Source organism: Gordonia sp. UCD-TK1, from assembly GCF_001691435.1.
In the GTDB taxonomy this organism is placed as follows: domain Bacteria; phylum Actinomycetota; class Actinomycetes; order Mycobacteriales; family Mycobacteriaceae; genus Gordonia; species Gordonia hongkongensis.
This window is the reverse complement of the sequence record NZ_LZMP01000027.1, coordinates 1-51,441: the sequence shown is the minus strand read 5'-3', so window position 1 is coordinate 51,441 and position 51,441 is coordinate 1. Positions and strand designations below refer to the sequence as shown.

Annotated in this window: 50 protein-coding genes and 2 tRNA genes; 34 read left to right on the top strand and 18 right to left on the bottom strand. The window is 68.1% G+C overall.

Going from position 1 to position 51,441, the window contains the following annotated elements:
• Positions 1 to 415 precede the first annotated feature (415 nt).
• Positions 416 to 676: a 30S ribosomal protein S20 gene (gene rpsT / locus A9310_RS16075; RefSeq protein WP_004023072.1), complete on the bottom strand. Its 261-nt coding sequence runs from the start codon at positions 674 to 676 to the stop codon at positions 416 to 418.
• Positions 677 to 914: 238 nt separating this feature from the next.
• On the opposite strand from rpsT, the gene A9310_RS16070 reads away from it, so the two are divergent.
• The 4 genes from A9310_RS16070 (at position 915) to A9310_RS16055 (ending at position 5,900) form a co-directional block, all read left to right on the top strand.
• A complete protein-coding gene (locus tag A9310_RS16070; protein WP_065631481.1) occupies positions 915 to 2,087 on the top strand; it encodes a hypothetical protein in 1,173 nt (390 codons plus the stop codon).
• A gap of 92 nt (positions 2,088 to 2,179) precedes the next feature.
• The gene (locus A9310_RS16065) at positions 2,180 to 4,081 is read left to right on the top strand and encodes a circularly permuted type 2 ATP-grasp protein (protein ID WP_065631480.1); all 1,902 of its coding nucleotides are present in this window, start codon (positions 2,180 to 2,182) and stop codon (positions 4,079 to 4,081) included.
• On the top strand, positions 4,078 to 5,055 hold the full coding sequence (locus A9310_RS16060; RefSeq protein WP_058252096.1) for an alpha-E domain-containing protein: 978 nt from the start codon (positions 4,078 to 4,080) through the stop codon (positions 5,053 to 5,055). The genes A9310_RS16065 and A9310_RS16060 overlap by 4 nt, the downstream gene beginning before the upstream one ends.
• Positions 5,052 to 5,900, top strand: a complete 849-nt coding sequence (locus A9310_RS16055) for a transglutaminase family protein (RefSeq protein WP_065631479.1) — start codon at positions 5,052 to 5,054, stop codon at positions 5,898 to 5,900. Before A9310_RS16060 ends, A9310_RS16055 begins: the two co-directional genes overlap by 4 nt.
• Before the next feature lie 16 nt (positions 5,901 to 5,916).
• Here A9310_RS16055 and A9310_RS16050 read toward each other — a convergent pair whose 3' ends face one another.
• Complete coding sequence (locus tag A9310_RS16050; RefSeq protein ID WP_065631478.1) at positions 5,917 to 6,342, bottom strand: type II toxin-antitoxin system PemK/MazF family toxin; 426 nt, start codon at positions 6,340 to 6,342, stop codon at positions 5,917 to 5,919.
• On the bottom strand, positions 6,339 to 7,025 hold the full coding sequence (locus A9310_RS16045; RefSeq protein ID WP_065631477.1) for an alpha/beta fold hydrolase: 687 nt from the start codon (positions 7,023 to 7,025) through the stop codon (positions 6,339 to 6,341). Before A9310_RS16045 ends, A9310_RS16050 begins: the two co-directional genes overlap by 4 nt.
• A 183-nt stretch (positions 7,026 to 7,208) precedes the next feature.
• Here A9310_RS16045 and lepA point away from each other — a divergent pair, with 183 nt between their 5' ends.
• The 3 genes from lepA to A9310_RS16025 are packed head-to-tail and all read left to right on the top strand — an operon-like array spanning position 7,209 to position 12,071.
• A complete protein-coding gene (gene lepA / locus A9310_RS16035) occupies positions 7,209 to 9,065 on the top strand; it encodes a translation elongation factor 4 (protein WP_083207408.1) in 1,857 nt (618 codons plus the stop codon).
• A gap of 32 nt (positions 9,066 to 9,097) precedes the next feature.
• Complete coding sequence (locus A9310_RS16030) at positions 9,098 to 11,146, top strand: M3 family metallopeptidase (RefSeq protein WP_065631488.1); 2,049 nt, start codon at positions 9,098 to 9,100, stop codon at positions 11,144 to 11,146.
• A gap of 13 nt (positions 11,147 to 11,159) precedes the next feature.
• The gene (locus tag A9310_RS16025; RefSeq protein WP_055475488.1) at positions 11,160 to 12,071 is read left to right on the top strand and encodes a cation diffusion facilitator family transporter; all 912 of its coding nucleotides are present in this window, start codon (positions 11,160 to 11,162) and stop codon (positions 12,069 to 12,071) included.
• Between the two features lie 21 nt (positions 12,072 to 12,092).
• On the opposite strand, the gene A9310_RS16020 is transcribed toward A9310_RS16025, so the two are convergent.
• Positions 12,093 to 14,099: a glycoside hydrolase family 15 protein gene (locus tag A9310_RS16020; protein WP_065631487.1), complete on the bottom strand. Its 2,007-nt coding sequence runs from the start codon at positions 14,097 to 14,099 to the stop codon at positions 12,093 to 12,095.
• A gap of 151 nt (positions 14,100 to 14,250) precedes the next feature.
• Between A9310_RS16020 and A9310_RS16015 the strand changes: the two genes are divergently transcribed.
• Positions 14,251 to 14,451 carry a hypothetical protein gene (locus A9310_RS16015; RefSeq protein WP_055475487.1) on the top strand — a complete coding sequence of 67 codons (201 nt, stop codon included), beginning with the start codon at positions 14,251 to 14,253 and terminating at the stop codon, positions 14,449 to 14,451.
• A 423-nt stretch (positions 14,452 to 14,874) separates the two neighbouring features.
• Here A9310_RS16015 and A9310_RS16010 read toward each other — a convergent pair whose 3' ends face one another.
• The 5 genes from A9310_RS16010 to A9310_RS15990 are packed head-to-tail and all read right to left on the bottom strand — an operon-like array spanning position 14,875 to position 20,414.
• Positions 14,875 to 15,612 carry a sirohydrochlorin chelatase gene (locus tag A9310_RS16010; RefSeq protein WP_065631475.1) on the bottom strand — a complete coding sequence of 246 codons (738 nt, stop codon included), beginning with the start codon at positions 15,610 to 15,612 and terminating at the stop codon, positions 14,875 to 14,877.
• Positions 15,609 to 16,904: a sulfate adenylyltransferase subunit 1 gene (locus A9310_RS16005; protein WP_065631474.1), complete on the bottom strand. Its 1,296-nt coding sequence runs from the start codon at positions 16,902 to 16,904 to the stop codon at positions 15,609 to 15,611. The genes A9310_RS16010 and A9310_RS16005 overlap by 4 nt, the downstream gene beginning before the upstream one ends.
• Positions 16,904 to 17,893, bottom strand: coding sequence for a sulfate adenylyltransferase subunit CysD (cysD, locus tag A9310_RS16000; RefSeq protein ID WP_175401149.1), 990 nt, complete (start codon positions 17,891 to 17,893; stop codon positions 16,904 to 16,906). The genes A9310_RS16005 and cysD overlap by 1 nt, the downstream gene beginning before the upstream one ends.
• The gene (locus A9310_RS15995) at positions 17,875 to 18,654 is read right to left on the bottom strand and encodes a phosphoadenylyl-sulfate reductase (RefSeq protein ID WP_065631472.1); all 780 of its coding nucleotides are present in this window, start codon (positions 18,652 to 18,654) and stop codon (positions 17,875 to 17,877) included. The genes cysD and A9310_RS15995 overlap by 19 nt, the downstream gene beginning before the upstream one ends.
• Positions 18,651 to 20,414 (bottom strand): nitrite/sulfite reductase, encoded by a 1,764-nt coding sequence (locus tag A9310_RS15990; protein ID WP_065631471.1) that lies wholly within the window; start codon positions 20,412 to 20,414, stop codon positions 18,651 to 18,653. The genes A9310_RS15995 and A9310_RS15990 overlap by 4 nt, the downstream gene beginning before the upstream one ends.
• A gap of 368 nt (positions 20,415 to 20,782) precedes the next feature.
• Between A9310_RS15990 and hemW the strand changes: the two genes are divergently transcribed.
• Complete coding sequence (gene hemW / locus A9310_RS15985; protein ID WP_065631470.1) at positions 20,783 to 21,982, top strand: radical SAM family heme chaperone HemW; 1,200 nt, start codon at positions 20,783 to 20,785, stop codon at positions 21,980 to 21,982.
• Positions 21,983 to 22,001: 19 nt separating this feature from the next.
• On the opposite strand, the gene A9310_RS15980 is transcribed toward hemW, so the two are convergent.
• A complete protein-coding gene (locus A9310_RS15980; RefSeq protein WP_058252083.1) occupies positions 22,002 to 22,460 on the bottom strand; it encodes a type II toxin-antitoxin system VapB family antitoxin in 459 nt (152 codons plus the stop codon).
• Between the two features lie 163 nt (positions 22,461 to 22,623).
• Between A9310_RS15980 and hrcA the strand changes: the two genes are divergently transcribed.
• From hrcA to A9310_RS15910, 14 genes are all read left to right on the top strand, one after another.
• Entirely contained in the window at positions 22,624 to 23,658 is a 1,035-nt protein-coding gene (gene hrcA, locus A9310_RS15975; RefSeq protein WP_055475525.1) for a heat-inducible transcriptional repressor HrcA, read from the top strand.
• A 166-nt stretch (positions 23,659 to 23,824) separates the two neighbouring features.
• The gene (dnaJ, locus tag A9310_RS15970) at positions 23,825 to 24,994 is read left to right on the top strand and encodes a molecular chaperone DnaJ (protein WP_065631469.1); all 1,170 of its coding nucleotides are present in this window, start codon (positions 23,825 to 23,827) and stop codon (positions 24,992 to 24,994) included.
• Between the two features lie 63 nt (positions 24,995 to 25,057).
• The gene (locus A9310_RS15965) at positions 25,058 to 25,807 is read left to right on the top strand and encodes a 16S rRNA (uracil(1498)-N(3))-methyltransferase (protein WP_065631485.1); all 750 of its coding nucleotides are present in this window, start codon (positions 25,058 to 25,060) and stop codon (positions 25,805 to 25,807) included.
• The gene (locus A9310_RS15960) at positions 25,804 to 26,583 is read left to right on the top strand and encodes a S9 family peptidase (RefSeq protein WP_065631486.1); all 780 of its coding nucleotides are present in this window, start codon (positions 25,804 to 25,806) and stop codon (positions 26,581 to 26,583) included. Before A9310_RS15965 ends, A9310_RS15960 begins: the two co-directional genes overlap by 4 nt.
• A gap of 138 nt (positions 26,584 to 26,721) precedes the next feature.
• A complete protein-coding gene (locus A9310_RS15955; protein WP_065631484.1) occupies positions 26,722 to 27,804 on the top strand; it encodes a PhoH family protein in 1,083 nt (360 codons plus the stop codon).
• A complete protein-coding gene (gene ybeY, locus A9310_RS15950) occupies positions 27,801 to 28,388 on the top strand; it encodes an rRNA maturation RNase YbeY (RefSeq protein ID WP_065631468.1) in 588 nt (195 codons plus the stop codon). Before A9310_RS15955 ends, ybeY begins: the two co-directional genes overlap by 4 nt.
• On the top strand, positions 28,385 to 29,809 hold the full coding sequence (locus tag A9310_RS15945) for a hemolysin family protein (RefSeq protein WP_055475476.1): 1,425 nt from the start codon (positions 28,385 to 28,387) through the stop codon (positions 29,807 to 29,809). The genes ybeY and A9310_RS15945 overlap by 4 nt, the downstream gene beginning before the upstream one ends.
• Positions 29,806 to 30,150: a cytidine deaminase gene (locus A9310_RS15940; RefSeq protein WP_055475475.1), complete on the top strand. Its 345-nt coding sequence runs from the start codon at positions 29,806 to 29,808 to the stop codon at positions 30,148 to 30,150. Before A9310_RS15945 ends, A9310_RS15940 begins: the two co-directional genes overlap by 4 nt.
• A complete protein-coding gene (gene era, locus A9310_RS15935; RefSeq protein ID WP_065631467.1) occupies positions 30,143 to 31,054 on the top strand; it encodes a GTPase Era in 912 nt (303 codons plus the stop codon). Before A9310_RS15940 ends, era begins: the two co-directional genes overlap by 8 nt.
• A gap of 56 nt (positions 31,055 to 31,110) precedes the next feature.
• Positions 31,111 to 32,523, top strand: a complete 1,413-nt coding sequence (locus A9310_RS15930; RefSeq protein ID WP_065631466.1) for a YhgE/Pip domain-containing protein — start codon at positions 31,111 to 31,113, stop codon at positions 32,521 to 32,523.
• A 55-nt stretch (positions 32,524 to 32,578) separates the two neighbouring features.
• Positions 32,579 to 34,438 (top strand): pyruvate kinase, encoded by a 1,860-nt coding sequence (locus A9310_RS15925; protein ID WP_175401148.1) that lies wholly within the window; start codon positions 32,579 to 32,581, stop codon positions 34,436 to 34,438.
• Positions 34,439 to 34,492: 54 nt separating this feature from the next.
• The gene (gene recO, locus A9310_RS15920) at positions 34,493 to 35,296 is read left to right on the top strand and encodes a DNA repair protein RecO (RefSeq protein WP_065631465.1); all 804 of its coding nucleotides are present in this window, start codon (positions 34,493 to 34,495) and stop codon (positions 35,294 to 35,296) included.
• Positions 35,277 to 36,098, top strand: coding sequence for an isoprenyl transferase (locus A9310_RS15915; RefSeq protein WP_065631464.1), 822 nt, complete (start codon positions 35,277 to 35,279; stop codon positions 36,096 to 36,098). The genes recO and A9310_RS15915 overlap by 20 nt, the downstream gene beginning before the upstream one ends.
• A complete protein-coding gene (locus A9310_RS15910; protein WP_065631463.1) occupies positions 36,095 to 36,505 on the top strand; it encodes a hypothetical protein in 411 nt (136 codons plus the stop codon). The genes A9310_RS15915 and A9310_RS15910 overlap by 4 nt, the downstream gene beginning before the upstream one ends.
• 238 nt (positions 36,506 to 36,743) lie before the next feature.
• Here the strand turns inward: A9310_RS15910 and A9310_RS15905 are convergent, their stop codons facing one another.
• The 3 genes from A9310_RS15905 to A9310_RS15895 all read right to left on the bottom strand — a co-directional run bounded on the left by A9310_RS15905 (position 36,744) and on the right by A9310_RS15895 (position 39,169).
• A complete protein-coding gene (locus A9310_RS15905) occupies positions 36,744 to 37,172 on the bottom strand; it encodes a Fur family transcriptional regulator (RefSeq protein WP_065631462.1) in 429 nt (142 codons plus the stop codon).
• Positions 37,169 to 37,543: a helix-turn-helix transcriptional regulator gene (locus A9310_RS15900; protein ID WP_065631461.1), complete on the bottom strand. Its 375-nt coding sequence runs from the start codon at positions 37,541 to 37,543 to the stop codon at positions 37,169 to 37,171. Before A9310_RS15900 ends, A9310_RS15905 begins: the two co-directional genes overlap by 4 nt.
• 87 nt (positions 37,544 to 37,630) lie before the next feature.
• Entirely contained in the window at positions 37,631 to 39,169 is a 1,539-nt protein-coding gene (locus A9310_RS15895) for a M28 family metallopeptidase (RefSeq protein ID WP_065631482.1), read from the bottom strand.
• 193 nt (positions 39,170 to 39,362) lie between these two features.
• Here A9310_RS15895 and A9310_RS15890 point away from each other — a divergent pair, with 193 nt between their 5' ends.
• From A9310_RS15890 to A9310_RS15865, 6 genes are all read left to right on the top strand, one after another.
• Positions 39,363 to 40,748, top strand: a complete 1,386-nt coding sequence (locus A9310_RS15890) for a glycine--tRNA ligase (RefSeq protein ID WP_004023004.1) — start codon at positions 39,363 to 39,365, stop codon at positions 40,746 to 40,748.
• 136 nt (positions 40,749 to 40,884) lie between these two features.
• Positions 40,885 to 41,370 carry a cold-shock protein gene (locus A9310_RS15885; protein ID WP_058252071.1) on the top strand — a complete coding sequence of 162 codons (486 nt, stop codon included), beginning with the start codon at positions 40,885 to 40,887 and terminating at the stop codon, positions 41,368 to 41,370.
• 31 nt (positions 41,371 to 41,401) lie between these two features.
• Positions 41,402 to 42,679, top strand: coding sequence for a deoxyguanosinetriphosphate triphosphohydrolase (locus tag A9310_RS15880; RefSeq protein ID WP_139104639.1), 1,278 nt, complete (start codon positions 41,402 to 41,404; stop codon positions 42,677 to 42,679).
• Between the two features lie 62 nt (positions 42,680 to 42,741).
• Positions 42,742 to 44,664 carry a DNA primase gene (dnaG, locus tag A9310_RS15875; RefSeq protein WP_065631459.1) on the top strand — a complete coding sequence of 641 codons (1,923 nt, stop codon included), beginning with the start codon at positions 42,742 to 42,744 and terminating at the stop codon, positions 44,662 to 44,664.
• A 115-nt stretch (positions 44,665 to 44,779) separates the two neighbouring features.
• Positions 44,780 to 45,337, top strand: coding sequence for a dihydrofolate reductase family protein (locus A9310_RS15870; RefSeq protein ID WP_065631458.1), 558 nt, complete (start codon positions 44,780 to 44,782; stop codon positions 45,335 to 45,337).
• Positions 45,338 to 45,435: 98 nt separating this feature from the next.
• Positions 45,436 to 45,675: a three-helix bundle dimerization domain-containing protein gene (locus A9310_RS15865; protein ID WP_058252068.1), complete on the top strand. Its 240-nt coding sequence runs from the start codon at positions 45,436 to 45,438 to the stop codon at positions 45,673 to 45,675.
• Between the two features lie 62 nt (positions 45,676 to 45,737).
• On the opposite strand, the gene A9310_RS15860 is transcribed toward A9310_RS15865, so the two are convergent.
• The 4 genes from A9310_RS15860 to A9310_RS15845 all read right to left on the bottom strand — a co-directional run bounded on the left by A9310_RS15860 (position 45,738) and on the right by A9310_RS15845 (position 46,771).
• A tRNA-Ile gene (locus tag A9310_RS15860) sits at positions 45,738 to 45,811 on the bottom strand.
• Positions 45,812 to 45,933: 122 nt separating this feature from the next.
• Positions 45,934 to 46,006 (bottom strand) — tRNA-Asn (locus A9310_RS15855).
• Positions 46,007 to 46,132: 126 nt separating this feature from the next.
• Positions 46,133 to 46,321: a hypothetical protein gene (locus A9310_RS15850; RefSeq protein ID WP_058252067.1), complete on the bottom strand. Its 189-nt coding sequence runs from the start codon at positions 46,319 to 46,321 to the stop codon at positions 46,133 to 46,135.
• Between the two features lie 60 nt (positions 46,322 to 46,381).
• Complete coding sequence (locus tag A9310_RS15845) at positions 46,382 to 46,771, bottom strand: helix-turn-helix domain-containing protein (RefSeq protein WP_065631457.1); 390 nt, start codon at positions 46,769 to 46,771, stop codon at positions 46,382 to 46,384.
• A gap of 108 nt (positions 46,772 to 46,879) precedes the next feature.
• Between A9310_RS15845 and A9310_RS15840 the strand changes: the two genes are divergently transcribed.
• From A9310_RS15840 to A9310_RS15820, 5 genes are all read left to right on the top strand, one after another.
• Positions 46,880 to 47,740 (top strand): SDR family oxidoreductase, encoded by an 861-nt coding sequence (locus A9310_RS15840; RefSeq protein ID WP_065631456.1) that lies wholly within the window; start codon positions 46,880 to 46,882, stop codon positions 47,738 to 47,740.
• A 119-nt stretch (positions 47,741 to 47,859) separates the two neighbouring features.
• Positions 47,860 to 48,507, top strand: coding sequence for a dihydrofolate reductase family protein (locus A9310_RS15835; RefSeq protein ID WP_058252064.1), 648 nt, complete (start codon positions 47,860 to 47,862; stop codon positions 48,505 to 48,507).
• 48 nt (positions 48,508 to 48,555) lie between these two features.
• Positions 48,556 to 49,308, top strand: coding sequence for an isocitrate lyase/phosphoenolpyruvate mutase family protein (locus A9310_RS15830; RefSeq protein ID WP_065631455.1), 753 nt, complete (start codon positions 48,556 to 48,558; stop codon positions 49,306 to 49,308).
• 68 nt (positions 49,309 to 49,376) lie between these two features.
• Entirely contained in the window at positions 49,377 to 49,802 is a 426-nt protein-coding gene (locus tag A9310_RS15825) for a pyridoxamine 5'-phosphate oxidase family protein (RefSeq protein ID WP_065631454.1), read from the top strand.
• A 62-nt stretch (positions 49,803 to 49,864) separates the two neighbouring features.
• Positions 49,865 to 50,758 (top strand): hypothetical protein, encoded by an 894-nt coding sequence (locus A9310_RS15820; RefSeq protein ID WP_065631453.1) that lies wholly within the window; start codon positions 49,865 to 49,867, stop codon positions 50,756 to 50,758.
• Positions 50,759 to 50,914: 156 nt separating this feature from the next.
• Here A9310_RS15820 and A9310_RS25250 read toward each other — a convergent pair.
• The coding region (locus A9310_RS25250) for a transposase (RefSeq protein ID WP_175401147.1) at positions 50,915 to 51,441 on the bottom strand (527 nt) is incomplete at its 5' end.

Sequence of the window (51,441 nt, the reverse complement as noted above, 5' to 3'; positions counted from 1 at the left end):
CGACGAAGGTGTGCGTGCGCTTGTGCACATCGGCACCGATAACGATCATGGAAGATGCCTTCCTGTCAGAGTGGAGTGGCGACAGTCGGGCCGGTCGGCGGACACATCTCAGTCGGGGCGATGCCACGCTCCTATCAAGTCACGCCGGCCGGTCCTGACACACCAGGCATCGGCACAATGAGCCAACACCAGCCCAATACAGCCAGGGGCGGTAACCAGCGGTAGAGCCAGATGCCTGATGGTCAGAACCCAACCACCACCGAAGTGGCTAGACAACCCTGACACTGAAACCAGCGGTAGGGCGCCAGACAGAAACGTCGATCACCCCGGCAACCGCGTGGATGCTGCCGGGGTGATCGAGGTATGGAGATGTGGCGACGGATCAACCGTCGGACCGACCGGGGTCGGCGTCAGATCAGAGCTTGTTGACCGCGAGGGCGATGGCCGACTTCTTGTTGGCGGCCTGGTTGGCGTGGATGACGCCCTTGCTGGCAGCCTTGTCGAGCTTGCGGCTGGCGGTCTGGCCGAGCTCGGCGGCCTTCGCCTTGTCGCCGGACTCGACAGCCTCACGGAAGCTGCGGATCGCGGTACGAAGGGCCGACTTCACCGACTGGTTGCGCTGGCGGTTCGCTTCGTTGGTGCGATTGCGCTTGATCTGAGACTTGATGTTTGCCACGCGTGTTACCTCTGTCGTTGCTGGTGGATATGTCTGTCTGTTCGGGTCGGGCGGTCGGCCCTGGGGCTGAACTCGCACCGGGCGGCGTCGGCGCGTGAAGCATCTCCACGGCGTCACCGCAACAGCGCACAACATTACCAGCCGGGGTCAGCCCGCCAAAATCCGTGCGTCGGGAACGACGGGCCGCCGCGTCGGCGGATAAGAATCATCGTGAACTTATGTCTACGGTGGACCCATCATGTCCGTCGTTTACGTACACATCGGCCTTCCCAAGACCGGGACCACACACCTCCAGGATCGACTCTGGCGAAACCGCGACCTGGCGTTGCAGTCCTCCGGGCTGCTGTACCCGGGCAACGTGATCTCGGATCACTTCCATGCCGCGGTCCATCTGCAGCCGGAGCGATACCTCGACTGGGTCGATCCCGCCTTCGCCGGCACCTGGCCGACGCTCCTCGGTCAGATCCGGGCGTGGCCGCAGGTCTCGCTGCTGTCGCACGAGCTGTACAGCACCGCGACCGTCGACCAGATCGAACGGTTGATGGCCGACCTGTCCTTCGCCGACGAGGTCCACGTGATCGCGACCGTCCGCGACCTCGGCCGCCAGCTCCCGTCCGTGTGGCAGGAGAACGTGAAGAACCAGCGCCGGGCGTCGTTCGACGAGTTCGTGGATTCGGTGGCCTTCGCTTCCGAGGGGCGCCGGACCGGCGGTCCCGTTGTCGTCAGTACCCCCGCTGACGATGCCCCCGCCGACGAGGTCGACGAGGAGCCGTTCTGGGAGTTCCAGGACTACGTCGGCATCTTGGAACGCTGGTCCCGTTTCGTCGGACCCGAGCGCGTCCACATCGTCACGGTGCCGCCCCGCGGGGCCGCGTCGGGCGACACGCTCTGGGATCGGTTCCTGCGCGTGATGAACATCGATCCGGTCCCGCTGCGGATCCCGGTCCCCAGCCTGAACAGCTCGCTGTCCGCGCCGCAGGCGGAATTCCTGCGCGGCCTCAACCGCCGCCTGCAGCCGGACGTCATCGAGTGGCGCCGATACGAGCGGATCATCAAGGGTCAGGTGATCGGGGAGATCCTGTTCGAGGCGCCGTCCGGCCCGCCGCAGGGACTCTCGGACAAGAGCCGGGAGTGGGCGGCGGGTGAGTCCCGGCGGATGGTCGCGGCGGTTCGCGACGCCGGCTACGACGTCGTCGGTGACCTCGACGATCTGGTGGTGTCGCCCGAACACGACGCCGGCGACGTGCCGCCGCCGTCGGACGGCGAGGTGCTCGACGTCGCGCTCGACACGATCGCGGCGATGGTGCTCGCGGCGCCCTTGCCCAAGGTCGGACCCCGTGCGCGGACGCGGGCGGCGAATGTGGTGCGCAGGGTCAAGCGGCGGGTGATCGCCGCGCGCCGATCATCCTGATCGGTGGCCCCGGAACGGCGGTGCGGCTTCGTCGATGACACGGCCGGTCGACGTCCTGCCAATTTCGGCATTCTGTAGCACCATGGCAGTTTATGACCCCCGCATCGACAAGTGCGCCAGCCAAGAAGGCGGCGCGTAAGTCCGCAGCCGCGAAAGCGGCGTCGTCCACCTCGTCGGGACGGACGGCCTCCGCCAAGTCCGGTTCGACCAAGGGTTCCGGTTCCGGCAGCCGGTCGGCGAAGGGCGCGGGCGACGCAACCACCGGGGAGAATTTCACCGGCAACTTCGGCGGGTACGCAAAAGGCCCGTACGGCAAGGCCTATGACGAGATGTTCGATGCCGCCGGCGAGGTGCGGACACCGTACCGCGGTATCTACAAGGCCATGGCCGACGAGGATCAGTCCGACCTCGTGGAGGCCCGTGTGGAGGCCCTCGGGCGTGCCTATCTCGACCAGGGTGTGACGTTCTCGCTGTCCGGCAAGGAACGCCCCTTCCCGTTGGATGTTGTGCCACGGGTGATCTCGGCGGCGGAGTGGAACAAGCTCGAGGCGGGTATCACCCAGCGCGTACAGGCGCTGGAACTCTTCCTCGACGACATCTACGGCGAGCAGGAGATCCTGCGCGACGGGGTACTGCCMAAGCGACTCGTCCACTCCTGTGAGCACTTTCATCGACAGGCGGCAAACATTCGGCCGCCCAACGGTGTTCGCATCCACGTCGCGGGTATCGACCTGATCCGCGACGAGAACGGCGACTTCCGGGTCCTCGAGGACAATCTGCGGTCGCCGTCGGGCGTCTCCTATGTGCTCGAGAACCGGCGCGCGATGGCCCGCGTCTTCCCGGACCTGTTCTCCAAACACAAGGTGCGTGCGGTCGCCGACTACCCGAGCCACCTCCTGCGCGCGCTACGCGCGTCGGCGGCGTTCAACGAGGCCGACCCGAACATCGTCGTGCTGACCCCGGGCGTGGCCAACTCGGCCTACTTCGAGCACTCGCTCCTCGCACGCCTGATGGGCGTCGAGCTGGTCGAGGGCCGTGACCTGTTCTGCCGCGACAACGTCGTGTACATGCGCACGACCGAGGGGGAGCAGCGGGTCGACGTCATCTACCGCCGCATCGACGACGACTTCCTGGATCCCATGCAGTTCCGGCCGGATTCGATGCTCGGCGTGGCGGGGCTGCTGAACGCCGCGCGCGCGGGCAACGTGGTGATCTCCAGTGCGGTCGGCAACGGCGTCGGCGACGACAAGCTGATCTACACCTACGTGCCGGAGATCATCCAGTACTACCTCGGCGAGAAGCCGAGTCTCCAGAACGTGGACACCCTACGCTGCTGGCTGCCCGACGAATGCGAGGAGGTGCTCGACCGCATCGACGAACTCGTCGTGAAACCCGTTGAGGGATCGGGCGGTTACGGCATCGTCTTCGGCCCCGACGCGACCGGCGCCGAATTGGACGCACTGGCACGCAAGGTCCGCAACGATCCGCGCGGGTGGATCGCACAGCCGGTCGTGCAGCTGTCGACGGTGCCGACGAAGATCGGTGACGCCATCCGGCCGCGCCATGTTGACCTGCGTCCGTTCGCGGTCAACGACGGTGAGTCCGTGTGGGTCCTGCCCGGCGGCCTGACCCGGGTGGCGCTGCCGGAGGGATCGCTCGTCGTCAACTCGAGCCAGGGCGGCGGTTCCAAGGACACCTGGGTGCTGGCCTCGCGCACATCCGAGGGGGACCGGGAGTTGTCGGGTGCGAAGGTCGTGACGACGAGCGGTGTCGCCGCCGCCCGGCCGGCGGAGAGCGCCCCCGACCCGGTGCACACGCAGACTCAACAGCAACAGCAGGGTTCGATGATGCAGCAGTTGGGTGGGACGCAGCAGATGGGCTCCATGATGCAGCAGTTGGGTGGGACGCAGCAGATGGGTGGCATGACGCCGCAACCGAATTCGACGACCGCGTCCGGCGACATGACACAGCAGCAGAGCGGTGATGTCCGATGATGCTGGCGCGTAACGCCGAATCGCTCTACTGGATCGGCAGATACGTCGAGCGCGCCGACGACATGGCGCGCATCCTCGATGTCGCGATCCACCAGATCCTCGAGGACACCACGGTCGACGTCGACCGGCAGGCGCGCCTGATCATCCAGGTGCTCGGGCTCACCGCGCCGGAGGACGACGACGAGCTCGACGTCTGGTCGCTGACCGAACGCGTTGCCTACGACGCCGACGCGGTGGGGTCGATCGTCGACCTGATCCGGGCGGCGCGGGAAAACGCCCGTGGCGCACGCGAAGTCACGTCCAGCGAGTTGTGGGAATGTCTGAACACCACCTACAACGGACTCGACGGCGCCGAACGGCGCTCGCGTCGACTCGGTCCCCACGAGTTCCTGTCGTACGTGAAGAACCGGGCGGCGATGTTCGCGGGCCTCGCGGACGCCACCCTCAGCCACGACGACGGCTACCGATATCTGTTGCTGGGTCGGTCGGTGGAGCGGGTCGACATGACCATCCGGATGTTGCTGTCCCGCGCCGGAGATCGGACGACGTCGCCGGCCTGGGTGAACGTCCTCGTGTCCGCCGGCGGGCACGACACCTTCCTGCGGACCTACCGCGGTGTGTTGGACGCGGAGAACATCGTCGAGTTCATGCTTCTCGACCGGCTGTTCCCACGGTCGATCTTCCACGCCCTCAGCGTCGCCGAGCGCAATCTGGGCCAGCTCGAGAGTGGGCCGAGCCGGGTCGGGGCCCAGGCCGAGGCGCAGTTGTTGCTGGGCCGCGCGCGCAGTTCGCTCGAGTTCCTCGAGCCCGGGAAGTTGCTCGACGATCTGCAGGACCGGCTCGTCGACCTGCAGGACACCTGCCGCGCGGTCAACGAGGCGGTCACGAAGCAGTATTTCCATGTGTCGCCCTATGTCTCGTGGGCCGACGCCCGCGTCAGCGACGGGCATGTCATCGAGGAGAGTGAGCTGTGAGCTGGCGTCTGCGTGTTGTCCATTCCACGGGTTTCGCCTACCACAGTCCGGTCACCTCGTCGTACAACGAAGCTCGGCTCACCCCGCGCAGCGACGCCCGCCAGAACGTGATCGTCAACCGGGTCGAGACGGTCCCGGCGACCAGGTCCTACCGGTACACCGACTACTGGGGTACCGCGGTCACCGCCTTCGATCTGCACGCGCCGCACAACGAACTCGAGGTCTCGGGGCTGTCGGTCGTCGAAACCGAGGCCGGACAACGCCCCGACGAGGAGGACCAGGTGTCGTGGGACGACATCAACGGCGAGGCGATCAAGGACCGCTACGACGAGATGCTGTCCTACACGGAGTTCGTCGCCCGTAACAGGCAGCTGCTCTCGACCGCGAAGAAGGTCACCAAGGGACTGACGCCCCAAGAGGCTGTCGAGGCCGTGTGCCGCTTCATCTACACCGAGATGGAATACGTCCCAGGGACGACGGGTGTGCACACCACGGCTGTCGATGCGTGGACCGATCGCAAGGGCGTGTGTCAGGACTACGCGCATCTCACCCTGCTGATGCTCCGCGGGCTCGGCATTCCCGCCCGGTACGTGTCGGGGTATCTCCATCCCGAACCCGACGCCGAGATCGACAAGACGGTGCAGGGTCAGAGTCACGCCTGGATCGAGGCGTGGACGGGCGGCTGGTGGGGATACGACCCGACCAACGACACCCCGATCACCGAGCAGCATGTGTCGGTGGGTGTGGGTCGTGACTACGCCGATGTGTCGCCGCTGAAGGGCATCTACACCGGCGGCGGCGCGACCGACCTCGACGTCATCGTCGAGATCACCCGGCTCGCCTAGGATTCCGTCCTCCGGGTCACCGCCAGCCGTAGTGCCCGCGGAGTTCCTGCGCGACGGCGTCGAACGTCGTGCGGTCGAGGATCGCGCCTTCCCGGCGGATGCCGTCGTCGTCGACGACGAGCACGCGGTCGAGGCGGACGAAGCTCGGCCGGCCCTGGGAATCCCATGCGCCCGACCCGACGGGAAGCCAGTTGCCGTCATCCCGGTGGTCCTTGCTCGACAGCATGAGCCCGAGCACGGTGTCGGACCGGTCGGCCCGGGCGTCTCGGCCGACGACCAGGACCGGCCGGTCCTTTCCCTGGTTCGGGTCGTCCTCGTAGGCGACCCAGGTCCACACGATCTCGCCGGGGTCGGCGTCGCCGTCGAGGTCGGGGGAGTAGCTGATGGTGCGGGCGAGATCGGTTGTCGGCCGAAGTGCGGGCCGGGCATCGCGACTGGTCACCGTAAGGAGTCCTCTCCGGAGATGTGGGGTAGCAGGAAGTCCTCGACCGCGTCCGCGGTGAGGGCTGCGGTGGGTTTTCTCTTCGGGTTGAGGTCGTGTCCGACCTTTTCGAGTTCGACGATGTGTGTCGGCGCGTCGATGAGGCCGATCGCGCGGGTCATCTCGTCGGTGGTGCCGAACGGGTCGGTGCTCCCGTGGACCACCAGGGTGGGGACGGTGATCGACGGCAGGTGTTCGGTGCGCAGTCGGTCGGGCTTGCCCGGCGGATGCAGCGGATACGACGTCAGCAGCAGGCCGTCGGCCAGAGTTGTTCCGTCCTCGGCGACGGCCATCGAGGACTGTCGCCCGCCATAGGAGTGGCCACCGACGATCAACGGCCCGTCGAGCTCGGCGCGCAGCGTTGCGCACGCGGCACGGATGCCGTCCCGGTCGGCGGCGGCGGTGGACGGGCTGGGCGGGCCCTTGGGCCGGCGCCGTCGATACGGCAGGTCGATCCGGGCGACGACGAACCCGCGGTCGCACAGTTCCTCGGCCAGGGCACGCAGGATCACGGCGTCGCGGTTGCCGCCTGCGCCGTGGGCGAGGACGAGCGTGGCACGTGCCGGGATCCCCGGGCGGTGTACCTCGGCGGCGACGTCGTCGGACTCGATGGTGGTGACGGTGGACGCGGACACGGCTGCCACCGTAGCGCCTTCGGAGGTGCTCGCGGACTTCTCCGATCCCTGAGGAGGCCCGGAGCCTGCGGAGGGCCGTCTCGAAGGGTGCGACGTGGCCGGACGCGCCACGCGGGCCGCTCATGAGAAACTGGAGGACAACCCGTATCCGTACCCGTTCTCTACCGAAGTTCTCGTTCGAGGAGTAGTTCCATTCCCACCTTCGCCGACACCACCTTCACCGATCCGGCACGTATCCGGAACTTCTGCATCATCGCCCACATCGACCACGGCAAGTCGACGCTGGCAGACCGGATGCTGCAGCTCACCGGCGTCGTCGAAGAGCGGCAGATGCGGGCGCAGTACCTCGATCGAATGGACATCGAGCGCGAGCGCGGCATCACCATCAAGGCGCAGAACGTCCGTCTGCCCTGGACGGTGAAGTCGGCGGAGGGCGACGAGGACTACGTCCTGCACCTCATCGACACCCCCGGGCACGTCGACTTCACCTACGAGGTGTCCCGCGCTCTGGAAGCGTGCGAGGGAGCTGTCCTGCTCGTCGACGCCGCGCAGGGCATCGAGGCCCAGACCCTCGCCAACCTGTATCTGGCGATGGAGAACGACCTCACCATCATCCCGGTGCTCAACAAGATCGACCTGCCCGCGGCCGACCCCGAGCGCTACGCTGCCGAACTCGCGCACATCGTGGGTTGCGAGCCGGAAGAAGTTCTGCGTGTGTCGGGCAAGACCGGCGTCGGGGTCACCGAGCTGCTCGACGAGGTCATCCGGAAGGTGCCGGCTCCGGTGGGCGACTCCGACGCCCCGGCGCGGGCGATGATCTTCGACTCGGTGTACGACACCTATCGCGGCGTGGTCACCTACGTCCGGGTCGTCGACGGCAAGATCGTGCCGCGGGAGAAGATCCTGATGATGTCGACCGGCACGACGCACGAGCTGCTCGAGGTGGGCATCGTGTCCCCGGAACCGAAGCCGACCACGGGGCTGGGTGTCGGCGAGGTCGGTTACCTGATCACGGGTGTGAAGGACGTTCGCCAGTCGAAGGTCGGTGACACCGTCACCACTGCCCGCCGGGGTGCCGAGCAGGCGCTGACGGGGTACCGCGAGCCGCGCCCGATGGTCTACTCGGGGCTGTACCCGCTCGACGGCTCCGACTACCCGGTGCTGCGTGAGGCGCTCGAGAAGCTGCAACTCAACGACGCCGCCCTGACCTTCGAGCCGGAGACCTCGGTCGCGCTCGGCTTCGGCTTCCGCTGCGGCTTCCTCGGTCTGCTGCACATGGAGATCACCCGCGAGCGTCTCGAGCGCGAGTTCAACCTCGACCTGATCTCGACGGCCCCGAACGTCGTCTACCGGGTGGTCATGGAAGACGGTTCGGAGCATGTGGTGACCAACCCGTCGGACTGGCCGGAAGGCAAGACCCGGCACATCTACGAACCCATCGTCAAGACCACCGTGATCGCGCCGAGCGAGTTCATCGGCGCGATCATGGAGCTGTGTCAGTCGCGTCGAGGTGAGCTCGGCGGGATGGACTACCTGTCGGAGACGCGCGTGGAACTGCGGTACACGCTGCCCATGGCCGAGATCATCTTCGACTTCTTCGACGCCTTGAAGTCGCGGACGCGTGGCTATGCCAGCCTCGACTACGAGGAGGCGGGCGAGCAGGAAGCCGATCTGGTGAAGGTCGACATCCTGCTCCAGGGCGAGGCCGTCGACGCGTTCAGTGCGATCGTCCACAAGGACGCCGCCTATGCCTACGGCAACCGGATGGCGATCAAGCTCAAGGAGCTCATCCCGCGCCAGCAGTTCGAGGTTCCGGTGCAGGCCGCCGTCGGCTCGAAGATCATTGCGCGCGAGAACATCCGAGCCATCCGCAAGGATGTGCTCGCGAAGTGCTACGGCGGCGACATCAGCCGTAAGCGCAAACTGCTCGAGAAGCAGAAAGAGGGCAAGAAGCGGATGAAGACCATCGGCCGCGTCGAGGTCCCGCAAGAGGCCTTCGTGGCCGCGCTCTCCACCGACGCGGTGGGTGACAGGCCGAAGGGGAAGTGATGGGCGACGGGCAGACCGGGAGTGGGGAGACGATGACCGCAGCGCAGGGCACCAATCCGGTACTGGCGCAAAGCGGCCTGCCCTACGACCTCCCCGACTTCGCGTCGATCTCCGACGACGACTTCCTGCCGGCGTTCACCGAAGCGATGGCGTCGCATGTGGCCGAGGTGGAGGCGATCGCGGCCGACCCCGCGGCACCGACCTTCGCCAACACGATCGAGGCCCTGGAGTTGTCGGGGCGCGACCTGGCCCGGGCGTCGGGGATCTTCTTCAACCTCGTCGGGCCCGACACGAACCCCAGACGCAACGCGATCTCCCAGGAGCTGTCGACGCTCCTGACCGATCATGCGAACGCGATCGCGATGAATCCGGTTCTCTTCGAACGGATCTCCGACCTCCATTCGCGCGCCGACGAACTCGATCTCACCGAAGCCCAGCGCCGGTTGCTCGACAAGCGGTACCGGGAATCGGTCCGCGCCGGAGCCGGACTGGACCCCGACGCACAGCGTGAGATGCGGGAGATCGCTTCTCGCCTGGCCTATCTCACGACGACGTTCTCCCAGAAGATCCTCGACGACACCAACGATTCGGCGGTGCTCGTCGACGATGCCGCCGAACTCGACGGTCTGTCGGCCGGACAGATCGCCGCCGCCCGCCGTGCCGCCGGCGAGGCCGGGCACGACAGCGGATACCTCGTCACACTCGAACTTCCGACGAGCCAGTCGGTGCTCACCAAATTGACGAATGCCGATGTGCGCCGGCGGGTGTTCGATGCGTCGGTGGGGCGGTGCGCCCGAGGCAACGAACACGACACCCGGGAACTGGTCCTCGAGATCGTCCGCCTGCGGGCACGCCGAGCAGAGATGCTCGGCTACCGGGACCACGCCGAATACGTGATCGCCGAGCAGACGGCGCCGGACCCGGGGGCCGTCGACGACATGCTGCGCGAGCTCAACTCCTCGGCCATGCGTGCCGGTGGCCGAGAACTCACCCGGCTCACCGAGTTCGCGGGTGACGCGCCGATCGGCCCCGCCGATCTCACCTTCTGGCTCGATCGGGAGAAGCGGTCGCACTCGGCGGTGCCGCTCGACGACTTCGCGAACTACTGCGAACTGGACGCGGTGCTGACCCGGGGTGTCTTCTTCGCCGCGAACAAGCTGTACGGCCTGACCTTTCGGGAGATCACCGATCTCCCGCTGTACCACCCGGATGTGCGCGCCTGGGAGGTACGCGACGACGCGGGCGTCGGTATCGGGCTCTTCCTCGGCGACTTCTTCGCCCGGCCGTCGAAACGCGGCGGGGCGTGGATGAACAACATCGTCGACCAGTCGTCGGTCCTGCACACCCAGCCGATCATCGTGAACGTGCTGAACCTGACCAAACCCGATGCCGGACAACCGTGTCTGCTCACGATGGATCAGCTCACCACGCTCTTCCACGAGTTCGGGCACGCCCTGCACGGGTTGTTGTCCTCGGTGGAGTATCCGTCGCAATCCGGGACGTCGGTACCGCGGGACTTCGTCGAGTTCCCGTCGCAGGTGAACGAGATGTGGGCGCTGCACCCGGACGTGCTGGCGAACTACGCCCGGCATCACGAGACCGGAGAGCCGATCCCGGCCGAGCTCGCCGATGCGGCGCGGGACTCGGCGGGAGCCGAATCCGCGCACGGCACCATCGAATACCTCGCCGCATCCTCGCTGGACCTGGCCTGGCACCGGTTGTCGGTGGCAGAGGCCGAGGCGGTGGCCGACGTCGAGGCCTTCGAGGCGCAGGCGCTCACCGACGCGGGATTGCACACCGAGCTGATCCCGCCGCGCTACCGGAGCTCGTACTTCAACCACATCTTCGGTGGCGGCTACTCCGCCGGGTACTACAGCTACATCTGGTCGGAGGTACTCGACGCCGAGACCGAGCAGTGGTTCCTCGCCGAGGGCGGGTTGCGTCGCGAGAACGGCCGCCGGTTCGCCGACGCCACTCTCTCCCGCGGAGACAGCGTGGATCCGCTTGTCGCACATGAGGGCCTGATCGGTCGCCGGCCGCGTATCGAACCGCTGCTGCGGCGCCGGGGGCTCGCGGCCTGATCGGGTCCCGGTCATGACGACGACGCGCACCCCGCGCCGGGACCTGTCGGCGTTCGCGGTGCTGAGCATCGTGACCGCGATCGTCGTGATCGGTCTCAAACTGATCGCGTGGCGAGTCACCGGCTCGGTCGGTCTGCTCTCCGACGCGCTGGAGTCCACCGTCAACCTCGTTGCGGCGATCGGTGCGTTCGTCGCGCTGCGGGTGGCGGCGAAGCCACCGGATCGGAGCCACAACTTCGGGCACACCAAGGCGGAGTACCTCTCGGCGGTGTTCGAGGGGGTGATGATCGTCGTCGCGGCGGTCGTCATCGTCGCGACGGCCGTCGACCGCCTGCTCCACCCGGAGGAACTGGACGAAGTCGGCATGGGACTGGCGATCTCGGTGGGCGCGACGGTGGTCAACGCGGTCGTCGGCTGGGTGCTCATCCGCGCCGGTCGACGTCATCGGTCGCTGACCCTCGAAGCCGACGGCCGGCATCTCATGACCGACGTGTGGACGACGGCCGGCGTGGTGGTCGGTGTGTTCCTGGTCGCCGTGACCGGCTGGCTGCCGCTCGACCCGCTGATCGCCATCGCGGTGGCTGCCAACATCCTCGTCGTGGGCGGACGGTTGGTCTGGCGATCCGGTGCGGGACTGATGGACTCGGCGCTGCCCGACGACCTGCGCGCCGCGATCGACGCCGTCCTCGCGCGTCACCGCGCCGACCGGATCGACTTCCACGACGTCCGCACGCGGGAGGCCGGCCATGAACGGTTCGTCCAGTTGCACATGCTCGTCCCCGGTGACTGGTCGGTGCAGCGCGCGCACGATCTGGCCGAGACGATCGAGGACGAACTCCGCGCCGCGGTCGACGATCTCACCGTGACCCTGCATGTCGAACCGATCAACGACCCACGCGCCTACGAGGACTGGCGGTTGGACTGAGCGCGTTTCGGCTCGTCGTGCTCAGTGATTCGCCGGCTGGAAGGTGGCCTGGTGGGCGGCTTCCTCGGCGCGGATCACATGCATCACCGCGTTGATGAGGGCGAGGTGGGTGAACGCCTGCGGGAAGTTGCCGAGGTGCTGTCCGGTCTTGGCGTCGATCTCCTCGGCGTACAGCTTGAGCGGGCTCGAGTAGGACAGCAATCGTTCACACAGCGTCTTCGCCCGTGGCAGTTCGCCGATCTCGACGAGGGCCGACACCAGCCAGAACGAGCAGATGGTGAACGTACCCTCTTCGCCGCTGAGGCCGTCGTCGGTCTCCTCGACCCGGTAGCGGAGCACCAGTTCGTTCTCGGTGAGTTCGTCGGCGATCGCGAGAACCGTTGCGCGCACCCGGGGGTCGTCCGGCGGCAGGAATCGCAGCAGCGGGACGAGTAGTAACGAGGCATCGAGTGCGTCGCCGCCGTAGCGCTGGGTGAACACCCCGCGCTCGTTGACCCCGTGCGCCAGGACGTCGGCCCTGATCTCCTCCGCGATCGCCGCCCATTCGCGCGCGTGCGCCTGCTCGCCGTGCATCGTCGCGAGGCGTGACCCGCGGTCGAGCGCGACCCAGCACATCACCTTCGACGACGTGAAATGCTGCGGCTCCCCACGCACCTCCCAGATGCCGCGGTCGGGGTCCTTCCAGTGCTTGATCGCTTCTTCGACCTGGGCCTTCAACACGGGCCACAGCGTCTCCGGCACCGCTTCGTGCGATTTGATGTTGAGGTACACCGAGTCGAGCATCGTGCCCCAGATGTCGTGCTGTGCCTGGTTGTACGCGCCGTTGCCGATACGGACCGGCCGTGCGCCGTCGTAGCCCGAGAGATGGGTCAGCTCTTCCTCTTCCAGGGTGCGTTCGCCGCCGACGCCGTACATCACCTGCAGCGGATGACGTTCACCGTTGGTGATTCCCGAGACATCGGCGATGAAGGAGAAGAAGTCGTCGGCCTCGCGGTCGAGACCGAGCGTGTACAGACCCCACAGGGCGAAGGTCGAGTCACGCACCCACGCATATCGGTAGTCCCAGTTGCGTTCGCCCTGAGGCGTTTCCGGCAGCGACGTGGTCGCGGCGGCGAGCAGCGCGCCGGTCGGGGAGTAGGTGAGTCCCTTCAGCGTGAGGGCCGAACGCTGCAGATGTGAGCGCCACGGATGATCGGGGAAGCTGCCGATGTTGATCCATTGCCGCCACGACTCGCTTGTCGCCCACATCTTCTGGGCGGCTTCCTCGAAGTTCTGCGGCGTCGGCTGCCGGGACCAGCTGAGTGCGACGAAGCGGTTGTCGCCTTCGACGAGCCGGGTACGTGCCCGCGCTTCGCGACCTTCCAGACCCAGCCGGAGGTCCGTGGTGAGTTTCAGGGTGGGCGTGTCGGCATCGGTGTCCTTGGCCTGTGCGATCGCCTCGCCGTAGGCCGGGCCCGAGTACTCCCACTTCGTCGTCCCGCGGTGGTAGTCGAAGGCAGGTTCGCAACTCATGTGCAGTTCGACGGTGCCGGACACGCAGCGCACGGTGCGCAGCAGGATGTGTTCGGCGTCCCAGTCGGTGGGTGTCCGGCGGTGCGTCTTCGAACGACGTTCGTTGTCGTGCCACGGACCCATGACCAGTGCGTCACGGACGATGATCCAGCCGGTGTCGGTCTGCCAGGTGGTCTCGACCATCAGGCTGCCGGGCAGGTAGCGCCGATCCACCGGGACGTTCACGCCGTAGGGCGCCAGTCGGAAGTGGCCGGCACTACGGTCGAGGATGGCGCCGAAGACGCTCGGTGAATCGGGCCGGGGTATGCACATCCACTCGATGGAGCCGTTGCGCGCGATGAGACAGTTGGTCTCGGTGTCGGACAGGAACGCGTAGTCGCCGATCGGCGGGAAGGCGCTCGTGTGCGACGGAGCCGGAGGAGCCGCCGGGGAGACGTCGGCGTCGGCCGCGGTCCCGGATGCCCGCGGCGGCACGGTCGGCAGGGACGTTACGGTGGAGTCATCTGCGACAGACATGAGTTCCATCATTGCGACGGGTTCTCGCCGACGCCACTCGGCTCCCGTGAGCGAGACAGTGGCGGTGATCACGGACTCGGAGTGACGCAGATGCCGCGGACGGATATACGGCTGCCCGCGGGAACGAATGCACAGATGACGGGGTGATGAGGTGTCGGCGTTCTTCGACTGGTGGGACAGCGTGGAGGAGTGGCTCACGGGCCTGTCCTTCGTGCCCCAGTTGCTGGTGACCGTCGCCGTCGTGATCCCGGTGGCGATCCTCATCGCCTACGTGCTCAGTTTGCTGGTCGACGCCGCTGCCACGCTGGTCGACCGACGCCGCTTCGCTGACGACGACGGGACCGGATTGTGAAGAAGATACTGCGCTCGCCGGTCACCTTCGCGCTGCTGGCGCTGCTGGTCCTGGTCATCATCGCCTGGCTTGTCACGGGCTGAGCGTCCCAAGCTGGTCGTCACCGGTTGATCTGTGGGTTCGGCAACCCTTCGTGACGGCCCTCCGCAGGCTCCGGGCCTCCTCAGGGAGCGGGTGGTGTTCCGGCCCCTGCGCAGTATGACGAACTCGCTGCGCCTTAGGGTGCGCCCACTTTACTGCTCCCTGAGGAGCGAGCTTGCGAGCGTCACGAAGGGTCTTCGCAACCCCGGTCGCCCAGACCCTTCGTGGCTTCGTCGCTATCGCTCCTCGCACCTCAGGGAGCAATGGGGGTCGCTTCTTTCCGCATTAGGGAGCAGGGGTTGTGGGTTTCCCTAGGGACCCACAGCGCGGCGAACTGACGGTTCAATGTCCGGCGGGGACAGCTCGTTGATCCGCCGCCGTGCGGTAGAGCGACCCGATCGCCTCGATGACGTCCGGATGGGTGCCGAGGGGACCGGCGACGAGGGTGTCGTCGACCAGGGCGTCGAGAACCGACTCGACCCGCTCGGTGAGCAGTCCGGCCGACAGGAAGTACGGACTCACCGCGATACGTCGGGCACCGCCGGCGCGGAGTCGGCGCACGGCCGAGACGACGGCGCGATCGTGCGGCCCCAGCTTGGTCGCGAAGACCACCTCGACCGGCCGGTGGAGCCGTGTCGAGAGTTCGATCGCCCGTAGGCGCACCGAACGATCGGCGGCCGGGTCGGAGGACCCGACCGCGGACAGGATCACACCGTCGTGCGGGCCCAGGCCGGCCTCGATCAGACGGTCCGCCAGTGCCCCGGCCAACGACCGGGTCCCCATGACGTCGGTCTGCCGGGCGGTCGGTCGTCGCGACGCGATGATCGACGGTAGGTCGATCTTGTGGTGGTACCCCGCCGACAGCAGCATCGGTACGACGACGGGACCGTGGTGCGGCGAATCCGACCCGCCCAGCTGTCCGAGAACGTCGCCCACGAGTGGCTCGTCGAGGTCGAGATAGGAGAGCACCACCTCGACACCGGGCAGGCTCGACGCGACGGCGTTCCGCACACGGCGCGCGGTCGCGCCGAAGCGCGGATCGCGACTGCCGTGTGCGGCGAGGACGAGAGTCGGTGTCACACCAACTCTTTGAGATGGAGCGGCGCCAAGGCGTCGCCCACGAGGCCTGCGGCCAGCGTGTTCCCGCCCTGCGGGTCGATGAGCAGGAAGCTGCCCGACTCCCGGTTGACCTGGTAGTCGTCGGCCGGGATCGGCTCGGCGGTCTGCACCGAGATCCGCACGATCTGGTTGAGCTCCACCGACTCCGGAGCCTCCATCAGGGCGAGGTTCTGCTCGTCGAACAGCGCGTCGAGGGCGCCGACGATCGCCTGGGTGGTCTTGGTGCCGTGCTTGAGGAGCAGGCGAGCGCCCGGGCGCAGGGGCTTCTCGGCGAGCCAGCAGACCGTTGCGCTGAACTGCTGCAACGGTTCCGGGGCGTCAGCGGCGGCGGCGATGAGGTCACCGCGCGAGATGTCGACGTCGTCTGCCAGCAGGATCGTGACACTGCGTCCGGTGTGCGCGGTGGGCAATTCGCCGTCGGCGGTGTCGATCTGGCTGACGGTGGTCCGCTGCCCCGACGGCAGGACGACCACCTCGTCGCCGACGGAGACCCGGCCGGCGGCGATCTGACCCGCGTAACCGCGGTAGTCGGGGTGTTCCGGCGTGCGGGGACGGATGACGTACTGGACCGGGAATCGCAGGCCGACGTCGTTGCGCTCCACCAGATTGGGCACGGTCTCGAGATGCTCGATGAGTGTGGGCCCGTCGTAGAAGGAGGTCGTCTCCGAGCGGTGGGCCACGTTGTCGCCGTGCAGCGCCGACACCGGGATCGCGGTGACCTGCTCGTCGGACCAGCCCAGCGATCGGGTGAGTTCGGCGAATTCAGCGGAGATCTCGGCGAACACCGACGCCTGATCGGTGACGAGGTCGATCTTGTTGACCGCGAGCACCAGCTGGGGCACGCCGAGCAGGGCCATCACCGCGGCATGGCGGCGGGTCTGGGCGACGACGCCGGTGCGGGCGTCGACGAGCAGGATCACCAGCTGCGCGGTCGACGCACCCGACACCGTGTTGCGGGTGTACTGGACGTGCCCGGGGGTGTCGGCGAGCACGAACGAGCGCGCGGGAGTGGCGAAGTAGCGGTAGGCGACATCGATGGTGATGCCCTGTTCGCGCTCGGCCCGCAGCCCGTCGACGAGCAGCGACAGGTCCGGGGTGTCGAGACCGCGGTCCACCGACGCCTTCGTGACCGCGTCGATCTGGTCGGCCAGAACGGATTTCGTGTCGTACAGCAGGCGGCCCACGAGCGTGGACTTACCGTCGTCGACACTGCCCGCGGTCGCGATGCGGAGGAGATCAGGAGCGTGCTTCATCAGAAATATCCTTCGCGCTTACGGTCTTCCATGGCGGCCTCGGAGACCCGGTCGTCGCCACGGGTGGCGCCACGCTCGGTCAGCCGCGACGCGGCGACCTCGGCGAGTACGGCCTCGTTGTCCGTGGCGTCGGAGAGGACCGCGCCGGTCGAGGAGCCGTCGCCGACGGTGCGGTAGCGCACCGAGAGGCGCTGCACCTCTTCGCCTTCGCGGGGACCGCCCCAGACTCCCGAGGTCATCCACATGCCGTCGCGCTGGTAGACCTCGCGCTCGTGGGCGTAGTAGATCGACGGGAGGAGCACCTGCTCGCGAGCGATGTAGCGCCAGATGTCGAGCTCGGTCCAGTTCGACAGCGGGAACACCCGCACGTGCTCGCCCGGGGCGTGGCGGCCGTTGTAGAGGTTCCACAGCTCGGGGCGCTGTCGCTTCGGGTCCCACTGGCCGAAGGCGTTGCGCAGCGAGAAGATCCGCTCCTTGGCGCGCGACCGCTCCTCGTCGCGGCGACCGCCGCCGAACACCGCGTCGAAACGGTTCTCGGTGATCGCGTCGAGCAGGGGGATGGTCTGCAGCGGGTTGCGGACTCCGTCGGGGCGCTCGGTGAGCCGACCGTCGGCGAGGTAGTCCTCCACCTTGGCCACGTGCAGCCGCAGGTTGTGCCGTTCCACGACCTGGTCACGGAACTCGAGGACCTCGGGCAGGTTGTGCCCGGTGTCGACGTGCAGCAGCGAGAAGGGCAGGGGCGCAGGCCAGAACGCCTTGAGCGCGACGTGCAGGAGCACGGTGGAGTCCTTGCCGCCGGAGAACAGGATCACCGGCCGCTCGAACTCGCCCGCGACCTCGCGGAAGATGTGGATCGCCTCGGACTCCAGGGCGTCGAGTGTGGTGAACTCGTCGGCCTCCGCGGCGGCGCCGCCCGTCTGGGCAGCGACGACGCCGGGCGTCGCCGGAACGGACGGTGTTTCGGTCACGGTCATGCGTGCAGCCCACATTCTGTCTTGGCGCGACCGGCCCAGCGGCCGCTGCGCGGATCGGATCCGGGTTCGGGTTTGGCGGTGCACGGTGCGCACCCGATGGAGGGATATCCCTCGTCGACGAGCGGATTCACCAGCACGCCGTTGGTGTCGATGTAATCCTGCATGGTCTCGTCGGACCAGGCCGCGATCGGATTGATCTTGACCAGTCCGAAGCCCTCGTCGAAGGAGATGAGCGGGGCGTTGGCCCGAGTCGGTGCCTCCACACGACGGATGCCCGTGATCCACGCGTCGTACCCGGCGAGCCCGGCCTTGAGCGGCACGACCTTCCGCAGTCGGCAGCATTCGCCCGGGTCGCGCGCGAAGAGGTTGCGCCCCAACAGCTCGTCCTGCTCGGCGACGCTGTGCTCGGGGGTCAGGTTCACCATCTCCACGCCCGGTCGAGCGAAGCGAGGGGCAGAATGGTTATAGACCTGCTCGACGGCGTCGCGGCTGCCGATGGTCTCGGCGAAGTGGTATCCGGTGTCGAGGAAGAGCACCTTGACCGGGTCGCCGTCGAGGAGCTCACGGTCGATGTTCTTCACTGCGAGGTCGACCAGGGCCGCGTCCTGCATGTTGGACGCGACGACGAAGTTGGTGCCGAAGGTCTGCGCGGTCCAGCGGATCAATTCCTCCGGGGTGGCGTCGGAACCGAGGTCCGCAGCACCCTTCTCGGCGATGTCCCGCAGCTGGTCCTCGCTGAAGCGCCGGCCCGTACGGGTGGTGGTCTCGATGGTCATCGCAGCGCCTCCTCATCGGCACGAACGGCCCACTGCGCGAACCGTTCACCCTCTTCGCGTTGGTCGACGAAGTTGCGGACCACGCGTTCGATGTAGTCGCCCAGTTCGGTGCCCAGCACCTTGTGCTGGCGCAACTTGCGACCGAAACCCGAGTCCAGGCCCAGGCTGCCGCCGAGGTGGACCTGGAAGCCGTCGGTCTGGTTGCCGTCGGCGTCCTCGACGAGCTGTCCCTTGAAGCCGATGTCGGCGATCTGCGACCGTCCGCAGGAGTTGGGGCAGCCGTTGATGTTCACCGTGATCGGCACGTCGAGCTTCGCGTTGATGTCGGCCAGCCGCTCGTCCAGTTCCGGGGCGAGGACCTGCGAGCGCTTGCGGGTCTCGGTGAACGACAGCTTGCAGAACTCGATGCCGCTGCACGCCAGCAGGTTCCGGCGCCACCGCGTGGGCCGGCCGTGCAGGCCGAGCGGCTTGAGCTCGTCGATCAGCCACTCGACCTTGTCGTCGGGGACGTCGAGGACGATCAGCTTCTGGTACGGGGTGAAGCGCACACGGTCGGAACCGGCCTCGGCGACCGCGTCGGCGGTCTTGGTCAGGATCGTGCCCGAGACGCGACCGGCGATGGGGGAGAAGCCGATCGCGTTGAGCCCGTTGCTCAGCTTCTGCACACCGATGTGGTCGATCGGGCGCTCGGGCTTCTCCGGCGCCGGGCCGTCGATCAGCTTGCGACCCAGGTACTCGTCCTCGAGCACCTGGCGGAACTTCTCGATGCCCCAGTCCTTGACGAGGAACTTCAGCCGCGCCTTGGCGCGCAGACGCCGGTACCCGTAGTCGCGGAAGATCGAGACCACGGCCTCCCAGACGTCGGGCACTTCGTCGAGCGGCACCCAGGCGCCGACGCGCTGGGCGAGCATCGGGTTGGTGGACAGTCCGCCGCCGACCCAGAGGTCGAGTCCGGGGCCGTGCTCGGGATGCACGACGCCGACGAACGCTACGTCGTTGATCTCGTGGACCACGTCCTGCTGGCCCGAGATCGCGGTCTTGAACTTGCGCGGCAGGTTCGAGTACTTCGGGTCGCCGATGTAGCGGCGCACGATCTCGTCGATGGCCGGGGTGGGGTCGAGGACCTCGTCGAGGGACTCGCCGGCGAGCGGCGAACCCAGCACGACGCGGGGGCAGTCGCCGCAGGCCTCGGTGGTCTGCAGCCCCACGCCCTCGAGGCGCTCCCAGATGGTCGGGACGTCCTCGATGCGGATCCAGTGGTACTGGACGTTCTCCCGGTCGGAGAGGTCGGCGGTGTCGCGGGCGAACTCGGTGGAGATCTCACCGAGGGTGCGCAGCTGAGCGACGTTGAGCGCACCGCCGTCGCAGCGCACCCGCATCATGAAGTGGCTGTCTTCGAGGATGTCGATGTTCTCGTCGCCGGTCCAGGTGCCGTCGTAACCCTCGGCGCGCTGGGTGTAGAGACCCCACCAGCGCATCCGGCCGCGCAGGTCCTGTTTGTCGATCGAGTCGAAACCCTGCTTGGAATAGATGTTCTCGATGCGCGCACGCACGTTGAGCGGGTTGTCGTCCTTCTTGACCTGCTCGTTCGGGTTCAGCGGCTCGCGATAACCGAGCTTCCACTGACCCTCGGCGCGGCGCTTGGTCGGACGGGCCTTGCGGGCCGGGCGCGCGGGCTTCGCGGCGGCCGGCTCTGCAGCGGCAGCGTCGTTCGGTGCACCCGGACCGGAAGCGGCGGGGGCGTCGGTGGTGGACGTCATGAACTCTCCTGTGCCGGCGCACAGGGCCGGCGTTCGTTGCACGAGTTACGGGCTGAAACGTGCCGGCATCCCCAGGGAATCGGGGACAAATCGGGGCCGAGACGTCGCTAGATGCGACAGAAAGCGCTGTTGACGCGCTTGAGATCAATGTGGCGGCGAGCTGCGAGCCACACCCCGGGGAAAATCACGCGGTCCATAGTGCCACGCTCCCTATCGGCTCGTCTACTTGGGGTTATTTTCCATCATGATGATGGAAACCAGGCCGGCCTCCACGCCTGCCTGCGCCGCACAACGCCGTCGAGTACTGCGCTGTTCCCGATCTGGGCGACGATTTCCTTCCACGTCGCCGCGATCGGCATCATGGAACGGTGAACGTCGACACCACCACCATCGCAGCCGACCTGGTCGCCGCTGCGTGCCGCGAGGTCGACACGGACGTACCACTCGCGCTGTACCTGCACGTCCCGTTCTGCGCGACCCGGTGTGGGTACTGCGACTTCAACACCTACACGGCGGGTGAACTCGGTTCGTCGTCGTCACCGGAATCGTGGCAGCACGCGGTCGCCCGCGAACTCGAGGCGGCATCGCGGATGCTGGCCCCCGGCCGGCCGGTCTCGACGATCTTCGTCGGCGGGGGCACGCCGTCGCTGCTCGGCGGCGACGGCCTCACACGACTCCTCGACGCCGTCCGGGTCCACTTCGACCTGTCCGACGACGTCGAGATCACCACCGAGTCGAATCCGGAGTCGACCTCGCCGGAGTTCTTCGACGACCTCCGGTCCGCCGGTTTCACCCGCATCTCGCTCGGCATGCAGTCGGCCGCCGCACACGTGCTCCGGCTGCTCGATCGCACGCACACCCCGGGTCGGGCGGTTGCGGCCGCCAGGGAGGCACGAGCGGCCGGGTTCGACCACGTCAACCTCGACCTGATCTACGGCACGCCCGGCGAGACCGACGCCGACCTGCACGCCACCGTCGACGCGGTGCTCGACGCCGGGGTCGACCATGTGTCGGCCTACGCGCTGATCGTCGAGGACGGCACCGCGCTCGCCCGCCGTATCCGGCGCGGGGAGATGCCAGCACCCGACGACGACGTCCTTGCCGACCGCTATCAGATCCTCGACCGTCGTCTGCGTGCGGACGGACTCGACTGGTACGAGGTGTCGAACTGGGCGCGCGGCGAGAAGTCGGTGTGTCGTCACAACATCGCCTACTGGCACAGCAACGACTGGTGGGGCATCGGTCCGGGGGCGCATTCCCACGTCGCGGGCGTGCGCTGGCTGAACGCCAAACATCCTGCGCGCTATGCGAAGTCGCTGGCGGACGGGGTCTTGCCGATCGCTTCGGCAGAACAGCTGACCCCCGAGGACCGGCACCTCGAGGCCGTCATGCTGACCACCCGGTGCCGCAGCGGACTGCCGCGCGACCTCCTCGACGACGCCGAGACCGCGCATGCCGAACAGCTCCGGGCCGACGGACTGCTCACCGCGGCCGACGACGCCTACGTGCTCACCGACGCGGGTCGGTTGCTGGCCGACGGCGTGATCCGCCGCGTGCTCTGGGGCTGACGCGGGGCCGGTTGTCGGCCTACCAGCTCTGATCGGGGCGAGGTGGACTCGTCCAGCCCGTCGATCGCGCACCGCGCCGATGCGCACCGGGGCCGTCGGGCGTGGTCGGGGGCCGGCGCGCCGGGATCTCGGCGGTGTCCTCGAGTTGCTCGTCGAGGGGTTTGGCCGCGTCGGACAGGTCCAGGGCGTCGAGGTCGAGGGTGCGCGCGTGGATGATGTGCCGGTTGCGCAGCGCCGACCGCACCGCGCGATGCAGTCCGTCCTCGAGGTAGAGCTCGCCCTCCCACCGCACGACGTGGGCGAACAGGTCGCCGTAGAAGGTGGAGTCCTCGCTGAGGAGCTTGTCCAAGGCGAGGACCTTGGTGATCGGCGTCAGCTGGTCGAGCCGGAGTTGCCGCGGCGGGATCTTGGCCCAGCCACGCGTCGACAGCCCGTGGTCGGGATAGGGCTTGCCCTCCCGCACCCCCTTGAAGATCATGCGAACTCCTCCGACGCCTCTGCCTCGACGATTGCTGCTCTGCGACGATGCGCCGACGGTCAGTGCGCGACACCACGCCGTGGCACGGTGATCACGATCCCATTTCGTACTATGGAACGCACCCAACTGTATGGCAGGGGATCCGAGTCAGGAGGTGTGCCGCGTGTCTACCACCGATGATCGTCGCTTCGAGATCTTGCGGGCGATCGTGACCGACTACGTCGACACACAGGAACCGATCGGTTCGAAGGCGCTCGTGGAGCGACACCAGCTGGGGGTGTCGAGTGCCACCGTCCGCAACGACATGGCGGTCCTGGAGGCCGAGGGATACATCACCCAGCCGCACACCAGCTCCGGCCGGGTACCCACCGACAAGGGCTACCGGATGTTCGTCGACCGGATCAGCGAGATCAAGCCGCTGTCGGCCGCCGAGCGCCGGGCGATCCTCTCGGTGCTCGACTCCGGCGTCGACCTCGACGACGTGCTCCGGCGCTCGGTGCGGCTCCTCGCCCAGCTGACGAGACAGGTCGCGGTCATCCAGTACCCGGTGCTGTCGGCGGCGACCGTGCGTCACCTCGAGGTCGTCACCCTGTCTCCGTCGCGTCTGCTGCTGGTCGTCATCGTCGACAACGGCCGGGTCGAACAGCGCATGGTGGCGCTGAGCGAAGACCACGACGAGGACGAGATCGCCCGGTTGCGCGATCTGTTCTCGGCCGCACTGCACGGCAAACGGCTCGAAGCCGCGTCGGCCGCGGTCGCCGAGCTCGCCAACTCCGCGCCCGAGGATCTGCGCGGTGCGGTCCTCAACATCGCCACCGTGCTGGTGGAGACCCTCGTCGAACGCGGTGACGATCGGCTGGTGCTGGGCGGCACGTCGAACCTCGCGCGGTCGGCGGCCGACTTCACCCCCGTCGTCGGCGGGATGGACACCGTTCTCGAGGCGCTCGAGGAGCAGGTGGTGGTGCTCAAGATCTTGGCGACGACCCAGGACATGGGCCAGGTCACGGTGCAGATCGGCGAGGAGACCCGGACCGAGAACCTGCGTGGCACCTCGGTCGTGTCGACAGGGTACGGTGCTTCGGGAACCGTGTTCGGCGGCGTCGGTGTGCTCGGCCCCACACGGATGGACTATCCGGGAACCATCGCCTCGGTGGCGGCCGTTGCCAAGTACATCGGCGAGGTGCTCGCCGAACGATGATCGCTGTTTCTCCATGATCGCTGTCGGGCACACCGCAGCGTCGACGGCGGCCGCTCGCGAAGAGGAGCCGGGACGACGGCGGGGACGGCCGGTCCCCGCGCGAGTCGCGCGATCGTGAGAGCACCCGCCGCCAGGCACCAACTGAGACCGAAGGATCACTACAACCGTGGCACGTGACTACTACGCAATCCTGGGAGTGGCGAAGGGCGCCAGTGATCAGGAGCTCAAGCGCGCCTACCGCAAGAAGGCGCGGGAGCTGCACCCCGACGTCAACCCGGGCAAAGAAGACGAGTTCAAAGAGGTCAGCACCGCCTACGAGGTGTTGACCGATCCGGAGAAGCGTCGCATCGTCGATGCCGGCGGTGATCCGCTGGCCGGCGCGGGTGCAGGCGGCTTCGGCGGTTTCGGTGGCGGCGGCGGTGGATTCGGGGACGTCTTCGAGGCGTTCTTCGGCAACGGCGGTGCCTTCGGCGGCGGTGGCGGGGGATTCGGCTCGGGCCGCGGACCCAAGTCCCGTGTCCAGCCGGGTGAGCCGGCACTGGTGAACGTGACCCTGGATCTCGCCGAGTGCGCCAAGGGTGTCGCCAAGGAGATCACCGTCGACACCGCGATCCTCTGCGACGTGTGTACCGGCTCGGGCACCAACGGTGACAGCAAGCCGGTCACCTGCGACATCTGTAAGGGCGCCGGGGAGATCCAGTCGGTGCAGCGCTCCTTCCTGGGGCAGGTCATGACCGTGCGCGAGTGCCCGACCTGCCACGGCGTCGGCGAAGTCATCCCCGACCCCTGCCACAAGTGCGGCGGCGACGGACGCTACCGCTCGCGACGCACGATGACCGTGCGCATCCCCGCCGGGATCGAGAACGGCATGCGTGTCCGCCTCACCGGTCAGGGTGAGGTGGGTCTCGGCGGCGGCCCGGCCGGTGATCTGTACGTCGAGGTCGCCGAACGGCCGCACGAGGTGTTCTTGCGCGACAAGGACGACCTGCACTGCACCGTCAAGGTCCCGATGGCCGACGCCGCGCTCGGCGCCGAGTTCGAGGTGGAGACGATTCTCGGCGACCCGGTCACCGTGACGGTCGCGCCCGGCACGCAGCCGGGCCAGATCGTGAAGCACCGCGGGCAGGGCATGCCGCACGTCAGTTCCGGTGTGCGCGGCACCATGCACGTCCACCTCGACGTCGTCGTGCCGACGAGACTGGATGCGGCGCAGACCGACGCGCTGAAGAAGTACCGCAAGATCGCCGCCGACGAGATCGAGGTCGTCAACACCTCGGCGGCCGCGGCGCCCGGCGGTCTCTTCTCGCGGCTGCGCAACGCGTTCGCCGGGAAGTAGGCACCTCGTGTCCGCGGCGGCGATCTCCGAGTGGATGTACGCGTTCGGGACGGCGGGTTCGCGGTGAGTCCACCGCTGTTCTGGGCGGACTCCGTGCCCGCACCCGGTGCGGACCTGATCCTGAACGGCGCCGAAGGTCGCCACGCGGTCACCGTCGCCCGGCTGGGTGTCGGCGAACGGATCCTCATCGGTGACGGCGCCGGCTCGGTCGGCGGTTGCGAGATCCGAGAGATCACCGCCAAGGACACACTGGTGGCGACCGTCCACGACCTCGCGTTCGAGGCTCGCCCGACCCCGCAGGTGACCGTGGTGCAGGCGCTCCCCAAGTCGGAGCGGTCCGAGCTCGCGGTCGACCTCGCCACCGAGGCCGGCGCCGACGTCATCGTGCCGTGGCAGGCGCTGCGGTGCGTGTCGCGGTGGACGGGCAAGGCGGACAAGGGCGTGGCCAAATGGCGGGCCGCGGCCTCGGCAGCTGCCAAACAGAGCCGTCGACCATGGATTCCGGAGATCACCGACCTCGCGACCACCATCGACGTCCGGGCCCGCTGCGCGGACGCCGTGGCGCGGGGAGGGGTCGTCGCCGTCCTGCACGAGGAAGCCGCGCAACCCCTGGCCCGGCTACCCCTCGCCGACGCCACCGAGATCCTGCTCGTGGTCGGGCCCGAGGGCGGACTCGACGCCGGCGAGGTCGCCGACCTGACCGCGCTCGGTGCGAACTCGGTCGTGCTCGGCCCCGAGGTGTTGCGTACGTCGACGGCCGCCGCGGTGGCCCTCGGCGCGATCGGGGTGCTCACCCGCCGGTGGGCCCGATGAGTGTCGTCGGACGCCGTTCGGTGCGTCGGACCAAGATCGAATACGGCTCTGCGCCTTCCCAATTCGGGCACCTGTACGTGCCTTCCGAGGGGCTCGACGCCGCGACGCCGACGCGGCTCGTGGTGCTTGTCCACGGCGGGTCCTGGTCTGTCGAGTTCGGGTCGACGACCCAGACCGCGATCGCCCGGATGCTCGCCGAACGCGGGGCGGCGGTGTGGAACATCGAGTACCGCCGGGTGGGTGAAGAGGGCGGCGGGTGGCCGAACACCGGCCGGGATGTCCTCGACGCGCTCGGTGCCCTGGACGGTCCCGTCCGCGACCTGCTCCCGCCCGGCGCTGTCGACTTCGCCTCGACCGCGGTCGTCGGGCATTCCGCGGGTGGTCAGCTCGCGGTCTGGGCCGTCGGTCAGCTCGGCGCCCGGACCGCCACGGCCACCATCACCACCGTGATCGCCCAGGCGGCCGTGCTCGACACCGTCGGCGCAGCGGGCCGGGAGTCGGTGCGGGCGTTCATGGGTCGGCCGTTCAGCGAGTCGCCGCGCCGCTACTCCGACGCCTCACCATTGCTGGCGCCGGTGGTCGACGCCCACGTCGTCGCGATCCACGGCGACGCCGATGATCTGATCCCGGTCGAGTCCAGCCGCCGGTACGTCGACGCCGCGATCGCACGCGGACAGTCCGCCGAACTCATCGTCGTCCCCGGTGAGGGGCACGACGCCTTCGTCGACCCGCGCAGCGTCGGCACGCGACAGACGATCCGCGTGCTCGGGATCTGACGGAAATATTGCCTGCTGATCGGCTGTTGCACCGCGATACACTGACCACACCCCTGCCGCCGCGACCGCGTCGTCCGGGGGCGCCGCATCCAGAACCGAACATCCATCCGGACCAGAACACCAGGAGTGATTTCATACGTGAGTGACGACAACCCCGACCAGAGCGGGCAATCCAGCCGTACGCAGCCGCGCCGGTCTGGGGTCACATCCACTGTCGAAGTCTCTCCCGGAGTCGTGTTCGGGCTGCTCGGCGCGAGTGACGTCAACCTGCGTACCCTCGAGCAGCTCCTGCCCGCCGACATCCACGTCCGTGGCAACCAGGTGACATTGACCGGTGAACCCGCCGAGGTAGCCGCGTCCGAGCGCGTCATCGCCGAACTCGTCGACCTCGTCGGGCGCGGAACCCCGCTGACACCAGATCTCGTCCGGCACAGCGTCTCGATGCTGTCCGATGGCACCGAGGAATCGCCCGCCGATGTGCTGTCACTGGACATCCTGTCGCGCCGCGGCAAGACGATTCGGCCCAAGACACTCAACCAGAAGCACTATGTCGACGCGATCGACGAGCACACCATCGTGTTCGGACTGGGCCCGGCCGGCACCGGCAAGACCTATCTGGCGATGGCCAAGGCCGTGCAGGCGCTGCAGTCGAAGTCGGTCAACCGCATCATCCTGACGCGGCCGGCGGTCGAGGCCGGCGAACGTCTCGGCTTCCTGCCGGGCACGCTGAGCGAGAAGATCGACCCGTACCTGCGCCCGCTGTACGACGCGCTGCACGACATGATGGACCCCGACGCGATCCCGAAGCTGATGGCGGCCGGGGTCATCGAGGTCGCGCCGCTGGCCTACATGCGCGGCCGCACCCTGAACGACGCGTTCATCATCCTCGACGAGGCGCAGAACACCACGAGCGAGCAGATGAAGATGTTCCTCACGCGCCTCGGTTTCGGTTCCAAGGTCGTCGTGACCGGTGACGTGACGCAGGTGGACCTGCCCGGCGGCGCCCGCAGCGGTCTCCTCGCCGCGTCGGAGATCCTCGAGGGCATCGACGACATCCACTTCGCCCGCCTCACCAGCCAGGACGTGGTCCGGCACCGCCTGGTCGCCGACATCGTCGACGCCTACGGGCGAGCCGAGGAGGCGCAGCGGGGTCTGCCCAACACGGCCGTCGGCGGCAATCGCGCCGCACGCCGGGCAGCGGCGCAGGGTCGTCGCTCATGAGCATCGAACTGGCCAACGAATCCGGGGTCGAGGTCCCGGCCGAGTTGATCATCGACGCCGCGCGATTCGCGGTCACCGCGATGGACGTGAACCCGGCCGCATTGCTGTCGGTGCTGTGTGTCGACGAGGACACCATGGCCGACATGCACGTCCAGTGGATGGACCTGCCGGGCCCGACCGATGTCATGAGTTTCCCGATGGACGAACTGGTGCCCGGCGGCCGGCCGGATGCGACCGACCCGGGCCCGGCGATCCTCGGGGACATCGTGCTGTGCCCGGACTTCGCCCGGAAACAGGCGCGCGAGGCCAAGCGGTCCTTCGAGCACGAGCTCGCCATGCTGACCATCCACGGAGTGCTCCACCTCCTCGGCTACGACCATGCCGAGCCGGAGGAGGAGCGCGAGATGTTCGGACTGCAGAACCGCATCCTCGACGCGTTCTACGCCGACCGTCACCGTCGCGCCCAGGAGCAACGACAGACCGACCGCGATTCCCGGCTGCTGTCCAACATCGGGTTCACCGGAGCCGAGGGAGATTCACCGACCCCCGGTGCGCCGGCGCGGTCCGAGGAGGACCGAGGGTGACCTCCGACTACTGGTTCATCGTGGCGGCAGTCGTGTTGATCGTGGTGGGCGGCGTCTTCGCGGCCGTCGACACCGCGGTGTCGACGGTGTCGAACGCCCGGGTCGACGACATGGTCCGGGAAGGGCGCGCCGGTGCGCGCCGCCTGGCGGGCATCCTCGAGGCACGTGCGACCTATGTCGGCCTCGTGGTGCTGCTCCGAGTCGTGTGCGAGGCCGCGGCGGTCGCGCTCGTCGCGGTCGCCGCGACGCAGCTGATCGGCGTCGGCGGGGGACTGGCGGTGGCCATCGCCGCCATGACGGTCGTCTCGTACGTCGCCGTCGGCGTCGGCCCCCGCACCCTCGGCCGGCAGCACGCGTACACGATCGCGCTGTCGTCGTCGTACCTGTTGTTCGCGCTCGGCGTGCTGCTCAAACCGCTGACCCGGCTGTTGATCCTGATCGGCAACGCCCTCACCCCGGGTCGCGGGTTCCGCAACGGTCCGTTCGCCACCGAGGTCGAGTTGCGCGAGGTCGTCGACCTCGCCGAGGCCTCGGGCGTCGTCGCGGCCGACGAGCGCCGGATGATCCAGTCGGTCTTCGACCTCGGCGACACCAGTGCCCGCGAGGTGATGGTCCCGCGCCCGGAGATGGTGTGGATCGAGGCCGACAAGACCGCGCTGCAGGCCACGAATCTCGCGACGCGGTCCGGACATTCGCGGATCCCGGTGATCGGGGAGAACACCGACGACGTCCTGGGCATCGTGTACCTCAAGGATCTGGTGGCGCGCACGGTCGCCCAGCGGATCGATCCCACGACCCTCCGCGTGGTCGACGTGATGCGCGAGGCCGAGTTCATCCCCGACTCCAAGCCACTGGACCGGGTCCTCGCCGACATGCAGCGAGAGCGCAACCACATGGCGATGCTCGTCGACGAGTACGGCGGCATCGCCGGGCTGGTGACCATCGAGGACGTGCTGGAGGAGATCGTCGGCGAGATCACCGACGAGTACGACATCGACGAGCTCGCACCGGTCGAAGACCTGGGCGACGGGTCGTACCGGGTGTCGGCACGACTGCCGGTGGAGGATCTCGGCGAGCTGTTCGGCGTCGAGATCGCCGAGGAAGAGGTCGAGACGGTCGGCGGACTCGTCGGTCTGGAACTGGGGCGGGTGCCACTGCCCGGCGCCCGGGTGGAGTCGCACGGGCTGCAGCTGGTGGCCGAGGGTGGGCCCAATCGCCAAGGGCGCCAACGCATCATCACGGTGCTGGTCACCCGGGTCCCCGACGCGGACGAGGATTCCCGACGCGACGAGCACGGCGGGCAGTCGAGTCGATCGCAGGGACGTGCCGAGCGCACCACGGGCAACGCCCACGACGACCAGGACACGGACACCGCCGGCCAGGAGCGCGCAGGCGAGTCGAGAGCAAGGATGAACCAGTGACCGAGACCCTCTCCGACGAGGATCGCAAGCTCGTGGTGCTCGCCCGAGGTGCGCTGGCGCGCGCCGAGTCGCCCTCGGGCGCGGCGGTCCGGGACGGCGACGGTCGCACCTACGCCGGGGCCGACGTGCGGACACGCTCGCTGACCCTCACCGGACTCCAGGTCGCGGTGGCGTCGGCGATCTCGAGCGGCGCCCGCTCCTTCGAGGCGGCGGTCGTCGTCAACGGTGACGCCGACGACCCGGGCCTGGACACCCTGCACGAGCTCAGCCCGGAGGCGTACGCGGTTCTCACCGACACCGCGGGGCGTCCTCAGCATCGGGTGGGGCGCGCGGATGCCTGAGTTCCGTTCGGGCTTCGTCTGTTTCGTGGGCCGGCCCAACACCGGTAAGTCCACGCTCACCAATGCCCTGGTCGGCGAGAAGATCGCGATCACCTCGAATCGTCCGCAGACCACCCGCCACACCATCCGCGGGATCGTCAACCGGCCCGACGCCCAGCTGATCCTCGTCGACACCCCGGGCCTGCACCGACCGCGCACCCTGCTGGGTCAGCGCCTGAACGACCTCGTCCGCGACACCTACTCCGAGGTCGACGTGATCGGAGTCTGCATACCGGCCGACGAGGCCATCGGTCCGGGTGACCGGTGGATCATCTCGCAGGTCCGCGAGATGGCGCCGCGCACGACGATCGTCGGGGTGGTCACCAAGATCGACCGGGTCGGGCCGGAGCAGGTCGCCAAACAGCTGCTCGCGCTGTCGCAGGTACTCGGGCCGGACTCGGAAGTGGTTCCGGTGTCGGCGAAGTCGGGCAAGCAGCTCGACGTGCTGTCCGACGTGCTCGTGAGCCTCATGGAGGAAGGCCCCGCGTTCTACCCGGACGGCGAACTCACCGACGAACCCGAACAGGTGCTGATGGCGGAGTTCATCCGCGAGGCCGCGCTCGAGGGGGTGCACGACGAGCTGCCGCACTCGCTGGCCGTCGTCCTCGAGGAGGTCATCGATCGTGAGGACCGCGACCCCGACCTACCGCCGATGGTCGATGTCCACGCCGTGTTGTTCGTCGAACGCGACAGCCAGAAGGGCATCATCATCGGCCGCAAGGGCGCGCGTCTGAAGGAGGTCGGTACAGTTGCCCGCGCACAGATCGAGCGGCTGCTGGGCACCAAGGTGTACCTGGATCTGCACGTGAAGGTCGCCAAGGACTGGCAACGCGACCCCAAGCAGTTGCGTCGATTGGGTTTCTAGCAGCGTGTTCCTGACGGCCTGACGCCGGCAGGGGCGGCCTGCGGGGAGGTACGCCGATGGGAACGCACGAATCGCCACAACAACCGGGAGACGATTCCGGTAGGGGAGCGCACGAGGCGCCCGACACCGACCAGCCGACCGGACGCACGATCGCCGGCGTCCTCGGATCGCCGCGTTTCTGGCTGGCACCGTTGGCTCTCGTCGCGGTGATGTTCTCGCTGATGGCCGGGCTGTACATGGCGGCGGTCGTCGACCCGCAGCGCCACCTCCACGACTTCCCCGTCGCCCTGGTGCAGGAGGACGCGGGCGGTGAGGTGCAGAACGCCGACGGACAGTCCACGCCGCAGAACTTCGGTGACCAGGTCGCCGAGGGCATCATCTCCTCGGCGGCGCAGAACGGGATCGTCGTGACCCGCACGGATCGCTCGACCGCGCTGTCCGAATTGAACAGCGGCAAGGTGTACGGCGTCATCGTCGTCGGGTCCAATTTCACGAATCGGGCGGTCGCGCTGGGCCGGTCGACGGTCCTCACCGCCGAACCGGCGAAACCGACCATCGACATCTTCATCAACCGGGGCTCCGGGGCGTTCGCGTCGTCGATCACCACCACCCTCGCCGATCAGGTCCGTGAACGGGTCAACGAGCAGGTGGGCGCGCAGCTGACCGAACAGGTCCGTACCCAGCTCGAGCGCAACGACATCACCTTCACCGGCGCGGCGCAGCTCGCGCTCGCGAGCCCGGTGGCCGTCGAGGTGTCCGAGCCGACCCCGCTTCCCGAGGGTGCGGGCAACGGATTGTCGGCGTTCTACCTGACCCTGCTGCTCGTGCTCGCCGGGTTCACCGGGGCGATGATGGTCAGCATCGTGGTCGACGGCATGCTCGGCCAGACCCCCATCGAGTACGGGCCGTTCTATCAGCTGCGCGAGCGGCTCGCGATCAGCCGGTGGGCGACGCTCGCGGCGAAGTGGACGATCATGTTCCTGGTCGCAGTGGTGCTCTCGACCCTGTTCATCGCCGTCGGCGCGATGGTCGGGACGTCGATCCCGAACGGCTTCGTGCTCTGGATGCTCTCGGTCCTCGGCATCTTCGCCGTCGGCGTGAGCGCGAGCGCGATGATGGCGGTGTTCGGCAACCCCGGTCTGCTGTTCAATCTGCTCTTCTTCGTGGTGTTCGGCCTGCCGTCGTCGGGCGGGACGCTACCGCTGGAGGCGAGTCCGCGCCTCTTCGAGTGGATCGCCGCGATCGAGCCGATGCACGTGATCTACCTCGGTGTGCGTGCGGTCCTGTACTTCGACGCCGACCTGTCGGCGGGGTTGGGCCGATCGATCATCCAGTGCTTCATCGGTTTGCTCGTCGGCGTGCTCCTCGGTCTGCTCGGCACCAAGTTCTACGACCGCAAGGGCTGGCACCGATACCCGGGTGGGATGACGCTGCCGCCGAAGCTGGACAAGATCGTCAACGCCGGCTGACACGCGCGGCGCCGCCTCGCCCCGACCGTTCACCTGGGTCTGACACGGTGGCCGAATGGGTAACCCCGTCGTCATGTCGATCCCCGAATTGTCCTCGGCCCTGCACGAACTGCGGGACGACCTCGATCGCGCCGAGGAGCAGGCCGCCTCGCTCATCGCCGCGGTCGCCGACCAGCACCGGGACAGCGCCCGCAACCTCGTGCACTACGTCGCGGTGCGACGCCGCGATCTGCGTCCGCTGCAGGAGTCGATGTCCGCGCACGGACTGTCGAGTCTCGGCCGGATGGAGTCGATCGTCTATTCGTGGATCGAGACGGTGATCGAAACGGTGGACGCCTTGGCCGAGGGTCGCACCCGGCATCCGATCTGGGGTGACCTCGCGGGCGGGGTGCGGACCCTGACGCGTAATCGCGACCGGCTCCTCGGGCGCGTGCATCCTGGTGGCGGCGATGACGCCATCGTCGACGGACCCGGTGACGAGCACGGCGAGCGGGCCACCCGTGTGATGGTCACGATGCCGACCCAGGCCGCCGACGACCCCGACCTCGTCCGCGCCATGGGTGCCGCCGGAATGGACGTCGCGCGGGTGAACTGCGCACACGACGGCCCGGCCGAGTGGGCGCGGATGATCGAGTCGGTGCGTGCTCTACCCGGCCGGGTGCGGGTGGCGATGGATCTCGCCGGCCCGAAGTTGCGCACCGGCCCGCTCGAACCGGGACCGAAGGTGATCAAGGTCAAACCGGTCCGCGCCGACGACGGCACCGTCGAACGGCGGTCGCGGGTGCGGCTCAGTGCCGCACCGTTCGATCCCGGCGCACGCCTGCCCGACGGCATCGACGCGGTCATCCCGGTACGCGCACTCGCCGACGTCGTGCAAGGAGACCGGTTGCGCCTACGGGACGCTCGTGGTCGCCGACGGCGACTCGAGGTGGTCGCGGTGTCCGAGGCCGGGATCGACGTCGAATGCGATCGCACCGTCTACTACGAGACGGGTACGCCGATCGGGTTGTCGGGCTCTGCCGACGCCGCTCCGATCGTCGTCGACGATCTGCCCGAGAAGCGTCAGCATCTGCTCGTGCGCACCGGTGACGAGCTCCGGTTGCAGCGCGACCTCACGCCGACCCCGGCGACCCGGACCGGGCCGCACCGGATCGGATGCGAGCTCGGGGACGCCTTCGACGACGTCGAGGCGGGCCATCGGGTGTTGTTCGACGACGGCAAGATCGCCGGGCGAGTGCGGGAGAAGGTCGACGGCGAGATCGTGGTCGACGTCGAGCGTGCCGCGCCGGACGGGACGAAACTCCGCGCCGAGAAAGGCATCAACCTCCCGGACACGACACTGCACATCCCGGCGCTCACCGCGTCGGACCGCGATGACCTCGAGTTCGTCGCGGCACATGCCGACATGGTGAACTGCTCGTTCGTTCGGTCGCCGGAGGACGTGGCCGACCTCATCGACGAACTGAACCGTCGCGGTGCGTCCGATGTGGGCATCGTGCTGAAGATCGAGACCCGGGCGGCCTTCGAGTCGCTCCCGCAGATGCTGCTCGAGGCGATGCGCTGGGACGCGGTCGGGGTCATGATCGCTCGCGGCGACCTGGCCGTCGAGGTCGGGTTCGGCCGGCTCGCCGAAGTGCAGGAGGAGATCCTCTGGCTGTGTGAGGCAGCGCATGTGCCGGTCATCTGGGCGACGCAGGTGCTCGACGGACTGGCCAAGAAGGGCGTGCCGTCCCGGGCCGAGGTCACCGACGCCGCGATGAGCCGGCGTGCGGAGGGCGTGATGCTGAACAAGGGGCCCTACATCGTCGAGGCCATCGAGGCGTTGACGTCGATCCTCGACAGGATGGGTGGTCACGTCGAGAAGAAGCGCTCGCTGCTGCGGCCGCTGACCTCGTTCGACATCGATCCGGGGTAAGCCGGCGGGCATGTCGGGGCACGTCGTGTCGGTACCCGATGGGAGAATGTCCCGGTGAGGTTCTACCGGGATGAGGCCGTCGTGCTGCGCCAGCACAAGCTGGGCGAAGCCGACCGCATCATCACGCTGCTCACCGCCGAGCACGGTCTCGTGCGCGCGGTCGCCAAGGGCGTGCGGCGGACGCGGTCCAAGTTCGGCGCCCGGCTCGAACCCTTCGCCCACATCGACGTACATCTGTATCCCGGCCGCAGCCTCGACGTGGTCACCCAGGTGCACAGCCTGCACGCCTTCACCGACGCCATCGTCGCCGACTACGGGCGCTACACCACGGCCTGCGCGGTCCTCGAGACCGCGGAACGGCTCGCGGGTGAGGAACGAGCGCCCACTCGTCAGCTGCACCGGCTGACGGTCGGGGCGCTGGCCGCGCTGGCCGACGACCGCCGGCCGCGTGAGCTGATCCTCGACGCCTACCTGCTGCGCGCGATGTACAGCGCGGGCTGGATGCCGGCGCTCGAGGAGTGCGCGCGGTGCGCGACACCCGGTCCTCACCGCGCTTTCCACGTCGCCGCCGGCGGCGCCGTCTGTCTGCCGTGCCGGCCACCCGGATCGGCGACCCCCTCGCCCGGCGTGCTCGACCTCATGGAAGCCCTGTTCCGGGGTCGGTGGGATGAGGTCGTCGACGCCACGCCGTCGCTGCGTCGACAGGCCAGCGGACTCACCGCCGCGCATCTGCAGTGGCATCTGGAACGCCAGCTCCGAACCCTGCCGCTGATCGAACGCACCGCCCCTCATAGGCTGATGGAGACGGGTGTGGACACGGGCGTGAGGAGGGTCGACGATGGCGTTGCGGCCGGGTAGTTCGGCGAAGGGACGCAAGGCCGCGAGCCTCCGGACGGATGTCCGTCCCCCCGATCCGCATCCGAGCGGTGCCCGGCCCCCGGCGATCCCCGCGGAGTTCGTGCCCCAGCACGTGGCGCTGGTGATGGACGGGAACGGGCGCTGGGCCACCGACCGCGGGCTCCCGCGCACCGAGGGGCACAAGCGCGGCGAGGCCGTGTTGATGGACACCGTCTGCGGCTGTATCGAATTGGGGGTCGGCTGGCTCTCCGCCTACGCGTTCTCCACCGAGAACTGGTCGCGCAGCCCCGACGAGGTGAAGTTCCTCATGGGCTTCAACCGCGACGTCATCCGCCGTCGACGCGATGAGATGCACGAGATGGGCGTCCGGGTGCGTTGGGCCGGACGCCGACCCCGGTTGTGGCGCAGCGTGATCCGGGAACTCGAGATCGCCGAGGAGATGACCCGCGACAACACCGTCATGACGCTCACGATGTGCGTCAACTACGGCGGTCGTGCCGAGATCGCCGACGCCGCACGGGAGATCGCGCGACGCGCGGCGCGCGGCGAGATCGACCCGGAGCGCATCTCGGAGTCGACCTTCGCGCGGTACCTCGACGAGCCGGACATGCCCGACGTCGACCTGTTCCTGCGTCCGTCGGGGGAGCAGCGGATCTCGAACTTCCTGCTGTGGCAGTCCGCGTACGCCGAGATGGTCTATCAAGAGAAGCTCTTCCCGGACTTCGATCGGCGTGATCTGTGGGCGGCCTGCCTCGAATACGCCTCGCGCGACCGGCGATTCGGCGGGGTGAAGCCGTCGTGACCGACGCCGCCGCGCTCCTCGACCGGACCGCGCAGATCGTCGCCGAACTCGGTTCCGTCGACCGACCCGACGCCGACTCCCTCGTCGTGCAGGTCGGTCCGACGCGTGCCTCCATCCGCGTGCTCACGCTGGCCGACGGGCTCGACGTGCTGGCCCTGACGCAGATGGTCGCGATGGACCTGCCCAACACCCCGACACTCCGGGACGACGTCGAGGCGTGCGCCGCCCAGCTCAGCTTCGGCAGCCTCCGGCGGTCCGATCGCGCAGGCGTCACCACGGATGTGTTGCAGTACTACACGTTTCCGGCGAGCCAGCTCGACGACGTGCCGCTGCTGACGGTCCTGCACATCGTCCTCGCCGCCGGTGTCGACGCCGCCGAACGGCTGGTGGGCCCGACTTCTGCTTGAGTCTGGCGACATCGGATCCCGCTTCCTGAGGACTGAGAAGCGTTGAGCACGACCAATGCTCCCTGAGGCGTTGAGCGCGACCTATGCTCCCTGAGGTGCGCGCGAAGCGAGCCACGAAGGGCCGCAACGTGTCTCGCCAGGACCCTTCGTGGCTCGTCGCTAGCGCTCCTCGCACCTCAGGGAGCAGTAGTTTGCGGTTTTTCGGATCGGGGAGCGGAGGCGGGCTCGTTCCGCCCGCTCAGTCCTTCTCGGTGGTCCGGCAGTCCGCGCAGCGCCCGAAGACCTCGACGGTGTGGTTGATGTCGGAGAAGCCGTGCTGGGCGGCGATCTTCGCGGCCCAGCGTTCGACCGGTTCGGCCTGGACCTCGACGGTGGTGCCGCACTCCCGGCACACGAGATGGTGGTGGTGTCCCGACGAACAATGGCGGTATCGGGTCTCACCGGAACCGTCCCACAGGACATCGATCTGGCCGGCCTGACTCAGCGCCTGCAGATTGCGGTACACCGTCGTCAGGCCGATGGATTCGCCCCGGGCCTTGAGGATCTCGTGCAGTTCCTGCGCGGAGCAGAAGTCCTCGGTGCCGGCCAGGGCGTCGGCGATCGCAGCGCGTTGGCGCGTCGACCGGATGCCGGTGACCGGCTGCGGGCCCGATGCGACGCCACTCATTCGTTCACCGCCCGGGACGCATCGGACGGCACGGCGCGGCCGTCGGTGGTCTCGTTCGCGTGGATCAGCGCATCGCCGACGATGTGCGCGACGTGGTCGTCGAGGAGTTCGTAGGTGATCTCACGACCGTTGCGCTGGCCTCGCACCACACCGGCGTCCTTGAGCACGCGCAGGTGCTGGCTGACCAGTGGCTGACTCAAGCCCAGGTGCCCGACGAGTTCGTGGACGCATTGCACCCGCTCCCGTAGGGACAGCACGATGGCGACGCGGGTGGGGGAGGCGAGGGCGCGCAGGAGGTCGGCGGCGGCTTCCCGCGCTGCGGCATCGGCCGCTTCGATCGGTCCGGGCCCGTCCAACGGTTGCGTCGACATCACGCTCCTCCTCGTCTGGCTCGCGCCACTGATCCGGCCATTCTATCGGAAATGGTTTTCAATCCATGCCACTGGTGTCGCCGCTGGTCAGCCCTCGTCTGCACGTCGGCGCTCGGCCGGCGTCGGGACCCCGTCCGCTCCTGCGGTCGACAACGCGTAGGTCGCGACCGCGGACGCGACCGCACCCGAGTTGACGGCCAGCAGGTCGGTGTTCAGGTTGTCGAGGGTGTCGCGCGCGGTGTGATAGTCGGGGTCGAAGGGTTCGCCGGCCCGGCCGCCCCACATCTCCGCCTGCGCTTCGTCCTTCTCGGTTTCCGCGCCGGTGAACACCCCGCCGGAGGGGATGCCCACCGCGATGAACGGGCCGTAATCGGAGCGGCCGTCGAAGTCGTCGGGGGCGAGGGGGATGCCGCGGTCGGCGTAGAACTTCTCGAAGGTCCGCTCGATGCCCCCGGAGCCGTCCGGGCCGGGACCGGCTCCCTGACGCTCGGAGTCGTCGCCGTCGTAGGTGAAGTACCCGCCGTTGGGTGAGGCGAGCATGTCGAAGTTCAGGTAGAGGGCCACCGCTGTACGCGCGGCCGGGTCGAGTCCCCGGACGTACTCGGTGGAACCCACGAGCCCGTCCTCCTCCGCGCCCCAGAACGCGAATCGCACGCGGTGCGGGACACGGGGTGACGATCCGAGTCGTAGAGCCGTCTCGAGCACGGCCGCGGAGCCGCTGGCGTTGTCGTTCATACCGGGTCCCTCGGCGACGCTGTCGAGGTGTGCCCCGGCCATGACGACGTCGTCGCCGGTGCCCGTCCGGGTCTCGGCGATCAGGTTGCGCGTGGTGATGCCGGTGGTCTTCGCCTCGACCGCAAGCGCGACCGATCGCGCCGACCGCACCCGYTCGGCGTCGTCGCCCGCGATGCCGAGGACCGGGATCCCCGGGCGGTCGTCCGGCCCCAGGGTGGCGCCGGTGAGCGGGCCGGGTTCGTTGTTGACCATGACGACCCCGACCGCGCCGGCCGACTCCGCATTCCGTGCCTTGTCGGCGAAGGTGCAGGTACCTCGGGTGATGACGGCGATCGCACCACGCGTCGCGGCCGGAAAGTCGGTGCTCGCGCAGCCGAGACCGTTGACGGCGACCGGGGCCCCGGCGACCGGGGTGTCGCCGGTTCCGGCCGAATACTCGACGACGCGGGTGGCGACCTTCAGGCCGTCGGCGGTGAGGCTGACCGGCCCGGCGTCGAAGCGCTCGTACTCGACGGGCGGCGTCGTCACGTCGAAGCCCGCCGTGCGGAGGAGCCCGGCGACGTAGTCCAGCGAGGCGTCGTATCCGGGCGTGCCGGCCGCACGGTTGCCGCCGTGGTTGTCGGCGATCTGGGCCAGCGCGCGAACGTGGGCCATCACGTTGTCGAGGGTGACGGCCTCGGCCAGCGCGGCCGGGGTGACCTCGCCGATCGGCGGTTCGGGAGAGGGCGTCGACACCGGCGCCGACGAGGGTCGCTCGGGCTCGGCGGGCTGCTCGGACGAACACCCCACGGCCAGTGCCAGTGTCAGTGCGAGGCCGGCCGAGGCGAGGACCGGCCGACGCCCGCGGGCCGATGGGGGGACGCCGACGCGTCGTCGTATGCGAACGATCACCCTGCCACTCTGGCAGTTCCCGTCCGTGCATGTGGGTCCGACGGGTGCACCGTTGCCGGTGGTTTCGGGAAACGGCACACGTGCTCGGTAGTCTGTACGGGTTGCCGCCCGCATCTGGTGGATGCACGTCGAGCACCGAGCGTCAGCACGACCGTCCCAGCCGAACACCTCAACCCGTGGAGAGCAGTTAACCGTGGCCGCCCAGTCCAATGTGGAATCCGTCGTCAACCTCGCCAAGCGCCGGGGCCTGGTGTACCAGTGCGGTGAGATCTACGGCGGTACCAAATCGGCGTGGGACTACGGCCCGCTCGGCGTCGAGCTCAAGGAGAACATCAAGCGGCAGTGGTGGCGCACGATGGTCATCAGCCGCGAGGACGTCGTCGGCCTGGACTCGTCGGTCATCCTGCCGCGTCAGGTGTGGGAGGCCTCGGGCCACGTCGAGGTGTTCACCGACCCGCTGGTCGAGTCGCTGCACACCCACAAGCGCTACCGCGCCGACCATCTCATCGAGGCCTACGAGGCCAAGCACGGGCACCCGCCGGCCAACGGTCTGGCCGACATCAACGACCCGGAGACCGGGCAGCCCGGCAACTGGACCGAACCCAAGGCCTTCAGCGGTCTGATGAAGACGTTCCTCGGGCCCGTCGACGACGAAGAGGGTCTGCATTACCTGCGTCCCGAGACCGCGCAGGGCATCTTCGTGAACTTCAAGAACGTGATGACCACCGCGCGCAAGAAGCCGCCGTTCGGCATCGCGCAGATCGGCAAGAGCTTCCGCAACGAGATCACGCCGGGCAACTTCATCTTCCGCACCCGCGAGTTCGAGCAGATGGAGATGGAGTTCTTCGTCAAGCCGGGCGAGGACGAGGAATGGCACCAGTACTGGATCGACCAGCGCTTCGACTGGTACGTCAACCTGGGCATCGATCCGGAGAACCTGCGGCTCTACGACCACCCGAAGGAGAAGTTGTCGCACTACTCCAAGCGGACCGTGGACGTGGAGTACAAGTTCGGGTTCACCGGCAACCCGTGGGGTGAGCTCGAGGGTGTCGCCAACCGGACCGACTACGACCTGTCCACCCACAGCAAGCACTCGGGGGAGGACCTGTCGTTCTTCGACCAGGCGTCGGGTGAGCGCTACACACCGTTCGTGATCGAGCCGGCGGCCGGCCTGACCCGCTCGCTGATGGCCTTCCTGTGTGACGCCTACACCGAGGAGGAGGTGCCGAACGCGAAGGGCGGCACCGACACTCGGACGGTGCTGCGGCTCGACCGCCGGCTGGCCCCGATCAAGGTCGCCGTGCTGCCGCTCTCGCGCAACGAGAAGCTCTCGCCGAAGGCCCGCGACCTCGCCGCCGAACTCCGCAAGCACTGGAACGTCGAGTTCGACGACGCACAGGGCATCGGCAAGCGGTACCGCCGGCAGGACGAGATCGGCACGCCGTTCTGCGTGACGGTCGACTTCGACACCCTCGACGACCAGGCCGTCACGGTGCGCGAACGGGACACCATGAGCCAGGAGCGGGTCGCGCTCGACAAGGTCGCCGAGTATCTCGGCGGCAAGCTGCTCGGCGCCTGATCCTGCTCCCGGCCGCGCGGGCCGGGTGTTCACGATTCCGCCTGACCTGCGGATGTCTGTCACAATCGATGACGAGTTGTCGCGTGGAGTAGGGCATGGGGTCCGTCGTGCGCGCGACGAGAGAGTGAGTGGAGTCGTGTCTGTCAGCGGGAAAGTCGTTCATTACGACGCGAATCGGGGATTCGGGTTCTTGGCGCCGGAATCGGGCGGCGCCGATGTGTTCCTCCACATCAACGACATCGACATCGACGAGAACTCGTTGAAACCGGGTGCCAAGGTGTCCTTCGACATCGAGGAGACCGACCGCGGTTCCAAGGCCGTCAACGTCGCGGTGACCGAGGCCGCGCCGGCCGACGACACCGCCGGCGCACGGGCGCACCGCCGCGACGAGCACCACGGCCGCGACCGTGATCGTGGGGACCGGGGCGACCGCGGACGTCACGACGACCGCGGCAGTCGTCGTCCGCGCGGCGGGGGCGGCTCGCTGGATGCCGCCGCGTTCACCGAAGAGCTCACCGAGCTGCTCCTCGACGCCGACGGCGCCCTCACGGCTCGTCAGATCGTGGCGATCAGGCAGCGGGTCACCGACTTCGCCGTCGCCCGGGGCTGGGTGCTTGACTAGCACCCGACAGGGTCCCGAGACGGTCGGGYATGTGCTCCCGACGGTGGCAACCTACGGCGACGAGGCCGTCGAGCGGTTCGTGCCCGAGGGCGCCAAGGTCGCTAGTCTGCCCGGCACCCGGACCGACCATCGAAGCGACTTCGCGCGGGACCGTGCGCGGGTCCTGCACTCGGCCGCCCTGCGCAGGCTGGCCGACAAGACGCAGGTCGTCGGTCCGCGCGAGGGCGACACGCCCCGTACCCGGCTCACGCATTCGCTCGAGGTCGGGCAGATCGGCCGGGGGATCGCCATCGGTCTCGGCGCCGAACCCGACCTCGTCGAGCTTGCCGGACTCGCCCACGACATCGGTCATCCGCCCTACGGACACAACGGCGAACGTGCGCTCGACGAGGTGGCGGCGGAGCACGGTGGTTTCGAGGGCAACGCCCAGAACCTGCGCATCCTGACGCGGCTCGAGCCCAAGCTGCTCGATGCCGACGGGCGCAGCGCCGGTCTCAACCTCACCCGTGCGTCCCTGGACGCGACCCTGAAGTATCCGTGGACCCGACGCACACCCGGAGGCAAGTTCGGGGCCTACGACGACGATGCCGCCATGCTGGCGTGGATTCGCCGAGGCGCGCCCGGGACCCGACAGTGCGTCGAGGCGCAGATCATGGACTGGTCCGACGACGTGGCGTACTCCGTGCACGACCTCGAGGACGGCGTCATCGGTGGCCGGATCGACCTGCGGACCCTCGGCGATCCGCAGGATCAGCGCGCTCTCGCCGACATCGGCGCCAAGGAATTCCCGGGTCTCGATCCCGCGGCCCTCGTCGACGCCGCCGCCCGCCTGCACCGGATGGACATCGTGCGGTCGGTGGGTGTCTTCGACGGCACGCTCGACTCCTATGTCGCGCTCAAGCGGTTGACGAGTGAGTTCATCGGCCGCTTCGCGTCGGCCGCGATCACCGGCACCCGCGAGGTGGTCGGCGACCGGCCGGTCTCGCGCTACGATGCCGACCTCGAGGTGCCGGAACTCATCGCCGCCGAGGTGTCGATGCTCAAGACCCTGGCACTGCGCTTCATCTTCTCCAACGAGCGGCACAAGGCGACACAGCGTCGTCAGCGGGAACGCATCCACCGGGTCGCGAACTGGTTCGCCGAGGCGGCGCCCGGGGGCCTGGACCCGATCTTCGTGCCGTGGTGGAACGCCGCGTCCGACGATGCCGCCCGCATGCGGGTCATCGTCGACCAGATCGCGTCCATGACCGAAGGCCGGCTCGAGCGCACCGACAAGCACAATTCGGGGGCCCAGGCGCATCTGGGGTAGGCCGCGCATGGTCGACGAAGCACCCGGCCGGGCGGCCTCACCGGCGTCACTACACTGGTCGCGTGGCAGGCCGAATTCCCGATCGCGACATCACGGCGATCCGTGAGCAGACGAGGATCGAGGACATCGTCGGCGACTACGTCGCCCTCCGGCGCGCCGGTGCCGACAGCCTCAAGGGTCTGTGCCCCTTCCACGACGAGAAGTCGCCGTCGTTCCACGTCCGTCCCAATCACGGCCACTTCCACTGCTTCGGCTGCGGCGAAGGCGGCGACGTGTACAGCTTCCTGCAGAAGCAGGAGCACATCAGCTTCGTCGAGGCGGTCGAGCAGCTCGCCGATCGGATCGGCTACCAGATCAACTACGAGGGCGGCGGTACCGCCATCAAGCGGGACCGCGGCACCCGCGCGCGACTGGTGGCCGCCAACGCCGCCGCGGCCAAGTTCTACGCGGCCGCGCTGCAGTCACCCGAGGCGCAGCCCGCGCGCGACTACCTCAAGGAACGCGACTTCGATGCGGTGGCGGCCGTCCAATTCGGTTGCGGTTACGCACCTGCCGGCTGGGACACGATGACCAAGGCGCTGCTTTCGCAGGGCTTCGAGTTCAGCGAACTCGAGGCCGCCGGTCTGTCCAAGCAAGGACGCAAGGGGCCGATCGACCGCTTCCATCGCCGTCTCCTGTGGCCGATCCGCAACCTCGGCGGGGACATCATCGGGTTCGGCGCCCGCAAACTGTTCGACGACGACAACCTCGGCAAGTACATGAACACGCCGGAGACCATGCTGTACAAGAAGTCTCAGGTGCTGTTCGGTCTCGATCACGCGAAGAAGAGCATCGCCAAGGGGCATCAGGTGGTGGTCGTCGAGGGCTACACCGACGTCATGGCGATGCATCTGGCCGGCGTCACCACCGCGGTCGCCTCGTGTGGCACCGCATTCGGTGAGGACCACCTCGCCCTCATCCGGCGGCTGATGATGGACGACTCGTACTTCCGCGGCGAGGTGATCTACACCTTCGACGGGGACGATGCCGGAAAAGCAGCCGCGCTTAAGGCCTTCGAGGGCGAACAGTCCATCTCGGGGCAGACGTTCGTGGCGATCGCGCCCGACGGCATGGACCCCTGCGAACTCCGGCAGGAGAAGGGCGACGCCGCCGTCCGCGACCTGGTCGCGCGTCGGGTGCCGATGTTCGAGTTCGCGATCAAGGCCCTCCTCGCCGGCCACGACCTCGACACCGCCGAGGGCCGCGTCCACGCGTTGCGCGACACCGTCCCGGTGGTCGCCCGGATCAAGGACATCGCGCTGCGTGACGAGTACGCCCGCCAGCTGGCGGGTTGGGTCGGTTGGGAGGAGGTCTCCCAGGTTCTCGGCAGAGTCCGCGAAGAAGGCGCGAGAATTCGAAAGGCGCAGGGCGTCAGTAACTCCGGCAGTCGGGGGAGCGGTCGCGGTGCTCGTAATCGGCCGGAGGCGGAGGCCGCGCCGACGTCGGCCCGCCCCCAGCCCAACGACCCGCGCCTGTGGCCGCAGCGGGAAGCGCTGAAGGCGGCGCTGCAGTATCCGGCGATCGCCGGCACGGTCTTCGACTCGCTGCCCGTCGAGTGCTTCAACGAGCCGGCCTACGCGATCATCCGCCAGGCGATGACCGGGCTCGGCGGGACGTCGTCCGGTCTGGGTGGCGCGGCCTGGGTCGACGCGGTGCGCAATGCCGTCGACGACCCGATCATCGATCCGCTCGTGACCGAACTCGCCGTCGAATCGATGCCGGTCGACGAGGACAACATCGCCCGCTACATCTCCAGCGTGCTCGCACGGTTGCAGGAGGTGTGGGTGGGCTCGCAGATCGCCGACATCAAGTCGCGTCTGCGCCGGATGGCACCCAGCGACGACCCCGACGGCTACAACGCGGTCTTCGGTGATCTCGTGGCGCTCGAGGCCTATCGTCGTAGCCTGCTGGAACAGGCTGTCGACCCGATCGTCGACGCGGGCTGACACACCCGCGTAGGTCTTCGCGCCGACGGTCGCGGGGCCGGCGGCCGATGAGTATCCGTCTCCGGCCCGGTCTACCCCGTCGGTACCCCCACGCCACCGACGGAGGCAGGAATCCATGGCGACAACGATCTTCTCGGCGACGGCATCACTCGACGGGTTCATCGCCGGACCCGGTGGCGACATGTCGTGGCTGACCCGATTCTTCGACGTGCCCGCCGACGGGCAGCCGGCGTCCACTGCAGCGGACGATGCCGCCGCACGGTTGATGCGCGGCACCGGCGCACTGCTGGTCGGCAACCGGTCGTTCCGCGGCGATGACCCCAACAAGGGCACCGACCGCGAGGGTGCGTTCGGCGGCGAATACGACGGTCCCGCCGTCGTTCTCACACACAACCCGCCGGCGGACCCCGTCGACGGCTTCACGTTCGTCTCGGATCTGCACGAGGCGGTCGACCTCGCCGCCCGGACGGCCGGCGACGGCTACGTCACCGTCATCGGCGCCGACGTCGCGCGACAGATGATCGATCACGGGCTGCTCGACGAGGTGCTCGTGTTCTTCGTCCCGGTGTTCCTGGGCGCGGGGGTCCGGCTGTTCGACCGTCCCGAGGGCGGCGAGGTCAGACTCACGCCCATTCCCGGTGAGACCGAGTACTGGTGTCGCGTCGAACGATGAGCCCGGTGCTGGCGGCCGGCGACGAACTCCAGCTGAACAGTCGACGACGGTTTGCCTCCCACACTGCGAGACGACCGGTCGCTGCCTAGCGTGGGAGCGTGGACGCGAATGACGAGCGCCGGCAGGTCACCGAGGTTCAGCACCGCCTGATCGGGATGTACGGCGACAGAAAACCCGAGGAAGTGGCCGATGCGGTCGAAGCCGCGTACCGACACTTCGACGGCACCGACGTGCGCGACTTCGTGCCGCTGCTGGTCGAGCGCCGCGCCAACGAGACACTCAGTGGCTCTGCGGTGATGGCCGACTCGACCGATGTGCCACCCACAGTGGGTGAGTGAGCGCTGCGGGCCCGGCCGGGGGATTGTTTGCTCTCGCTCTGTGCTACAACGCTTTTCGTGCGTGGGGCGGGCGGGGCTCGAACCCGCGACCTACGGATTATGAGTCCGCGGCTCTAACCGACTGAGCTACCGCCCCGTGGGCCCGAGAGCCCGCTGCTGGACATTACCGCACGGTCGACGGTCATATGAATGCGGACCGGCACGACTGCCGAAGACGAGAAAACCCGTCACCTGCCGACGCGGGTGACGGGCCTCTTGCTCCCCCAACTGGACTCGAACCAGTAACCGTTCGATTAACAGTCGAATGCTCTGCCAATTGAGCTATGGGGGACTGCCTCGGACCTGCTCGGCGCTCGTGGAGCGCGTCATCAGGACCGAGGACAGACTTTAGCGCATGGTCATGTCGGACGACAAAACGGGCGGTCAGCCGCATGCGGCGGCCAGGCCGCCCGCTGCGCTACTCCCGGGGGTAGTCCTCGGGGTCGATCTCGACCTCGGTGGCCTGTTCGGCGGCGTCGGCGTCGTCGGCCTCGAACGGCACGCTGGGGTTGACACCTTCAGCGGGATCGGGCGCTGCCGTCTGGGCCTGCTCGAGTGCATCGGCCTCGTTGGCCTCGACCGGCAGGTCGGCTTCCGGTGACGTCATCGGGACGCTCCTCTCGTCGTCGGACTCCTACGTCTCCACGTGTACCCGACGAGAGTGGTTTCAGTCGCCCCCGCGTCGCTCGTCGTAGTCGGCCTGGGCGTCGCGGACGGTCGGCATGTTGTCCTGCACGAGTTCGATCAGGCCGCTCAACTGGTCGGCGACCTGCCTGCCGAGCGGAGTGAGGTGGTACTCGACCTTCGGCGGGATGGCTTCGAGGACGGTGCGCACGATCATGCCGTCGCGTTCGAGGCTCTGCAGGGTCTGCGAGAGCATCCGTTCGCTCACGCCGTCGACGCGTCGCCGCAGCGCGCTGAATCGATAGTTGCTCTCCCCCAACGCGATCAGCACGAGGCTGCCCCAGCGTCCGGTAACGGTCTGCAGTGTGGTCCGGGACGAGCAGTCCCGGGCGAAAACGTCCGCCTCGAGGGACTCGTCGCTGATCTCGGTCACGTGCTCAACGGTAGCCGAATCGACGAGACCTTGCTAACAGTTCGTATTGCACTTACGAAAAGTAAGTGCATACTGGGAGTCGTCCAACCGACAGAGATGAGGAATCAGATGACCACAGCAGTGACCGGCGCGACGGGACAGCTCGGCGGACTCGTAATCGACGAACTACTCGCCCGGGGCATCGCCGCCGCCGACGTGGTGGCGATAGTCCGCGACGAGTCGAAGGCCTCGAAGCTCGTGTCGCACGGCGTTTCGGTCCGTGTCGCCGACTATGACGATCCGGCATCACTTGTCGACGCCCTCGTCGGCGTCGACAAGTTGCTGCTGGTCTCGGGTTCGGCGGTCGGGCAACGTGTTGCCCAGCACACCAACGTGATCGAGGCGGCGGAGGCCAACTCCGTCGAACTGATCGCCTACACCAGCCTGCTGCACGCCGACACGAGCGGTCTGAGTCTGGCTCCCGAGCACGTCGCCACCGAAGCTCGACTGAACGAGTCGTCGGTGCCCGCCGTGATCCTGCGCAACGGCTGGTACTGGGAGAACTACCTGGCCGCCATCCCGCAGGCGGCGGCGACCGGAACGCTCCTGGGTGCCGCGKGTGAGGGAAAACTCGCTGCCGCCGCTCGTGCCGACTACGCGGCTGCGGCCGCAGCGGTCCTCACCGCCGACTCGGACCAGGCCGGCAAGGTCTACGAGTTGGGTGGTGACGAGCGGCTGACCTACGGCGAATTCGCCCGAGCGATCGGTGTGGCATCGGGTGCGACCGTCCAGTACCGCGACCTCTCCGAAGCCGACTACCAGGCCGCTCTCGTCAGCGCGGGTCTGCCGGAACCGGTCGCCGCGATGCTGGCCGGCGCAGATGCCGGGATCAGCCGCGGTGAGCTGGACACCGACTCCGGCGACCTCCAGTCGCTCATCGGCCGGTCGTCGACCCCCGTCGCGGAGGTCATCGCGCAGGCGCTCGCCTGACCCGGCGTCGTACGATCGGCGTCCGGCGTGCTCCGCGCCGAGTCGCATCGATGAGTTCGGCTGCGACACCGAGTCTGTCCGCATAGATTGCTCGTGCCGACCGACAAGGAAGCCGAACCATGCCACAGCTACTCAGAGTCCAGAACTTCTCGATCTCACAAGATGGGGTCGGGGCGGGGGAGAACCAGACGTTCGAGCGTCCCTTCGGTGATCGCGTCGAACCGTGGGAACTGATGTCGTGGGCGGGCGCCACCGCGAGCTGGCCCAACCGGACCGACCCGGGTGGCACCCGCGGCCTCGACGACTATTTCACCCGCGACTTCGCTCATAACATCGGTGCGGAGATCATGGGCCGCAACAAGTTCGGTTATCAGCGCGGACCGTGGACCGACCATGAGTGGCAGGGCTGGTGGGGTGATGAGCCGCCGTTCCACACTCCCGTCTTCGTACTGACGCACCATGTGCGGCCGTCGTTCACGCTGAGTGACACCACGTTTCACTTCTTGGACGCGACCCCGGCCGAGGCCGCCGAGCAGGCGAAGGCCGCGGCGGACGGCAAGGACGTACGTATCGGCGGCGGCGTGAGCACCGTCCGGGAGTTCCTCGACGCCGACCTCATCGACACCCTCCACATCGCCGTCGCACCCGTCACGATCGGCGCCGGACTCAAACTCTGGGAGTCACCCGAGGAGCTCGAGGGCCGGTATCACCACGAATCCGTCCCGAGCACCAGTGGCGTGACGCACCATTTGTTCTGGCGCAAGTAGCGCAATGCCGGTGGAATGAGACCGGGAACTCGCGTAGTTGTAGGGACCATGACGGAACTCGCCGGCAAGGCCACGACTCTGCTCGAACTCCACCAACCGGGAAACCCGGTCATCCTGCCCACGGTGTGGGACGCCTGGTCGGCGAACCTCGCGATCTCCGCCGGGTTCACCGCGCTCACCGTCGGCAGTCACCCGGTGTCGGACTCGATCGGCAAGCCCGACAACGAAGGAATCACGTTCGAGGAACTGACTACCCGCATCCGGCAGATCACCGCGGCGGTCGACGTCCCGATCTCCGTCGACATCGAGTCCGGCTACGGGGAGGACCCGAAGACGCTCATCGACGGCCTGATCGCCGCGGGTGCCGTCGGTCTGAACATCGAGGACACCGTGCACAGCGAGGGCGGACGCCTTCGCGAGCCACAGGAGCACGCCGATTTCGTAGGTGCGCTGCGGGCGGCGTCCGACGCCACCGATGTCCACGTGGTGATCAACGCGCGCACCGACCTGTTCGTCAAGCAGGTCGGCGACGAATCCGACCGCCTCGACCGGGCGATCGAGCGAATGAAGCTGGCTGCCGATGCCGGCGCAGACGTGCTGTACCCGGTCGGTTTCCACGACGACGCCGCGCAGAAGCGGCTCACCAGCGAACTGCCGTTGCCGGTCAACGCGATCGGTCATCCGACCAAGAACACCAAGGCGGCACTGGCCGAACTCGGTGTGGCCCGGGTCAGTTTCGGACCGATCTTCCAGATGGTGCTCGCCGAACGCGCCGCCGAGGTTCTCGAACCCTGGAAGTAGTCACACCGCTCTCCTTCGGGTCGTCGAACCCGGAGGAGAATGTCGGTGGTCCGAACTACCGTCGGATCATGGCACTCACGAAATCCGAACGAGAAGCGTTCCTGTCCGAACCCCATGTCGCGGCGCTGTCGGTCGAAGCCGAGCCCGGCCGGGCGCCGCTCACGGTCCCGGTGTGGTACCAGTACGAGCCGGGCGGTCGCCCCTGGCTGCTCACCGGAACCGAATCGCGCAAGTTGCAGCTCATCCGAACCGCCGGGCGGTTCACGCTCATGGTCGACGAGGTGTCGCCGCGGCTGATGTACGTGGCCGTGTCGGGGGATGCGGTCGACATGGTTCCGGGCACCCGCGGCGACCTGCAGGAGATGGCGGCGCGCTACCTCCCGCCCCAGGCCGTCGACCCCTACGTGGAGATGGCCGAGAAGGATCACGGTCCCCAGACCAAGCTGTTCCTCGAACCGAAACAGTGGGTGTCCCTGGACCTCGGTGCGCTCTGACCGACGGGCAGTGATCCGGCAGCGAGACGAACCCGTCGGGAACGTCTCGCTACATTGAACGCATGCCGAAGTCGCGTTCCACGTCCGACCAGCCCGAACAGTCCGTCGACGCGGAGTCTCACCAGGAGACATCGCCGACGGGCGAGCAGGTCACCCCGCTCGACGGCAACGAGTTCCTGCAGGCCAATCGCAGTAACCGCGACAAGTACCGCGCCGAGGCCGAGGCGAAGGCGGCGAAAGCAGCCCGCAAGGCCGAGCGCCGACGCCCGGCTGACGAGCCCACGGGTGCCGACGAGCCGGCCGATACGGACGACGCCGACGGGTCCGACGACGCCACGACCGAGGTCGCGGACCCACGCCCTGGCTGGGACCGCACCCCCCGCAAGCTCGATCCCGCCACGGCGCGTAGGAGTGGTTCCCGCCGGTGGACCGGTTGGACTTCGACGGTCGGCAGCCGGCCGTGGGCGGTGATCGCGCTGATCGTGGCGGTCGTCGTCCTCGCGGCGTCGACGGCGGTGCTCGCCGTGGCGTACGTGGATGCCGATGAACGCGCCGAGTCGAGCGCGTCGGCCGGTACGACGACGTCCCTCCTCGAGACCGCCCGGCGGTACGCGGCCGAGATCTCGACCTACAACTCAGCCGACTACGCGGACCTCGACCGACGCATCCGGGAGATCTCCACGCCGGCGTTCACCCAGACCTACATCGAGTCCTCGCAGGACGCCCGCCGCGGATCCGCCGAGGCCGAATCGGTGTCGACGGCGACGGCCGACAATGCGGGCCTCATGTCCGTCGACGACGGCAAGGCCGTTGTGCTGGTCACCCTGGACCAGACCCTGAAGTCGCCGCAGACCGCCCAGGAGTTCCCCGAGGGATTCCCGTACCAGTCGCGGGTCAAGGTCACCCTCGTGGAGCAGGACGGTCGCTGGCTGATGGACGACTTCGCGGTGCTGTGAGGCCTCGGCTCCCTGATCCGAAAGAAGCGAGTCCTATCGCTCCCTGAGGAGCGCCCGGAGCTTGTGGAGGGCGCGTCCAATCACCGCCTTCCGAATCCGAAGAACGACCTAACCATTGCCCCCTGAGGTGCGAGGAGCGTTAGCGACGAGAGGGTCCTATAGCTTGTCAAGTGCTCCGAGGTCGGTGGTGAGGTCGCGGAACACTTCGCGGGCGATGTATCGCTTGAGGCAGCGGAGGATGTCTTTCTTCGTTTTGTGTTCGGCGGAACGTCGCTCGACGTAGGCGCGGGTGGGGGCGTGGGATTTCATGCGTCCGACCGCGATCATGTGCAGAGCACTGTTGGCTTGCCGGTCCCCGCCCCGGTTGAGTCGGTGACGGCTGGTTTTGCCTGAGGATGCCGGTAACGGTGCGGCGCCGACGAGTTTGGCGAACCGTGCCTCGGTGCCCATCCGCTCGACGTTGTCACCGGCGGTGATCACCAGGCGGGCGGCGGTGATCGGCCCGATCTGCGGGCGCGAGAGCAGGGTGGGTACCAGCTTGCTCAGCAGTCGTGTGAGTTCGCGGGCCAAAGACCGGGCTTGTTGTTGGGCGAGTCGGTGTCGGTCGAGCAGCGACCGCGCCGCGCGCACGAACGCCGCGGCCGGCCCGGACAGATCAGCTTTCTCGGCTGGTACCGGCAAGT

Bases quoted from the DNA above. Each gene is read 5' to 3' on its own strand.
- A9310_RS16020 (WP_065631487.1), bottom strand. From the start codon at position 14,099: ATGTCTGTCGCAGATGACTCCACCGTAACGTCCCTGCCGACCGTGCCG.
- A9310_RS15905 (WP_065631462.1), bottom strand. From the start codon at position 37,172: ATGAGTGGCGTCGCATCGGGCCCGCAGCCGGTCACCGGCATCCGGTCG.
- A9310_RS15830 (WP_065631455.1), top strand. From the start codon at position 48,556: ATGACGGAACTCGCCGGCAAGGCCACGACTCTGCTCGAACTCCACCAA.
- era (WP_065631467.1), top strand. From the start codon at position 30,143: ATGCCTGAGTTCCGTTCGGGCTTCGTCTGTTTCGTGGGCCGGCCCAAC.
- A9310_RS16025 (WP_055475488.1), top strand. From the start codon at position 11,160: ATGACGACGACGCGCACCCCGCGCCGGGACCTGTCGGCGTTCGCGGTG.
- A9310_RS15915 (WP_065631464.1), top strand. From the start codon at position 35,277: ATGGCGTTGCGGCCGGGTAGTTCGGCGAAGGGACGCAAGGCCGCGAGC.
- A9310_RS15960 (WP_065631486.1), top strand. From the start codon at position 25,804: ATGAGTGTCGTCGGACGCCGTTCGGTGCGTCGGACCAAGATCGAATAC.
- A9310_RS15995 (WP_065631472.1), bottom strand. From the start codon at position 18,654: ATGACCATCGAGACCACCACCCGTACGGGCCGGCGCTTCAGCGAGGAC.
- A9310_RS15850 (WP_058252067.1), bottom strand. From the start codon at position 46,321: ATGACGTCACCGGAAGCCGACCTGCCGGTCGAGGCCAACGAGGCCGAT.
- A9310_RS16005 (WP_065631474.1), bottom strand. From the start codon at position 16,904: ATGAAGCACGCTCCTGATCTCCTCCGCATCGCGACCGCGGGCAGTGTC.
- A9310_RS15835 (WP_058252064.1), top strand. From the start codon at position 47,860: ATGCCACAGCTACTCAGAGTCCAGAACTTCTCGATCTCACAAGATGGG.
- A9310_RS15990 (WP_065631471.1), bottom strand. From the start codon at position 20,414: ATGACGTCCACCACCGACGCCCCCGCCGCTTCCGGTCCGGGTGCACCG.
- A9310_RS15925 (WP_175401148.1), top strand. From the start codon at position 32,579: ATGGGTAACCCCGTCGTCATGTCGATCCCCGAATTGTCCTCGGCCCTG.
- A9310_RS16060 (WP_058252096.1), top strand. From the start codon at position 4,078: ATGATGCTGGCGCGTAACGCCGAATCGCTCTACTGGATCGGCAGATAC.
- A9310_RS15870 (WP_065631458.1), top strand. From the start codon at position 44,780: ATGGCGACAACGATCTTCTCGGCGACGGCATCACTCGACGGGTTCATC.
- A9310_RS15980 (WP_058252083.1), bottom strand. From the start codon at position 22,460: ATGATCTTCAAGGGGGTGCGGGAGGGCAAGCCCTATCCCGACCACGGG.
- A9310_RS15820 (WP_065631453.1), top strand. From the start codon at position 49,865: ATGCCGAAGTCGCGTTCCACGTCCGACCAGCCCGAACAGTCCGTCGAC.
- ybeY (WP_065631468.1), top strand. From the start codon at position 27,801: ATGAGCATCGAACTGGCCAACGAATCCGGGGTCGAGGTCCCGGCCGAG.
- A9310_RS16070 (WP_065631481.1), top strand. From the start codon at position 915: ATGTCCGTCGTTTACGTACACATCGGCCTTCCCAAGACCGGGACCACA.
- A9310_RS16030 (WP_065631488.1), top strand. From the start codon at position 9,098: ATGACCGCAGCGCAGGGCACCAATCCGGTACTGGCGCAAAGCGGCCTG.
- A9310_RS15900 (WP_065631461.1), bottom strand. From the start codon at position 37,543: ATGTCGACGCAACCGTTGGACGGGCCCGGACCGATCGAAGCGGCCGAT.
- A9310_RS15825 (WP_065631454.1), top strand. From the start codon at position 49,377: ATGGCACTCACGAAATCCGAACGAGAAGCGTTCCTGTCCGAACCCCAT.
- cysD (WP_175401149.1), bottom strand. From the start codon at position 17,893: ATGTGGGCTGCACGCATGACCGTGACCGAAACACCGTCCGTTCCGGCG.
- A9310_RS15930 (WP_065631466.1), top strand. From the start codon at position 31,111: ATGGGAACGCACGAATCGCCACAACAACCGGGAGACGATTCCGGTAGG.